Origin of the sequence: Trichocoleus sp. FACHB-90, assembly GCF_014695505.1 — a bacterium.
In the GTDB taxonomy this organism is placed as follows: domain Bacteria; phylum Cyanobacteriota; class Cyanobacteriia; order Cyanobacteriales; family FACHB-T130; genus Funiculus; species Funiculus sociatus.
Genome location: NZ_JACJOK010000073.1, coordinates 1 through 57,053 on the forward strand (window position 1 = coordinate 1; position 57,053 = coordinate 57,053).

The following is a 57,053-nucleotide window of genomic DNA, read 5'->3' on the forward strand; positions in this document are numbered from 1 at the left end:
TGCCGTTTTTGACGACGTGAGTTGACTGACAAACGGGGCAAGTTGGTTGGGAATCAGACATAGAGCTTCTGATGGAACTGTATTTCTCCTATCCTTACATCTTTAGGACTACCAAATTTTAGTAGTGCGTCCAGGGTTTCACATGGTCGCTTATCCGAGAACTATTGACACAGCACTTGCACGTATATAGGACTGGCAATGCTTACAGCGATTTAGTGTTGCGGCTTCCCTGTAAGCGCCAAACATCGGGCGTTTCCCCTTATAAAGCACCTCAAATTCCGCATGGCAGCAGGAACCGAAAAACTTAAGATAATACAAATTGATTCCGACCCTGTTCTTTAGCGCGGTACATAGCGGAATCAGCATTTTTAATTAAAGTATTTAGCTCATTACTATCGAGGGGATAGACGCTAATACCTATACTGACCGTTACGAAGACGGTATCTCCATCCAGCACAAAAGCGCGAGAAAGAGTTTCTAGAATTTTTTCTGCTACTGTGGCGGCATCTTGCACTTTCTTAATAGCTGGAAGAATCACCGTAAACTCATCGCCCCCCAACCGCGAGACAGTATCGCTGCCGCGCAAGCAAGCCTTTAGCCGTTGGGCTACAATTTTTAGCAGCAAGTCGCCCTTATCATGTCCGAGCCTATCATTAACCTGCTTAAAGCCATCCAAGTCAAGAAACAGGAGCGCAACCAGCTGGTTATTGCTATTAGCCCATTGCAAAGACTGATGCAAGCAGTCGTGGAAGTGTTGGCGGTTGGGTAGACCTGTTAGCGGGTCGTGATAGGCAAGATGACGCAACTGCATTTCTTCTTGTTTTAGTTCAGCGTTATCACGGGTCAATTCTGCCGCTGTTCGCTTCAGTTCTTCTTCCAACTGCTTGCGCTCAGTAATATCGCGAATCACACCGACTAAAAATATATTGCCAGCAGCATCTTTGTGAAGCGACCTTTTGGTGGCAATCAGATGAGTATTTCCCACGGCATCGGTAAATTCTTCCTCATTTTCCTGCTCTTTACCAGTTTGGAAAACCCGTTCGTTGTTCTCCCAAAAAACATCAGCTTCGTGTTTAGAGAAAAAGTCATAAGGGGATTTCTCAATTAATATTTCCAGGGGATAACCGCTGAACTTACAATATGCCTGATTTAATATAATCCAGTGATGTTCTGTGTCTTTGACAAAAATTGGGTCAGGAATAGTATTAATAACTGTCTGCAAAAAGTCTTTAGAGCGTTTTAATTCCTCCTTGAGATAGGCTAGATGACCTGTGATGACAAGGGCAGATCCATTTAACGCCAGCAAAGGAGGAATAATAGGTATCCACCAACCAATTAAAAAGGCGAGGTAACAGATACCAATCAGACCCGTACCCGCTAAAAACATACTGATAACCGACTTTTTGGGAAAAGGCAATCGCCAACTGACACTGGCACCAATCCAGCACCAGCCGAAAATCCACAAAGCTTCTACTAGGTCAGACCAGGTATTGATTAAGGGGCGTCCATCGAGGGCGGCGGAGAGGATTTGACTTAAGAAATCGGCGTGCAACTCAACGCCAGAAATGGGCTGTGCGGCCTTGACGAGATTATTACTGTAAGGGGTGTAGAAGAAATCCTGAAGGCTGGAGGCAGTTGAACCAATCAAAACAACGCGATCGCGCAACAAGCCGGGTTCTACGCGGTTGGAGAGAATGTCTGACATGGAGACAATCCGAAAGCCAGAGGGCCGGCGAAAGTTTGCCAAAATTTGATATCCTTTGGCATCAGCCTGCACATAAGCACCGTCAGTGGACTCAAAGCGGCGAAACACAGCCTGACCCAGCTGCAAATCCCTGGGATTAATCCGCGATCCTTTGGGCGTAATACCTTCCGCCTTGAGATAAATTAAAGCCAGCTGGAGCGCAAAACTTGTATGCCGTTTGCCATTCACGTGCCAATACAGAAGACTGCGGCGCACCTTGCCATCAGGGTCAACAACAACATTATTAAAACCAAATTGGTTGTTCAACTTCAGCGGCGGTGGCGGTGGGACACCTAAGCTTTTTTCATCTGGAAGTAGTTCTATCCCTATCAAGTTGGGGATGGTTTCACAAGCTTTGATAAATTCTCTATAACCGGGTTTAACTGGCAGATCGCGATAAATATCTAGTCCAATAGCGCGAGGTTTGAAGGCATTTATTTTCTGCAACAAAGTCGCCATGACAGCATCAGGGATGGGCCATTGTCCCACCTGCTGCAAGTCTTTTTCATTAATTTCGACAATAACTACTCGCTCGTTGGGAGATTCTGGGGGACGCAGACGAAATACTTGGTCTAAAGCAGACAATTCCCAGGACTGCAAAAATCCAGCAAAACGCAGAATTATAACGCAGCTCGCTACAGTCGAGGAGGTAAGTAGGACTCTGCGCTCTTGATGGAACCATTGCCTGAGTCTTGCCCATAAAGTTTGTTTCACTATCTGGGTTGGCTGCACGATTTTGCCAAAAGTTCAATTTTCTTATATAGACTATGGTGCTATAGCTTGATGGAATAGTGGCAGGAATATCCGTATGAGCGATCGCTGCAAAACTTGCGCCTCCAATAGCAGCCCTCCCTTGCCAGAGCTAGAAGCATTTCTGGCTCTGGCATAGCGGGCGGTTTACCAGGCTTCTACACACAAACTTTTTTAAGGAGCGGGCCAAGAATAATTGAAATTACGGGGGCCTTGATAGCCGGATAGATCGGCTAGTTTCTCCAAAGATTGGACACCAGCGACAGGTTGACCCTTAATTTGCCAGGTTGGGTAGCTTTTAATCCCAGCACTGACGCAGGCATCTGGCTGTGCATTTTTGCCATCAGCAGCACACTCAACTAGGCCGAGTTCATTTAAACCCTCTTTACCAAACAGCTGCTTTTGCTGGTAGCAATGGGGACACCAATAAGCGCTATACATCTTGGCTCCAATTTGGTTGAGATGACGCGCCAGAGCAATTTCAGCAGGGCCGGATTTGGTGGTAACTTCCCAGCCAATCCCAGGTTGGGGCGAACCCACTGGATTAAGGATTGCACTGGGATCTTGATTGGGAGCTGTTGGGTTCGTTGCCAGTGATGACTTTGTGCTGGCATAGACACCCAGAGTGCCAATTAACGCCACCATGCCAACCACAATACCAGTAAAGAAAATTTGCCCAATATCTTCCCAGGCACGACCTATCAGCGTCAGCACCAACAGGCTAAAGGAGAACAAGGCGGAGGCAAGGCAATACAGACAAACGGCTTTAATTTCAAATGCCAGCAAATACAGCAGATAGCCGCTGAAAATGGTCATGGCAGTGCCACCAGCAAACAGCAGCAGCCAAGTCCAGTTATCAAGTTTCGAGTGCAGGTCTTTCTTTTCGGCTGGGTTGACTGCCATCGGTGCTAGGGCGAAACCCGCCATACTGATGTAAGCCAGCAAACCAAACAAAGTTAAAGGTAGACCAAAGACGGTCGCGTAGGGGCTGGAGAGGACTTGTTCGCAGCCAGTGGTGGGACAAGCGGCTGCACCTCCTGTTAACTTAACAACGGTGAGATAACCAGTTACTAAGGCACCTAAAAGAGCGATCGCAGCTATTAGAAGGCGCGACCAGCGATGAATCCAAGGAGTAGAACGTCGGCGACTCATATCAGTAATGCGGTATGAGGACTGTAAGCGCAAGCTGAGGTATTAAGACGTAAAAAGTTTTAGTTGTTGTTTTTCGGGTTAATACACAACTAAAAACTAACAATTGATTTCACAACTAACAACTACAAACTGACAGAGGAAACTGACTTTTGTTCCGATTTTGCTGGAACGCTGCGTCGGGTTGCTTCCACAAATTGGCTAACACGAATCGGGTCAATCGGCTGCTCAATTCGCCCGTGGCGCTTGAGAGAACTGGAAACTATTACGCCGTCTGCTGCTTGTATCAGCGTCGAAATATTTTCCCAGCTGGCTCCACTGCCAATAAATACTGGCGTGCCGTTGGCGGCGGCGCTTGCCAGTTCCAAGTCTTCGAGAGTGGGCGGGCTGCCTGTCGCCCAACCGCTGAGGATAACACCATCTGCTAACCCTCGCTCGATTGTCTCTTGTACGGCTGTTGTCAGATTCGGGGAACCCAATGGGCGACCATGTTTTACCAAAACGTCTGCCAAAATTTTGACATTGCTGCCTAGTTCTCGACGGTAGCGCAGCAGTTGATGCGCCTCTCCCTCGATCAGCCCTTGGTCGGTTGCCATCACGCCTGTGAGGACATTGACGCGGATAAAGTGGGCTTGGACGCAGGATGCGATCGCGATCGCGCTATGAGCATCATTGCGTAACACATTGATCCCCACTGGTAGTGTTACCAAATTCATCAGCCGCTGCACAATCAGGGTCATCGCACTGACAACAGCTGGATCTACCTGGTTTTTCGTAAAAGGGGCATCAAAAAAATTTTCTACAATAATGCCGTTCACGCCGCCAGCACTCAGCGCTGTCGCTTCTTGCTCAGCCCGATCGATAACCGCTTTTAGGCTTCCCCCCCAGCGAGGGGATGTCGGCAGCGGCAGAAGATGAACCACGCCAATAATTGGGTTCGGTGTCTTGAAGATTTGATTTAAGTCCACTTGTCTACCTGAAAACACCGACGAATTTTTGCCACACCTGTAGGCTAACCTCCAGCGTCTGCAAAAATAGTAGTGAAATGAATCGCACCTCGGATGATGCCTCTATAGAATTTTATCTGTTTAAGCGGGTCTACCCCTTGATCATTTTTGATCCCCAGTGGCTACTAGATTGGAGCATCGATGGAAAGTAAGGCTTTTTGGGGCATTCTTTTAAAATCTCTACCCTTGTCCACCAGGCAGGGTAGGGAGCTTCAACTAGAATCGGCTCTTAGCCCCTTGGGGAAAGCAAATCAAGCTACTTTCTCACCAAGGCTAATTGCATTTCCACGATCTGCTTTTTTCCTCCCAGTCTGGCACACTTGGCGAGGTAGTACACCGCTGTGCGTTAAATTAAGTTACAATATTTTAGCCTTGAGCGAACTAACAAATTTTTTTCCTACAACTTTCTTACAAACGGCATGGGCAATAAGCCAACAATTGCGATATCCCACTTGGGCTGTGAAAAAAACCGAATAGATACCGAACATATGCTGGGTCTGCTGGTACAGGCAGGCTACCAAGTAGATACTAATGAAGAATTAGCAGATTATGTTATAGTAAATACATGCAGTTTTATTGAAGCAGCAAGGGCAGAGTCAGTCCGCACCTTGGTAGAACTGGCGGAAGCGAATAAAAAAATTGTGATCGCAGGCTGCATGGCGCAGCATTTCCAAGAGCAACTGCTGGAGGAATTACCAGAAGCGGTTGCAGTCGTGGGCAGCGGCGATTATCAGAAAATCGTCGATGTGATTCAAAGAGTTGAAGACGGCGAGAGGGTCAAACAGGTTTCATCTGAGCCGACCTACATTGCCGATGAAACGACACCTCGCTACCGCACGACATCAGAAGGTGTCGCGTACCTGCGGGTAGCGGAAGGATGTGATTACCGCTGTGCGTTTTGCATAATTCCTCATCTCAGGGGAAATCAGCGATCGCGCTCGATTGAATCCATCGTTACCGAAGCCCAACAGCTAGCTGCTGAAGGCGTACAGGAGTTAATTCTCATATCACAGATCACCACAAACTACGGTCTGGATATTTACAAAGAGCCAAAACTGGCTCAACTCCTGCGGGAACTAGGGAAAGTGGACATTCCTTGGATTCGGATGCACTATGCCTATCCCACTGGTCTAACGCCCCAGGTGATAGAAGCAATTCAGGAGACACCTAACGTATTGCCTTATCTAGATTTACCCTTACAGCACTCTCATCCGGACATCCTCCGCGCCATGAACCGACCTTGGCAAGGACAGGTTAATGACCAAATCATTGACCGGATTAAAACGGCGCTTCCCGATGCTGTGCTGCGGACAACGTTCATTGTCGGCTTCCCAGGCGAAACAGATGAACATTTTGAACATCTGCTGGGGTTCGTCGGACGGCATGAGTTTGACCATGTAGGTGTATTTACTTTCTCACCAGAGGAAGGAACCCCAGCGTACAACTTGCCCTCTCAACTCTCCCAAGAAGTGATGGAGGCACGCCGGGATGCTCTGATGGAAGTCCAACAGCCGATATCCTTGAAGAAAAATCAAGCCCAAGTGGGTAAGGTAGTGGATGTTTTGATTGAGCAAGAACATCCAGAAACAGGCGAACTAATTGGTCGATCAACCCGGTTTTCCCCGGAGGTGGATGGATTAGTGTACGTTGAAGGCGATGCTCCTCTGGGATCGATAGTATCTGTAGAAATTACAGACGCTGACATCTACGACTTATATGGTCATGTCGTCGCTCAATCCTGAAGGCTGAAGGATCAAGAATAAAAGCTCTCATGCTAAAAAATGAAGGCTGAAGCATAAAGATAAAAGATAGTTTTATACTTCAAACTTCATACTGCTCTTACGCGCCCTTATCTCTATTATTCAGGCGCTTTGCTAACAATCGCTTCACTGCGAAATTGCACACTGTACTAACTAAGAACAAACAACTATGACCCTTTCGTTCACAAGCTTGGGACTATCAGAAGCCCGTGTTCAGCAGCTGGAAAAACTAGGCTTTACTGAGCCCACCCAAATTCAAACACAAGCGATTCCGCAGATGCTGGCAGGCCGGGATGTGGTGGGACAATCACAAACCGGAACTGGTAAAACAGCTGCTTTTTCGCTGCCAATTTTGGAGCGGGTAGATATCAAAAATCCCGCAGTCCAAGCTTTAATTTTGACACCGACGCGAGAGCTGGCGCAGCAAGTCTCGCAAGCAATTCGCACCTTCACAAGTGAGCGCCGCTTGGGAGTGCTAACAGTATATGGTGGTCAATCGATTGACCGACAAATCCAGTCCCTGAGAAAGGGCGTGCAAGTTGTGGTGGGAACACCAGGACGGGTGATCGACTTGCTAAATCGAGGCGACCTCAAGCTGGATCAAGTCAACTTTTTGGTTTTGGATGAAGCCGATGAAATGCTGAGCATGGGGTTTATTGATGATGTGGAAACCATCCTCAAGCAAGTTCCATCGGAAAGGCAAACGGCATTTTTCTCTGCCACAATGCCTCCCACAATTCAGAAGCTGATCGCTAAATTCCTGCGATCGCCTATTATGCTCACAGTTGAGCAACCCAAAGCAGCTCCATCGCGAATTAACCAAGTAGTTTACATGGTGCCGCGCGGCTGGTCAAAATCCAGAGCTTTGTTGCCCATCCTGGAACTAGAAGATCCCGAATCTGCTTTGATCTTCGTGCGGACGCGACGCACCGCAGCAGAACTCACCAACCAGCTGCAAGCCGCGGGACACAGTGTAGACGAGTACCACGGCGACCTGAACCAACAAGCACGGGAGCGTCTATTAATGCGGTTCCGGCAACATCAGGTGCGTTGGGTGGTTGCAACAGATATTGCCGCACGCGGTTTAGACGTTGACCACCTGAGCCACGTAATTAACTACGATCTACCTGATAGCGTGGAAAGCTACATCCACCGGATCGGCCGTACTGGTCGCGCTGGTAATGGCGGAACAGCTATTTCTCTGATTCAGCCAATGGATCGGCGCAAGCTGGTGCTAATTGAGCGGAAAGTCCGCCAAACCCTGAAAATTGTCCCGATTCCCACACGGGCGGAAATTGAAGGGCGGCGTTTGGAAAAACTGCAAGCTCAGGTACGGGAAGTATTGAGCGGCGAACGCATGGCTTCCTTCTTGCCAGTGGTAGCGCAGCTAGGTGAAGAATACGACGCTCACGCGATCGCAGCAGCAGCACTGCAAATTGTTTACGATCAGACTCGTCCTTCTTGGCTGTCAAATGAGGCAGAAATGCCCCTGGACGACCGCCAAGGTTCTAAGCCAAAGCTGGTCAAGCGCCCCAAACCAGAAGTCAAAAGTCAGGATACAGAGGTCAGAAGCCCGAAGCCAGAAGGAATTCGGAATTAAGTAGGGACTAGGGACTGGGGACTAGCAATAATTGTCCCCTGAACCCTCCTCTGACCAAGCCGATTTTGGATTTTGCGGAGGTTCCAGCTCCGCCTCCGATGATTTTGGATTGGAAAGAACATCGGTAGAAACCTTTAATTAGGTCACAAATCGTAAATGTAAAATCTAAAATCTCCAAGCCCATAGCTTTAGCTATAGGATCAATCCAAAATCAAAAATCAAAAATCGATTGATTGCTGTGGTAACTGTATCTGCGACTAATTCTCCTGCCGTTAACGGCACCCCTGAACGCCCCAGTTGGCCTGGACTAATTGAGGCGTATCGGCAATATCTGCCTGTTACACAAGCAACGCCAGTAGTGACGCTGCTGGAAGGTAATACTCCGCTGATTCCCGTTCCCGCGATCGCGCAAATTATCGGGAAACAGGTACGAGTTTTTGTAAAATACGATGGTCTCAACCCCACTGGTAGCTTTAAAGACCGGGGGATGACGATGGCGATTTCCAAGGCGAAGGAAGCCGGGGCAAAAGCTGTAATTTGTGCCAGTACCGGGAACACTTCAGCAGCAGCCGCAGCCTATGCCCGTCGCGGCGGGATGAGGGCATTTGTACTCATTCCCGATGGGTACGTAGCCTTGGGCAAATTAGCCCAGGCTTTGCTGTATGGAGCAGAAGTTCTGGCAATTAAGGGAAATTTTGACCAAGCGCTGGAAATTGTCCGGGAAATGGCACAGAGTTATCCGGTCACTTTGGTAAACTCGGTGAACCCCTACCGTTTGGAAGGACAGAAAACGGCGGCTTTTGAAATTGTAGAAGTTTTGGGAAATGCCCCTGATTGGCTCTGCATTCCCGTAGGCAATGCAGGGAATATAACAGCATATTGGATGGGTTTTTGTCAATACCATCAAGACGGGAAATGCGATCGCTTGCCTCGAATGATGGGATTTCAAGCATCTGGCGCGTCTCCTCTAGTTACGGGGAAGGTAGTGACGAATCCAGAAACCTTGGCAACAGCAATTAGGATCGGCAACCCGGCAAACTGGGAGAAAGCGATCGCGACGCAACAAGCAAGCCTTGGGCAGTTCGCAGCAGTGACAGAGGAAGAAATTTTGGATGCCTATCGTATGTTGGCATCACAAGAAGGCATTTTCTGCGAACCCGCCAGCGCTGCTTCCGTCGCCGGACTTCTAAAGGTGAAAGACCAAGTTCCTGCGGGCGCTACCGTAGTGTGCGTCCTCACGGGCAACGGCCTTAAAGACCCAGATACGGCGATTAAACACTCCCAAAATTCCTTTAAGCAGGGAATTGAGCCAGAAGTAGCAGCAGTGGCTCAGGCAATGGGATTTTAAACCATGTCATTTGGTATCGCCTGTCACTGGTAGAACAGGCGATAAACCTGTCAGTTGTCAGTTGTTGGTGGTTGTTTGCTTTTCCACTGACCATTGACTCCTGACGCTGGACTTTCTTGGCGAGTCATGCGTTCGCGGCTAAGCCTATCTAAGGTATCCCCGATAGCCGTAGTCAGAGTTTTACGAGTTTGAGCATGACTTGCCTGTTCAGATTTTAAGTCGATTGCAAGGCGATCGCGCTCAACCATCGCCTCCATAAGTTTCGTTTTCAATTCCTCAAAGTTTTGCAGCTGTTCCACTTCCTCTACAATCGCCGCCACAGCACCAGGATCATCCGCCTTGGGTTGCGGCAAACTTTGGATTTGCTGTAGTTGGCTTGTGAGCTTTTTAATCTGTTGCTGAGCAAGACGTGCCTCAGTTCGGCGTTGCTGCGCTTCTGTGGCGTACAGCTGCCGCCAGGATGCAGCACTTTCTAGCGCCGCATCGCGATCGCGCTCTAACTCTACTATTTGCTGTTTTAGCGCCTTAATTTCACTCAACCACTGCGATACCTCGTGGCTCATTAAAAACAGCTCCTCATCCGTTGCAACGATCGATTCTGCAAAATTTGTCCAATCCTAATAAAACATTATGGATAATTTCACCCGATCCCTGTAACCTTGGCGATTGATTTGGCACATTATAGGAAACGTTGTAGCCAAAACCAAAATAATGCGATCGCTGCGCTTTTTCCGTTTCTTTCGACATCTGGGCTGGGCAACCTTAAAGAAAACCTTCCAGCGGGTAGCCCAAAGGCGGTTAACGGGTCACTCAGCAGAAATGGCATACAACGCCATGTTAGCTCTGTTTCCTGCTATCTTGGCTATCCTAACCGCCATTGGGCTGTTTGAATTTTCAACATCCACCTTTGACCAGCTGGCTGGTCAATTAAGTGAGGTTGCCCCTAAAGAAGTTCTTTTTCTGATTGAAGGTTTTGTCGCAGAAATTAGCCACTCTAGAAATCAAGGGCTGTTTTCCATCAGCTTCCTTGCCGCAATTTGGGCTTCCTCTGGGGCCTTAAGTGCCGCTATGAACGCTCTGGATCAAATCCATCAAATCCCCCCTGAGCGAACTCGACCCTTTTGGAAAGCCAAGTTAATTTCTCTCGGACTAACAATTGGCACAATTTTACTATTAATTACAGCTTCTTTTCTCGTATTTATCAGCGATCTAATTGTGCGATTCGTCGCTTATCAAAGTGGTCTTATAGGGTCAGGATTGCTGGCTGTTTGGCGCCTTTTTAGCTGGCCTATGGCGCTTATAATCGTCGCCTCAGCTTTTGCTTTTATTTATCGTTATGGCCCCAGCCGCTGGGTTAAAGGAACGCCAATTATGCCGGGGGCAATAGTGGCGGCAGTATCTTGGGCGATCATATCAGCTTTGTTTCGGCTTTATGTGTCCAACTTTGGCAATTACAACAGAGCTTACGGCGCAGTGGGTGCTGTTATCGTTTTAATGCTATGGCTTTATATGAGTTCTTTGGTACTTTTAATCGGCGACCAGCTCAATGTCACAGTCGGAGAATCAATGAGGCAATCAAGAAAGGCAAAATTGGCATCTTTAGAGGTGGATTCGCCGCCAGAATCGGAAGCAGGATAAATTTCAATTTATCCTGCTTTTTTAGGATGCGATCGCTCTCCTACCCAAACCTAAAATAGATATAATTCCCTCCAAAATACGCAGTTCTATGACTCTTGCCAACTCTCCGGAACTAGACATTACCCATCTTCCAGATCACACCGGGTTGCCCGACTCGGACGGTACTTTCGTGAAAAACTTCCAAGAACATCCTCAAAGCATTCTACTAACTGATTCTATTAGACCTATATTGCAGCAACTTCATCCCGATAATCAATACGCTATCGGTCAAGATTGTGGCATATATTGGCGCATCACCGAACCTCCAGAAAGAGGCGCAGAAGCACCAGATTGGTTTTACGTTCCCAAAGTACCGCCGATGCTGAACGATCAGTTTCGCCGTTCTTACGTCTTATGGCAAGAATATATTGCGCCATTAATAGTGCTGGAATTTGTCTCTGGGGATGGTTCCGAAGAACGAGACAATACACCCATTACTGGCAAATTTTGGGTATATGAACAGGCGATTCGTGTCCCTTTCTATGGCATTTATGAGGTGAAGAAAGCCTCAGTGGAAGTGTACCACCTGGTAGACGGTCGCTATGAACTCATGAAGGCAAATGAGCGCGATCGCTATCCAATTTCTGCGATAGGCGTTGAGTTAGGCATCTGGCAAGGACAATATCAAAATATGGAAGCGCCTTGGTTACGTTGGTGGGATGCACAAGGAAATCTCTTGCTGAGTAGCGATGAGCAACTTGAACAAGAACGCCTTCGGACTGAACAAGAACACCTTCGCGCTGAAAGATTAGCAGAACGTTTACGCCAGATGGGAATTAATCCTGATGAAGTGTGATTGCTACTGAAGGGGACGCGATCGCGCTTTGACCGAATTCCTAACTTGTGCAGAAGTGAGCGCGATCGCAGGATTTGCCTATAAATGTCTAGAGTGCGATCACCAAGATGTTTATTTGTCGGCTATATGGATAATTTTTTATCACAGAGAACAGACACAATAGTAACCAACATCGAAAACTTCCTTTTTGTAAACATCTCCTTTATAGTGTGAAGCTGTTATGTAATCAAAAAGATAATGATTGCCTATGAAAGCTCTGCATTTTTTACAAGTGTTAGCCCTATATCTTCTTCCCACGGTGCAGCTGTATTGGAAAATAAGCCATGCGCCTTTTTCATTGGCAAGTTTGACATCAGAATCCGAAAATTCGCTATGAGAAATATAACCTGCCTCTCCATGTATAGCTGCAACTTTCATTTGTGCTGCACATTTCCAACAGTGAGCATCCATAATTAACAAATACTTTTTACTTTTATACCTGCCACAATCACTACACTTAGGATTTCGACATAAAGCAATTTTGTCTGGCTCTATTATAGGATTGTCCAGCCGATTAATATCTTCATCTGTTTTCAAGAGGTACTGGATTAGTATAATTCGATTTTGTTCGTAATAATCCAACGCAGATTGTTCAGGAGAGTGACTTACAACTACTTCAATAACTGCAATCACCTTGTTGTCTTTGTCTAACAAGGCAATATCAGGTTTGCACGCCCCCAAATTATGCTCAAGTTTAACCTGAACCGCCTTTTGTAGTAAATTACCAGTATGCGGATTAGGACAATACTCGCACTTCCATTTTATATCTAATGAGAGCTTGCTTTCTAAGTGTTGCTGAATTTTATCACACAACAAAGTCTTGAAGATGTAATGCAGGTCTGTCTCAGGGCTACAGTTGATGCTTAAAGTTTTATGAGCAAAGTGGGGACGTTTTATCTTGCCCCTGCGGAGAATTAACTCCCTATTACAGTTCGGACAAATGTAATACTGACCTTTCTGTGCGTTGGCAGCTTTTATCAAATGCCCTTCTTGAGTATATGCAACTGAGTAAAGAATGTTAGACATTTTTATAGCCAAAATAATCTCTACTTATGCTAACTCGATGATGAATCACTACATCCAGGGCGATCGCTCTCACACTCCAAACCGCACCGCAACGGGATCGCTTAAGCTTGAGTGGATGGGATGCGATCGCTTAAACTTGTAGCTTGGTTCTTCTTTTCTAACTATTTATACGGTTTACCGCTTGCATCCTTAGTGGCTTTATATCATCTATTGTTTATTAGTATATTCACTTAATCATACAGTTTTCTAAGCTGTCAACCTAAACACAAATAACTAATAATTTTTTATAAATAATTCCTTTCCTTTAGCTGCAAAATCTTTTTTGTAATTATTCATTCCATACTGTAACTCCCATTCTGTTATTTTAGCAAAGCTGAATAGATCCCTGATTTTTGGTGAGTCATCGTATGTAATCAACCACCTGCAACTGCATTTTTGTAGATTAGCTGCAAATCGTTCGTGATCGAATGAAGTATGTAAGTCTCCTTTCACTCCATATAGCTTCGATTTTGTGGCTTTCCAGTATGGGGGATCGAAAAATAAAAAGATATTTCCTCCATCTTCAAACAACAATTTTTCATAATCCCCATGCGTTACCTTAACTTCTGATAAATGGGGAGAAATTTGTCTCAGTCTTTCAATAGAAGATTCAGTAAACCGCTGTTCAAAAGCTTTTTGAGAATAGCCCCCTGAGTCAACTACTCCAGAAAAAGTGATACGATTCATAATGAAAAAGCGAACCGCTCTATCAAATTCAGTGTAAACATTGGTTTGATCTGTAAAATAAGCGTATAAATCTCTACCATTGGCATACTTTTGGCGGAACTGCATAATTGCATTTACTAATTCTTCAATCTTGTCTTTAGCATTTTTCCAAAAGCAGTATAGATCATAATTTAAATCATTTATCCAGTAACGTATCGGAAAACGATAATGCGTTTGCTTAAACCCTAAAAACACCGAACCACCTCCGACAAATGGTTCTCTAAACTCCTCAATATCTAGAGGAATATGATATATTATTTTTTCAAATACCCTAGATTTTCCTCCAGGGTATCTTAGAGGACTTTTTTTCATATTGCTGGTTCCCAGATATCGAAATATAGCAATCCTATTCGAGTTGTTATCTAGCCCTTCAGATACCCGACTTCTTAGAGAAGTCGGGTATCTCGTCTTCACAAATAACTTATGGATGTTAGAGATAAATTATAATTAATATACGTTTTTAGGTTTAAGGTTTCAAGCATTTTTACTGGCTTTTCTTTAAGCATATTTTTATATATTAGATTGCTCAATATAACTTTTTTATATAATTGCTAACGACACATAGGGAAATGTCGAGAAAATCTTATTTGAAGTTAAATTTTATGTAAAAGTATCAATTGATAATTAGCAATTTATTCTGTCTTCGTTGTTACATAAACGCATTTTGAAAAAGCAAGATTGTTTTCTGGACAATCCAGCGCAATCAGTCGAAATATTCATGTCTATTATGACACCAGTTAAAGTTTCCCCAGCTATTCCCGTCAAGCCAAGACATCTGCCACCTCACAGAGTGATACAAAACATCAAGTTTTTGCAACCAAAGAGTCTTCACCAGACCTAGGTGGTACAATCAACAACCATAGCTAGGGGTGCCTGAAACAACCAGGCTGAGATAGTCCCTTAGAACCTGAGACTGGGTAATACCAGCGGAGGGAAGCTGTTAATAGAGGAAATCAATATGCGGACAGAATGGGTCGCCAAGCGTCACGGGCAGAGCAATGTCACTCAAATGCACTATGCTCGTCAGGGTGTCATTACTGAAGAAATGCAGTATGTGGCACAGCGGGAAAATCTCCCAGTTGAGCTAATTCGGGACGAAGTGGCGCGGGGGCGAATGATTATCCCCGCCAACATCAACCACACCAACCTAGAACCGATGGCTATTGGTATCGCCTCTAAGTGTAAGGTGAATGCCAATATCGGAGCCTCCCCCAACTCTTCCAATCTGGATGAAGAAGTCGATAAGCTGAAGCTGGCGGTGAAATATGGTGCCGATACCGTGATGGACTTGTCCACAGGCGGCGGTAACTTGGATCAGATTCGCACGGCAATTATCAACGCCTCACCTGTGCCAATTGGAACTGTTCCTGTGTACCAAGCTTTAGAAAGCGTCCACGGCACAATTGAAAAGCTTACCCCCGATGACTTTCTCCACGTCATCGAGAAACACGCCCAGCAGGGAGTGGATTATCAAACCATCCACGCCGGAATTTTAATTGAGCATTTGCCCTTAGTGCGAGATCGCATCACGGGAATTGTCTCACGCGGCGGCGGCATTCTGGCACGGTGGATGCTGCACCACCACAAGCAAAACCCGCTTTATACCCACTTTCAAGACATCATCGAAATCTTCAAAAAATACGATGTGTCTTTCAGCCTCGGAGATTCCCTGCGTCCCGGTTGTCAGCATGATGCCTCAGATGCCGCGCAGTTGGCTGAACTCAAGACACTGGGACAATTGACTCGCAAAGCGTGGGAACACAACGTGCAGGTGATGGTAGAAGGGCCAGGACACGTCCCGATGGATCAAATCGAGTTTAATGTCAAAAAGCAGATGGAAGAGTGTTCAGAAGCTCCCTTCTACGTGCTGGGACCCTTGGTGACAGACATTGCACCCGGTTATGACCACATTACCTCTGCCATTGGTGCGGCGATGGCTGGCTGGCACGGTACGGCAATGCTGTGCTACGTGACACCCAAAGAACACTTAGGACTGCCGAATGCCGAAGACGTGCGTAACGGCTTGATTGCCTACAAAATTGCGGCCCACGCTGCCGATATTGCAAGGCATCGTCCGGGGGCGCGAGACAGAGATGACCAACTCTCCCAGGCTCGTTATAACTTCGACTGGAACCGCCAGTTTGAATTGTCCCTCGACCCAGAACGCGCCAAAGAATATCACGACGAAACTTTGCCAGCAGATATTTACAAAACTGCTGAGTTCTGCTCAATGTGTGGCCCCAAATTCTGCCCGATGCAGACTAAGGTTGATGCGGATGCTTTGACAGAACTGGAGAAGTTTTTGGCAAAAGAACCCGTGACGCAAAGCTAGTTATTTAAAACGCAAAGGTACGCAGAGCGATAATTGCTTTGCGTACCTTTGCGTTTTTAAAACGTTATTTGATTTGAGAATATTGCTGTTGAAGATCCTGAATTGTAAACACAGCCTGAAACTTCAGCCCCTCAGACTGGTATAGCTCGGCACCGCCTTGTTGTCTATCTACTAGAGAAATTACTTCGTCTACACTGTAACCCGCATCTCGCAGACGCTCAACGGCTTTTAAAGCGGATTGTCCAGTCGTAACCACATCTTCTAAAACTACGACTTTCGCACCTGCGGGAAGATCCGGCCCTTCTATGTATGCTTTTGTACCGTGTCCCTTCGCCTCTTTGCGGATAATCAGAGCTGGCAAACTTCGCTTCTCATAGGCGGAAACTACGCTTACTGCTGTCACAATAGGATCGGCTCCCAATGTCAAGCCCGCAACTGCCTGAGTATCCATTGGCAGCAGCGATAATAAAATACGACCAATTGCCAATGCTCCTTCTGGGTGCAGTGTCACCTGCTTGCCGTTAATGTAGTAAGAACTGCGCTGTCCGGAAGATAGAACAAAATCCCCCTCTTTATAAGCTAGACGGCAAAATAAATCCAGCAGATACTGGCGCAGCGTTGTTAAATCGGCAGTAGCAGGTAAAAAAGTTAAATCAGTCTGAGGGAGGATTTCGTTGCTCATCACTTGGACACAGAAGTAGTGGAACTATGAAAATTTGACCATCAATTATCTTAAACTTAAAGACTAGGTATGATTGAGTAAAAGTGGTGGAGGAATGATATGGGAATGCGCTTTACTAATTTAATCGGTGTGTTGGTTCTCGCTGCCGCTTCGAGTGTAATTGCCGAGAGCGCGATCGCACAAAGAGCCACCCTCAGCCCAGTAGGAGTACCTGTCAGCCCTTTCACCCTTGGCATTCCAGATGTTGTGGAACGAGCCTTTTTTGAAGACTCTCAAACTTTTTTTGAAAATAATAGCACCCGCAGGCAATTCAACCTCATATTTGGAGTTGGGGGTATAGATCGAGCATCTTATCCCGATCTCGAAATCGTTCGCGATGCTCAGAGAATTGGTATCCTTTACCGAGAACTCCTTGAACAACAGGTTTCTAGCGATCCAGTAATTCGCACTCCAGATTTACCTAATCCCTTCAATACTTCGATTTTGCAAAGCCCCACTGTCAACGTCAATGTTAGTGGCACTAGGGTAACAGGTAGTGAATTTGTGTTTGAAAGACAGCCTTTCCGCTAAAAAAGGTACATTTAATAAAAATAGTCCTGAGTATTGTAGAGGCTCAGGACTATTTTTGTTAAATGCACCCAAAGCGAATTTATCGCTTAGAAATAAAGAGCTTTGTGATCTGATTTGTCTAACCAATAAAATCAGTAAACATTGCCAAGCCAGAGAAGATGCTAGAAAGCTGGAGCAACAAATAACTGTCTGTGGGTTGGCAGATATAATAAGCACGGTAAAACCTCCGGGCAGCTTTGTATTGACCGCCTTAGTTTCTTAGGTAAACCAATGGAGTAATATAGCCCTGTTCTTTCCTAACTGCCATTGGAAGCTAGACAAAGGTATATTAAATTTCTAATCGGCAGTGCAGGAGTTGAACCTGCCTAACACGAATTATGAGTTCGTTGCCTAAACCGCTCGGCCAACTGCCGTAAAGTAAACGTGTAAGTGTCAAGTATTAGTCTGTTGCCTTAGGAATCAGTCAAAGACACATACTCGACGTTTTTTTAGGACAAGCCTAATAGACAAGGTAATCTGCTGGTATTTACCCTACTTCGACTGCCATTGTATTACAGATACAGTGTTTGCGTCTACTGGTTCGCCAATAAAGAGTAATATTCCTGATATAAAATTATAAGCGCTGTTTGCTAAAAATGAGATAAATTATCGGCGTGGCATTGACAGATTCGCTATCATAGGTTCCACTGCTGTCAGTTAGAAGCTATGTATAGCAGTAAGTCGCTGTTGTGGCAATTTTTATAGCTTGAACAACCAATGAAACTGAATGCAACTGTCGCCCTCACGTTAGTTTTGCTTGCCATGATGTTAGGCGCTGGCTTTGTGAGTGCGATCTGGGGGTTTACGGTGGGGCATGAAGCCCTAAAAGGAGTGACGCAGCCGGATGTGCGTCCTACGAATAAACTGGCTGGTAGCAAGCGGGCAACTCTAGGCAAGGAAGGAGTGGCAATGTTGCGCGAGGCAGATATCCTGAATAATGTCTACTCACAAGTTAGTGGGAAAGGCAAAAACGCTAAGACTGAAAAAAAGGAAGAGGAAGTAAAGAGCGATCGCGAACCTACTACCGAGACTAAGACTCCTGAAGCCCAAACTAACCAGCAGGAGTTCCCGATTACAAGTCAGGACAAGGGCGTTAAGCTGGAGGTGCGCGGGGCGCGTCAAGAGTCCGGTTCTTTGTTGCTGAATGTAAGCTTAAAGAATGAGTCCGGTTCTGCTGTGAGGTTTCTCTATAGTTTCTTGAATGTGACGGACGATCAGGGTCGTGCCTTGAGCGCTGTGACTGAAGGGTTGCCGGGTGAGTTGCCTGCAAATGGGGAAAACTTTTCTGGGACAGTGAGTATTCCCTCGGCTTTACTGGAAGATGCCAAGCAGCTTTCTCTGACTCTGACAGATTATCCCGACCAAAAACTCCAGCTGAAAATGTCTGGGATTCCCGTAGTGCAGTAAGAAATTTAAAATTAAAAATTACTTTTTAAATTTTAATTTGGGATTTTTAATTCTGCCTCACTTGCCCAATACCTAATACCCTCGTTACGGATGGTTACTCCCGTTTTGGTGATTTTGCAGGTAAATGTTTTTCCTCAACTCACCGGGCAAGAGATTCTGCTGAGATTGTTATCGGTGCTACTGCTGATTGCAATCAATGGTTTTTTTGTCACAGCTGAGTTTTCAATGGTTTCGGTGCGGCGATCGCGTATTAACCAGTTAGTCGAAGCTGGGGATGTCCAAGCGCGAACCGTCCAAAACCTGCAACGCACTATAGAAAAGCTGCTATCTACTACTCAGCTGGGTATCACACTTTCTAGTTTGGCATTGGGCTGGATTGGCGAGAGTACGATGGCAGTTTTAGTGTCAGGCGCGATCGCGCATTTGCCGCTGTCACAGGAAGTAAACCGAGCGATCGCCCATTCTTGTTCTTTGCCAGTCGCCTTCTTCCTCATCGCCTATCTGCAAATTGTTTTAGGCGAGTTGTCTCCGAAATCCGTAGCACTGCTTTACTCGGAACAGCTGGCGAGATTTTTGGGACTGCCAATAAGAGCGATCGCGCGTTTCTTCAACCCGTTCATCTGGATTCTCAACCAATCAACTCGCTTGCTCTTGCGGCTGGTCGGCATTCAGTACACTGGTCAAGGCTGGTATACTCGCGTCACGCCAGAAGAATTGCAAATGATTATCACCACCGAGCGCGAGTCTACTGGTTTAGAAGCCGAGGCGCGAGAACTCCTCAACAACGTGTTTGAATTTGGGGAAGTCTTGGCAGGAGAAGTGATGGTTCCCCGTACCAGCATTGAAGCCATTCCCTATGATGCCACCTTCCAGACATTGCTGGATGAAATTGCCACCTCCGGTCACTCTCGCTATCCCGTAACTGGCGAATCCTTCGACGATATTCGCGGCATTATTTACTTCAAAGAATTAGCAGAACCCTTAGCAAAAGGTCAACTGAATCTGGATACACCGATTCAGCCTTGGATTCGCGCCGCCCGATTTGTGCAAGAAGGTCAGCCTTTGAGTGAACTATTACCGGTGATGCAGCGAAGTCACCTAGCAATGGTCATCGTTGTAGATGAATTTGGTGGTACCGCTGGATTAGTGACAATTGAAGATTTGATTGCCCAAATCATCGGCTCCGAGCCAAACTCTGAGAACACAGAAGAGTTAACTGTGCAAATTCTTGATGAGCAAACTTTTCTGGTGCAAGCACAGATGAACTTAGAAGAAGTGAACGAACTTCTGGATCTGAACTTTCCCTTAATTGATGAATATCAAACTTTAGGCGGCTTCCTGCTCTACCAATATCAAAAAATTCCTCTCCAAGGCGAAACCCTGCATTATGACAATCTTGAGCTAACAGTAGTTTCTGCCGAGGGGCCACGCCTGCACCAAATTCGCATTCATCGGCAGGAGCCAGGGAAACCAGAGGATGATGGGGATCAGGGCCGCAAACAGGTACAGGAGAAAGAAATTAGGGGAGTAGAGGAGCAAGAAATTTTTTAGAAGACTTCCGGTTATTGCTGGGAACTCCTCACCGGATAGGGAAGCGGATCTTCTAGCCCCAATTCGGCAAAAGCAGCCAGACGCAATCGGCAAGAATCGCAAACACCACAAGCAACCTCGCCACCAGCATAGCAAGACCAGGTTTGCTCCCAAGGTACGCCCAGCTGATTTCCAAGCTGGATGATTTCCGTTTTCTTGAGGTCTATCAGGGGCGTGATGATAGTAATTGGCTCTCCCTCTCGTCCCTGTTTTGTTCCCAGCCGAAATACTTCTTGCATCGCCTGGATATAGTCGGGACGGCAATCTGGATAACCGGAATAATCTAAAGCGTTTACACCGATATAAACTCGCTGGGCTTTAATGGTTTCTGCATAAGCCAGAGCAAAGCTTAAAAAGATGGTGTTCCGAGCAGGTACATAGGTGACGGGGATACTTTGAGTCATTTCATCAAGCGATCGCCCTTCTGGCACCTCAATGGCGCTGTCTGTGAGCGCAGAGCCGCCCCATAGACGCAAATCAAAGGTCACTACCTGATGTTCTACCACACCAGCTAAACAAGCGATCGCCCGGCTTGACTCTAACTCGCGCTGATGTCGCTGCTGGTAATCAAACGCCAGAGAGTACAACTCGCAGCCCTCAGCTTTTGCCTGGTACAACACCGTCGATGAGTCCAACCCCCCAGACAACAAAACAACCGCTTTCACTTATCAATTCCCCGTCAACATATTTTCTTGTTGTTGTTAATCTTGTCAGTTTCAACTGACAACCGACAACTAATGACAGACCGGAGAGCCTACCCTACCGGATCTTGACAGACTCTCCGGCCTGTCCCAGCAACCGACTCCTCCCCAAATGGACGGGAAAGAAAGTGACACATCCGCCTGCATCAAATTTACAAACCTCAACACAATGGAAGAGAAGTTAAAATCTGGCTTATAGTTTATGAATTTAGACAGAGCTTTGAAATTCTTCACAAATGAAGGCACTATGGTACCATCTGGATCGTCTCAGGCAAGTAACTATTGCTAATTGACCTATACACAGGTGGTGGAGGAGCATACAGGAGTGCAAGATAGCATATCAGGAAGATACCCAGAGGCTCATTTACAGCGCAACCAGCCGCAACCAATCCGCATTGGCGTAATTGGAGTTGGCAATATGGGGCAGCATCACACCCGCGTTCTAAGTCTGCTTAAAGACGTTGAACTGATTGGTGTGGCAGATATTAATGTTGAGCGGGGTTTGGACACTGCAAGTAAATATCGCGTCCGCTTTTTTGAAGATTATCACGACTTAATCCCATATGTAGATGCCGTTTGCATTGCTGTTCCCACAAGGCTGCATCACGATGTGGGAATGACCTGTCTGCAAGCAGGGATTCATGTCTTGATTGAAAAGCCGATTGCTGCCAATATTGCCGAGGCTGAATCTCTGGTAAATGCGGCAGCCGATTCTCACTGTATTCTACAAGTGGGACACATTGAACGCTTTAACCCGGCTTTTCAAGAACTCAGCAAAGTGCTGAAAACAGAAGAATTGCTGGCTCTAGAGGCTCATCGCATGAGTCCCTATTCTCAAAGGGCTAACGATGTCTCTGTGGTTTTGGATCTGATGATCCATGACATCGATCTTTTACTGGAACTGGCAGCTGCGCCAGTGGTTAAGTTGACAGCTAGTGGTAGTCGTGCTTCTGATTCTGGTTATTTAGATTATGTAACTGCGACCCTTGGCTTTGCTAATGGTATTGTGGCTACGTTAACAGCCAGTAAGGTGACACACCGCAAAATTCGCCGGATTGCTGCCCATTGCAAAAATTCCCTCACTGAAGCAGATTTTCTCAATAATGAAATTCTGATTCATCGGCAAACAACCGCCAACTATATGACGGAATATGGGCAGGTGCTTTATCGGCAGGATGGGTTAATTGAGAAGGTTTATACCAGTAATATTGAGCCACTGCACGCGGAGTTAGAGCATTTTGTTAGTTGTGTGCGGGGTGGTAAACAACCTTCCGTAGGTGGCGAACAGGCGCTTAAGGCTCTGCGTTTGGCAAGTTTGATTGATCAGTTGGCTCTCGATGGTCAGGTTTGGCAGGAACCGGACTGGGAGAGTCGTTGTTTAAGTTCTCCAAGTGTGGCGATTTCCTATTGAGACAATTAAAAATGCCAAATTAAAAATTAAAAATTGAGTAATCCCTATTTTTAATTTTTAATTGGCAACGCTCGCCCAATTTCTTGATTAACCAGCTGGTTTCCTTCGATGCTGAGGTGTATATGATCTCGGTACAGGCTTTCTGGCTGCTGTTTTGAGTTGATAATTGGTAGAAAATCTATGTAGGCAATATTTTGCGCCTTTGTCAAGTCAATCAGGCGCTTTCTTGCTTCCAATTCATAATCGCGGGGGCCAGGTTCACCGATTTCTCGCTTTAGAGGTGTCATCGCAAGCATTAAGCTGGCACCTTTTTGATCTGCTATTGTCTTAATTTCTCGGATTGCTTCTAGATTAAATCCGACGCGATCGCCTGATTCTGCGTTCACCTGTGCCATCTCTGAGGGCGGCTTGTATGGCAATACATAGCGACTGAAGGCTTCTACTATCCCAAGTGGCGGTTTCTGGCTGGGGTAGAAGCGATCGCGCCCGACTGGTATCGAAGTTGGTGCCGTACCGAATAAATCGTCGGTATTAATCAGCAATACAATTATCTGAGCGTCAAACGTACCAAATCGCTTGATGTAAGCTAATTCATTACGCGGACACCAGGAATTCGCTGAAGCGTTGAGAACTTCCACCTGTTTAAAAGTATTACTATCGATAGATGATTCCAACAGCTTAGTCAGCATTGCCGAAAGCGTATTGGTTTGATCCGTCCACCAGCCACCATTAGCGATGGAATCTCCCAACAACAGCACCCGCATCGTAGACTCTGGGAGAGTTTCGGTTATTTCCGGGCTTCGCATCGAATATTGATTTATTTCTATCCGGTTCCCAAACCTGCGAGTCCGCTGATTCGGTGCTAATAAATAACCAATCTGCTCATCGGCAACGTAAATGAGGGGATTACCAAAACCAAACAGCAGGCGCAATCCCACTTCTACTACCACTACCAACCCCACAACAACTGCTAAAATAACCAGCGCAATTTTCACGGATAATCTCCCTCAACGACAAAGTTATTAATATGCCCAACGACTGAAGTCGTGGCTACATAAACAAAGCCCGGATGGTGCGCGGGCTAGAGTGATGTTTTGTAGACTCTACAGGTGCAAAATATAAGTTTATCTCTGCTTTTTGAGCTGTTGCTGCGCTTTTTTGAGATTATCTTCAGCTTCTACATAATTAGGGTCTAATTGCACAGCTTGCTTAAACTCTTCAATAGCTTCTTTCCATTTTCCCTGCTGATGGAATGCTAAACCCAAATTATTGTGAACCGAAGCAGCTGGTGCTTCTAGCGTATCTGGTAAACTTAAAGCTTGATGATAGGCAGCGATCGCTGATTGTTGTAAGTAAGAGAATTATTAGGGTCAAGTTGAGTAGCTTGACGGTAAGAAGCGATCGCCTCCTCCAGTTGGTTCTGGTTGTATAGCACGTTACCTCGATCGCTGTAGTAAGCAGCATTTTTATAGCCCCAAGCAGTGAACAGAAGTGCTGTCGCCAGCGCCAAAGTTAATGGGATCAATAACTTGGAACTTCGGATTATCCACCTCAATCCCAATCAAAAGTCGCCTCCATCTTACCCCAACCCATTTATGACCCATTTGGGTGATAGACGAGCGCCGTATCACCCGCTAACCTAGTGATGGATAGGATAAACTTTACAAATATTTGCTAATCTTCGATAAAAGGAGGATCGCCGCGCTATGTCAGACTTGAATCGTGGAATTATGAAGTTTAAGGGAGCTGATAGCCCAACAGCGATCGCTATCTCATCTGTGCTGGTTTTGGGCGGTATTGGTTTCCTCATTTGGTGGGCGCTTCAATCAGCCTACGCCGTGTAATCTTCAAGGTGAGGATACTACCGATGCTGATAAAGCCATAAATTCAAGCCTTCGGCTTATTTCAACGTTCCTGTAATCATCCCTGTTTTAGGGATAGAATTTTCACGACGTGCAATTTATTCTTTCTTATCTCCTTTTGAAGGAAGATTAGGAAGATAGAATCTTTCTTAGCTCCTATTAAAAAGGGGGTTTTGCGGAGTATAGGCTGAATATAATAAGCGGCATATCTCCCTTTTTAATAGGGAAAGTAACCTTTGGATTTGCACATCGCGTAACTTCTGTATTTAACCCAAAAAACTTTTAATTAGTTTTTCAGAGTCGCTTTTGTGAGCTTAACTCTTTAATTTCTCGCGGAAATTTTTCACAACTAAAGAATTATGGCAAGCATTCGGGATATCCTTGGTTATTACCGAAAATATTGGGCGATCGCGTGTTTTAGTATCGCCGCAGCCAGTATTTTTGAAATCGTCGATCTAGCGGTTCCTTACGCCATCGGACAGATTCTTAATGTGCTGTCCAATCAACCGCTAGATAAAGCATTGCAGAATGCGATCGCATTCGCAGCGGATATTACCAATTTACCAGCAAATCAGTTCTTTTCCCTATCCGTACTGATGGGTTTAATCTTCCTTGTCACCGTAGTTAGAGCGCCAGTTCAGACTTGGACGAGTTGGTGGTTCCATTGGGATATAGCCTTGCGATCGCGTCGAGATCAAGCCCAAAAAACTCTAGAAAAAATCCTCACTCTGCCCTTAGAATTTTATGAAGAAAACAACCCCGGACGTATTGCCGGACGAGTTGCTAAAGGGCTAGAAAACCACACCTGGACTTACCCAGAAATTGCCGGACAGTTTATTCCCAAGCTATTCCGAGTCCTGGGTATATTTGGAATTATCTGGCTAATCGAGTGGCGCATTGCTTTAATATTTCTAGTTTCGTTCCTGTTTATCCTCAGCTTCAGCCTCAGAGGTTTAAAGCACCTGATGCAACAAGAACGACAGCTAGATAAATACATGGAAAATACCCAAAGCCGCACCTCGGAAATCGTCACTAACATCAAAACCGTCAAAGCATTTGCCACAGAAGGAATAGAAATCAAACGACAACGACAACGCTTAAACCGCGAGTTTAAAGTAGTTGATTATCGCATTCACCTCGGTTACATCAAACTCGCCACTTGGCAAAAGACTATCATCCAGTTTTGTGTTTTGATGGTGCTAGGTTTGACTCTCGACGCTGCACTAAAAGGACAGATTTCACTTGGTCACTTTGTGACGACTTTAACCATTTCCAGCATGGCTTATGCAGAGTTGGAACCAATCGCCAACATAGCCGAGATTTTTGCGCGTCGCTATGCCTCAATGCTACGGTTTCACGAATTTATGCAGCATCCCTCTGGGGCAGATGCTGGCGATTTGGCTATAGATTCATCTGCGACTGCCACATCCTATCAATTCACCGGAAAAATCGAATTTTCCCATCTTACTTTTGGCTACGACACCAGCCGCCCAGTTTTACAAAACATCAATGTACTGATTGAACCGTATCAAACTGTAGCTCTAGTAGGTCGTTCAGGATCGGGAAAATCTACCTTAGTTAAACTGCTGTTCCGGTACTTTGAACCCACACAGGGAAGCATTTTAATGGATGGGCAAGACATTCGTACCCTGGATGTCAGCAGCTATCGGCGGCGGTTAGCCATTGTCCACCAAGAAGTAGACATCTTCAACGGCACCCTGCTAGATAATCTCACTTACGGGAACCCCAAAGCCACCTTTGAGCAAGTGCAGGAGGCCTGTCGCATTGCCAGAGTAGACGAAGTAATCGAGCATTTGCCGCAAGGTTACTACACCGTTGTCGGGGAGCGGGGAATGCGGCTTTCTGGCGGACAGAGACAGCGCTTAGGCATTGCCAGAGCGCTTCTGGTGGAACCTGACGTTTTGATCTTTGACGAAGCGACTTCCAGCCTTGACTACGAATCTGAGCGCTCAATTCAGCTTGCCATGCGTAGCATCCTTGGCACCCGCACCACAATCATCATCGCTCACCGATTAAGCACCGTCCGAGAAGCAGATAAAATCGTCGTTCTCGACCAAGGACAAATTGTAGAAGTCGGTAGCCATGCGGAACTACTACGCCGTGAAGGAATTTACCGCCGCTTGCACTCACTACAAGAAACTGGTGAGCTAATGTAAAGTTAAAAGGCAAAAGCTAAAAGGTAAAAGTTAAAAATTTTTCTTTTTCTTTTGCCTATATTGCTCCTAGATTTCGGGAAGGCGCGATCGCGAGAGCGCTCATCGCTTTCTCTACACCTTTTCTTTGGTGCGCTTTTGTCTTTTGCCTTTTTTATCTTCCCGTGATTTTTTTACCTGTTGGGTCATATATTCTGGTTGCTTCTGATATCGGCCCGCTTTTAGGAAGTGTTTGGCTCGATATCGCAGTTTTGGGATTGATGCTTTTGTTTTCGGCTTTTTTCTCCGGTTCCGAAACCGCTCTGACGGCGCTAGACAATCTCAAGCTCAGGGCGCTGATGAAAGAGCAGAGTGACCTAAGCCGGATGTTTTCGCTAGTACTAGAGAACCGCGCTCGATTTATTACTACCCTCCTTGTGGGCAACAACCTAGTCAATAATTTTTCAGCGATTTTGACCAGTAATTTATTTGCCTTTTGGCTGGGTAATGCGGGTATAGGAATTGCCACCGCTGTTGTCACTTTTCTGGTGTTAATTTTTGGCGAAGTTACACCAAAATCTCTGGCTGTTAACAATGTGATGGCAGTTTTTAAGTTTTCTATTCGCCCGATATACTTGCTTTCAATTGCTCTAGCACCAATCATTTATCTGTTTGAAACTATTGCTCAGAGTGTGATTCGCCTGTTTCAGAGAGGTGCTGTTCAGGAGGGAGAGTCATTAAAAGACCTCCAACTGATGATTGAAATTTTGGGCGGTAAGGGCAAACTGGATTTGGATAAACACCAGCTGCTGAATAAAGCCCTGATGCTAGATAGTCTCAGCGCCCACGATCTCGTCAAGCCCCGGATTGAGATGCGGACTATCTCCCATGAGGCAACTTTGCAGGAGTTTGTAAATCTTTGTTTGGAGACGGGATACTCCCGCATCCCCGTGCAGGAGGAGTCTAAGGATCAAATTGTGGGAATTGTTCACCTGAAGCGGGCGCTCCAGCAGCTCAATCAATTGCGAAAAGAAGGGATTGACAATGGACTGGTGACAGAGGCGATGGACCCGCCGATGTATGTGCCAGACACGAAGCGAGTTGCGAATCTGCTCAAGGAAATGTTGCAACAGCGCCTGCACATCGTGATTGTGGTGGATGAGTATGGTGGCACTGTGGGGCTGATCACGCTGGAAGATATTCTAGAGGAGTTGGTGGGAGAGATTTATGATGAAAGTGATTTTCCGAGTCGGGCGATAACTGTGAGAAATATCCCGCGCTTCGGTGGAGGCTGATTGGGGAAGTGCGATTCCTAACATCGGAGAACAAATTTGCCTAAAACCCTTTCCAATTTCTAAAAAGCTGTGCTACGATTATTAATCGTGGATCGAAATGGGTCGATGCCCGAGTGGTTAATGGGGGTGGACTGTAAATCCACTGGCTACGCCTACGCTGGTTCAAATCCAGCTCGGCCCACCACAATTCAGGTAAAATGGAAAAAGTAAAAATTTTATTTTGCCTTTTGCCTTTTTCGCCCGTGTGGCTCAGTGGTAGAGCACACCCTTGGTAAGGGTGAGGTCACGAGTTCAATCCTCGTCACGGGCTTTAAAAAATACGAAATAGAGACTGTATATGTACAGAGACTAAATTAATTGTCATCGGTGACAGATTGTCGTCGTGACTAATTAATGGTCGTTGTAAGGCCACAACCGCCACATATTATAATTTCATACTTCACCCAACGGAGAAACGCTATAAAGGTTTTAGTTTTTGAAAATAATAGACATCCAGAAGTCACAAGTGTGGCTTCTGGATGTCTATATTGGTTTTTTAGGTATAGTCGGGGCTTGAAGGTTATTATTTAAAACGGGTACGGCAGGACTCGAACCTGCGGCAGGCTGCTTAGAAGGCAGCTACTCTATCCACCTGAGTTACGCACCCACAGAATTTCTATCTTAGTATATAAGATTCTATCTGTGCTGAGTGCTGTAAAGCAAGCCGGAATTTCAAAGGTTTATTAAAGTAAGGAGGCTCTTTTGAGCTATAAGAGCAATGTACACTAGAAACCATTATACGAGAGATGCTTGGATACGATAGTGTATTAGTCAAGGCGATCGCTCTTCGAGCAGACTCACAAGGCAGCGTTGCCGGATTCTAAACCATCACCAGCGCTCTGTAGCCCTTGATCGTTGCGCGGCGATCGCCTATAAGGGACACAGCACCCCCGGCTATGTCAGGAGTCATTTGCCAGTGTCATGTTTATTCTGAAACGGCAGGATGTTGAAATCTCAAGCATTCAGCACCCCAAGCGGGAGCAACAGATCCCAATTCTCAATTATCAGGGGCAGACATTTCGCTTGCTAAGTGTCTTTGCTGCCAATCAAGCAGAAGAAGCCAGAGCCTTTTGGCGCGACCTCACCGATAACCGTGGCAAAGCCTGCGTTTTGCTGGAAGAGCCAGATCGGTATAGTATTTGGGGCAAAATTCGCCTAGAGCAGCTAGCAACTGATGCTGGTAGCGATCTCAAAATTACCCCTATAACGCAAGCCTGCCTGTTGCTACTCCAGGCGGTTTACATAGACATTGAAGACCTCTTAGGAAATAGGCAAGCTGGATTATTTCAGAAAGACCTTACCGATGTCTTCCGGCAGTGGCACTTTCCAGGAGCGGATTCGCCGCAAGCGGTCAAAAACTTGCTAACGATGGACCCGCTGACTAGCCTTCAGATTCCCGCTTGGGAAGAACATCATCTGATAACTCTGTTGCAAGAACTTCATCGCCTGGGTAAGGAGTATTTTGGCAATACGAACTTTTCTCAGGGAGTAAAGGATACATTACAAGATATGCAACCAGGAGAGCTGAATCAGTTTATTGAGTGGTTGAATCAATCTCCCCTTGGTAAGCTGTGGCGCTAAAGAAAAATGTTTAAGGTAATGCGCCGGAGAAAAGCATTGCCAGAGGAGACACTTGCGCTTCCTGAGATGAGATTTTTAGGCGATTATTCATTTAAATGGTATTTGCCATCGAAACAAAAGCGTGCATCCTTTTTTTTTTGAGGACTTATGAGCAGCTCTTTGGAAAAGTCATCGGAAAATTCATCTACTTGGCAATCCATACTGGGTGTTCAAACCATTGTGATCGCTGGAATTGCCTGGGCCGTACTAGCACTGCTGTATTTTCTGCTGTTTAGCATTTCAGCGCCAGGGGAAGATCGTCCGCTGTGGTACACGATTGGAACTTACATTTTTGAAGAAGTGGCTTATCTAGGCGCAGCAGTGCTGTGTTTTAGAAACTGGCGCTCTCCTCAGATTGTCAGCGGGCGTAACGTCTGGCTGGGATTCGGTATGGGAATGTTGTGCTATTTCCTGGGAAACTTGTTATTTTGCTATTGGGAATTGGTTTTACATCAAGAACCAATTGTGTCGCCTGGGGATTTGTTTTTTGTGCCTGCCTATCTGTTTCTCGGTTGGGGCATGATTTTAGCGGTGATCTCCAGACGATTGAATCTAGAAATTTGGCAGTGGGCAGTTGTGGGCGCGATCGCATTCATCGGTATTGCCTTGGCACTCTGGCTTTCCTTTGCCCCCCCCAAGCAGTCAACAGCAGTTTCAGTTGACTCACTACCTACTTCTTCAACGCAAGTGGCTAATGCAAATTTAGCCAAGAAAGCGAATGCCTACGGCACACCCACGGCCTACGCTGCTAGCAAAGCACCAGCAGTCAAAACCGCTAAATTAGCACAAGGTAAAGCCTCTGCTACAGGGGTTCTAGCTGCTACTGCTGAGCCAGCACCTCCCCCAGCCTGGGTTATATCCGTCGAAAAACTACTAGAACCATTGGCGGGATTTTTAAACATCTTCTACGTAGTTATCGATATCTTCCTCTTGATTATTGCTGCAACCGTATTGTTAGCCTTTTGGGGGGGACGCTTTTCCCAATCTTGGAGGATGATTGCAGGAGCAGCTTTTTCCTACTATGTTGCCGATATGTGGTTTAAATACGCCGATACTTACATTGGCGATGAATACCAAAGTGGCGGACTATTGGAAGTGTTCTGGGTTTTCAGCGGTGTGCTTTTTGCCATCGGTGCTGCCCTAGAATTTGACACCTCCAGTCGTTCTCGCCGCAGCGGACGCAAACGTGCTTAAAAAGTGGCATGAGTGTGAGAAAACTCTCAGAATCAGATAAACGCGAAATCCTTAACCTGTATCGACAGCCAGGAGAGACAACCTCAACCCTGGCTACTCGTTATGATGTCAGTAACTCGACAATTAGCCGCCTCCTGAAAAATCGTCTGTCCGAGAAGGAATATGAAGGTCTGATCCAGCAAAAGCGGGCTACTCGTGGCCATAGCAGCGTTTCGGAACCAACAGCCTCTGAGGAAGACGAACCGCAAGAGACGTTGCCAGATACGTTTGCACAAAACGATAACGATGCACAAACCGAAAAAATTGAAGAACCCTCTGCGGAAATCTTTAACTCCGAACGGCGACGTCGCAGGCGCTCGTCAGTAGAATCTTCGCTAGAGACAATAGACAGTACGGAGGATGAAGAAAACCTTCCTTCCTCAGAGCTTCTTGGGACATCGTCCGAGCCACTGTTCGAGGTGGCAGTTGATTCAGCACAGACAGGTGGTGCCGAACGGCGGGATGATGATAATTACGCTGCCGAAGTCGAAGCCAGCGTCATAGAAGAGATGCTCTTAGAAGACCTGAGAGCTTTAGACAACGACGAGGACGACGAGGACGACGAGGACGACGAGGATGCAGATTTAGAAGACCTCGAAGACGACGATTGGGACGATGATCCGCCAACGCCAAAGATTGGCCATCAAAGAGGAATGTTACGCGGTGAAAACCGCGAAGGAGTTCAAGTTTTACCGCTGTCCAACGCGGTGCTTCCCAAAATTTGCTATTTAGTCGTTGACCGTGCAGCAGAGTTAATTTCTCGTCCTCTCAAAGAGTTCAGCGATCTGGGACAAATTCCTCCCCAGGAGTTTCAGCAGAGAACGCTGCCAGTTTTCGACAATCACCGGGTGGCTAGACGGTTTTCCAACCGCACTCAACGAGTGATTAAGGTTCCAGATGGCAAAATGCTTCAGAAAACTTGTTCTCAACTGCAAGCTAAGGGAATTACCCGCTTGCTGATTGATGGTCAAGTTTACTCTTTGTAAGGGGTAGTTATGAAAAGCTGGCACGTTCTCCAACATCGTTGCTGCTCTCTAACGCTCCTGCCAGCCTGGTAGCCAATCTTTGTACCTGCTCAATGTAAGCGTCTTGCCTACGGCAAGACGCTTACATTGGCTTGTGGTCAGCTAACTTCTGTCACCGCTTACGCATCGCTGGAGCATTAATCTTGCAGACTGGCAGTTAAAAATGGCTGCATATAGATTTGGTAGGATTTTTGATTCTGGCCCTCAAAAACCCATATTAAGCAATGAATTAATAAAGTTAGAACCGCTTATAGCCTCACTGGCTACCGTATTTTTACTGAAAATAATTAGAGCCAGTTAATTTATATTAGTAAATTAACTTAAACTATTAATATTTTAAACTTTCTTAAAGAAAATATTTGTAAAGTGATGCAACTAACCCTTATAAAGCAGGGAGTCACTGAGAGTAAAATAATTATTAAGACTTAAGTGAGTAATGAGTAAAGCTTGACGGAAAAGCAGTTGTAGCTATTAAGGTAGCAACAAACAAAGGCGGCTATTGAGCCAATGAAAGCTGGTATTTCTAGTCTCTTAAACAGTTTATATAAACTTATTAGCAGGGAGAGCGATCGCGCGATGGAAGTGAGCCACCTACTCAAGCTTTACGAAGCAGGACACAGAGACTTTGCAGGTGTAGACCTCAGCGGAGCAGACCTGCGGGGAGTTACTTTAATCGGGGTAAATCTCACAGGCGCTAACCTGAGAGGAGCCAAGCTCAGCCGAGCTTTTTTAACCAAGTCAGACCTGACAAGGGCTTCCCTAAATTGGGCGGATCTGAATTTTCTCAAACTCAGTGAAGGCAAACTGGTAGATGCGGATTTAACCAAAGCTAACCTTAGCGGGGCGTTTCTGGTGAAGTCAAAACTGCCTGGAGCTAAACTCAGTGGGGCGAATCTGTGCGCCGCCAATCTGCGGGAAGCTAATCTATGGGGAGCAAACTTGAGTGGTGCGAATCTGCAACGGATAAATTTGCGGGAATCAAACTTAAGCGGTGTTAACCTGAACTGGGCAAACTTAAGCGAAGCAAGACTCAGCGGCGCGAAGTTGTATGGCGCATCTTTAAATAGCGTTAACTTAAGTAGAGCTTTTTTGAAAGGATTAGACTTGGGTGGAGTTGATTTAGAGGGAGTCAACCTCAGTGATGCCAAACTGACTGGCGCTAACCTGGAAGGCTCCAACTTGGTAGCAGCCGATTTGAGTGAAGCGATGCTGCGCGGAGTTAACCTCAAAGGAGCAGACTTAAGGAGCGCTAACTTGGTAAAGGCTTGTTTAGAGGGAGCAGATTTAAGCTGGACGATTCTCAGTAAGGCAGATTTTAGCGATGCAAATCTCAGTGAAGCAAAACTGGTAGGAGCAAACCTGGAAGGTGCCAAACTGAGCGGCGCTATACTGCCATCAGAAACACTAAACTCCGTCTATTCAGCAAACGTTATCGCTATGACAGCGTTTGAAGAAGCAGTAGAACAAATGGTTGGATAAAAGCTTGGCGGCGTAGGGACACGACGGTGTTGCGTCCCTACACGAACTAATAATAAGTTACAGATTATGGATAAGGATTCTGCTACAACTGGCTACGGTGTAGTATTAGTAACGGCATCTTCGCAGGAAGAAGCAGAAAAGATAGCCCAAAATTTAGTACAATCTCGTCTTGCTGCCTGTGTTAGCTTGATGCCAGTGCATTCCATCTACACCTGGCAAGGAAAAGTTAACTCAGAACAAGAGTGGCAGCTAGTAATTAAAACAGATTTGGCGCACTTTTCCAGTTTGGAAGCTAAGATCCGAGAATGGCACTCTTACGAAGTACCAGAAATTATTGCTCTCCCAATTTTGGCTGGTTCTCAACCTTATTTACAGTGGATTTCAGATAACGTGAATGGGACATAAAGCCTAATCCCCAGCCTTCTTCTCTTGCATAGAAGGGAGTGAAAAAAGACAAGGCAGGGAGGAGCAAAAAGCTCCTTTCATGTTAAAAAAACTTCGGCTTCCCGCTCCTCTTATGAGGGGTTGTTCTTCAAGTGGAAGTGATTAGGGAGCGGTTTTTATTAAGTGCAAATAGCTGCTTCCAAACGTCTTCCCAAATCAATAATATCTTCAATTCTGGCAATTTGATTCATCCATTCTTCAGGAATATTTTCTACCCCGTAATAAATTCCAGCCAAACCGCCAGTAACAGCTGCTGTAGTATCAGTATCTTCGCCCAAGTTCACAGCTTTTAAAACAGCCTCAGAATATGAGGAGCTATTTAATAAACACCATAGAGCAGCCTCTAGCGTATCAATGACATAGCCTCTTGACCGAATATCATCTATCGCTAAAGAGGCAATTTCACCACTGTTAACTCTAGAAAAATGATGTTTTTCTGAAGCGTATAAAGGTTGAGTGTAAATTACTTGGGCGTTTTGAATTCCCTGGAGATAGGCATTTGATAGAGCCATTCCTTGCAATAAACAAACGGCGATACTGATATAGATACCGCAAGCAATTTGACAGCGTAAATGAGCATGAGTGATGCAAGATACTTGATGTACGCGCTCAATTAATTCAGGAAAACTTAGAGTTTTGTGATAGTAAGCTAAGGGCAAAATTCGCATCAAGGAACCATTGCCATTACTGTATTCATCTGTACCGCCAGCTTCTACAGGTGGGAAACCCTGTTGCAGACGCTCAAGAGCATCATAAGTGGTATTGCCGATATCGAAAACTTCGCCGTGGGGAGTCCAGTAAGCTTCGTTTAACCAGCGACAAAAAGAGGATGCGATCGCGTCTATTGAAAACCCGCTACATAGAGATTCTGCTAAACAGAAAGTCAGAGAGCTATCATCAGACCAAGTACCAGGAGGTTGATTATAAGTTCCGTAACCTAGCATAGTTTCCACTGGTGACTTCACCCGCTCTACTCTACTGGTGAATTCGACTGGAACACCCAAAGCATCACCCACACAAACCCCAATCAGCCCTGCCAAAATTTTAGAGCTACTTTGCATCATTTTTGCTTGCTCCTCGACGCTGCCAAAATTCTGCAATTCTTTTCTGCCATTGTTGCCAGTAAACCATCATTTTATCGGGATCGAACCAGAACACTTCAGCTTGCATTCCCGGAACTGCTACAATCACGCCAGCATGATTTAATTCGATGCCGTACTCTTGATAAAACTGGTTAACTGCGCCGCAGTAAGCCGCCAGCTGAATTGGTGCATCATGTAAGCGTTCTGCCGAACCTTTGGGTTTATCAGCAGTTTTCCAATCCAAGACGCACGGAACACCTTTGTAACTAGCGACACAATCCACTCTCCCGGCATAAGTCAAGTCGTAGTGGAAAACAGAACCTTCCACTAAGCGCACCTCGTTGATGTCTTGCAAGACAGACTGCAAGCTTTCCCAGTAGGGTTTAGCGGCGTCTGGACAGGAGACATCCTCACCAAGCAGATAGCGCTGAATGTGCTTGTGGGTAGAAGTACCACGACCACTAGCAGCACCAGAAATGCGATTAGCTTCTTCTACTCCGACTCGGTTGCGCCAATTGAAGAGTGCTTCTCGATCTTCTTGTGGTTTGGTAGCGTTAAGTATGGTTGTGACACTGGGAAAGCGATCGCCCTTAGCATCAACATAGTATTGTTTCCCGTATTCACGCACCGCTTTTGCACGGTGATGAGGCAGCAGATTGATATTAAACGGCATTGGCAAATTCTTTTTTCTTTAAAAGGGTTGTCCGGAGGGGAGATTTTGATGACTCGTTCTTTATTTGAACAAGAATAAAAGTCGTGCAATTCTTTGTGGCACATCGTCCGTACACTTATAGTCCGTGGACAATCAGAATTAGCCTATCCACTTTTCCAGTCCAAGCGATCGCTAACTCACAGCGATCGCCTGATGATAGTCAAAAGTCAATTTTTTTATTTAGTCAGATATAAATTACTTATACTATCTGAAACCCTGTATTTTTCTAGGGTTCAGAGGTTTTTTAAAGCCGATGGTGAGATTTGAACTCACGACCAACTGATTACGAATCAGCTACTCTACCGCTGAGCTACACCGGCACTGCCAGTTTTTTATTATAACTGATGGAGAATCATTTCTGACAATAAGCTTTTATCCCAATGTTCGGTGCCATCGTGTAAAGATAGACTTAGATATGGGGGTATCGAGACTGATGGCACCAAATTTAAAAAATCGTAATAGTAATAGCAGAAACAATCAGCGAGTTGATCCTGAACTATATAAGCGCCTGAAAGCAGAAGCAGCCTCTCCCTACCGGGGCTTGAGACAATTTGTTTACGTGGCGTGCGGTGCATCTGGCTTCATTGGCGCGGTTGTTTTCTTCGCCCAATTAGCAGCAGGAAGGGAAATCGCCTCAGCCATTCCTAACTTGGGGCTACAAATTGGCGTTGTTGCCCTGATGGTTTGGCTGTTTCGCTTAGAGCAAAAAGCTGAACGTAAGTAATAAAGAAAAACAGTTCCCGTAATCCTGCGGATTCCTCTAAAGAGTAAGGCGATCTAAGCTAGAAGAGGGGGTAGTCAAGCATTTTATCATTTCTGTGGGGTGTAATTTACTTTGATTAACTAAACCAGCGTGACTTAAGAACTAGCAATTCTAAACTTCCTGCTGACTGGTTATGGTCGTACCAGCAGAAGCCTTACCTAAAATTGAGTTCATCGCATACATGGAACTAGAACAACGCTTGGGTCTGTATCAAGTATTCCTTAAGCTCTACGAGCATCATCATGGTTTACTAGATGAGATCCTCAAGCTGGAAAATACGGGCAACAAATTTGTAAACGGGCTTGCACCTCGGTATATCCAAGGTGTCGTGCAAGATCGGCAAGTGTATCTGGTTACAAACTTAGTGGACGCTAAAACCCAGATGTTGTTTCAGCCACAGGGGGTCTGGACGTTGGGAAGGTCGCGCCAGGTTGCTATGCCAATTGCTGATCGGCGGTTGTCTCGTCAACACGCAGTTATTCAATATATTGAAGACGATGGTTTTTATTTGGTTGACCTTAACAGTACAAATGGTACTTTTGTCAATGGGGAACCAGTTTATCAGCGAATTCTTCTCAAAGATGGCGATCGCGTCCGTCTCGGCAGTCTTGCTTTTTCCTTCTTTTTCGGCAGCAACACCGTTATGCTGGGCAATGTCCCTCCATACTTAATAGCGGAACTCAACGCTATCTCCGATGCAGAAGCATCTGACACCCCAGAAGATGCAGAGGCACCTACATCTTCTATAAAATCTAAAGACAAGCAAACTAATCATCCCGGAGATACTTCAATCTTTTTGAAATCATCAGATATCAATGATGAGCTAATAGCTTCTGCTATAGAGCCTCAGTTAAGTCCCACACAACAGTCAGAAATTTTAGACCGCTTTTTCAGCAGGCGAATTTCAGATGCTGGTACTCAGAAATAGCCGCTATGAATTTTAGATTTTATGTTAAAAAACCCGTTTTCTCAAAGAAAACGGGTTTTTTATATCATTAGGTTGCGTTGACGCACCTTGCTCAAGATTATCAAGAAAAAGTTGGGTAACGCTTGCGCTCTACCCAACCTAAAATCATTCTTAATGCCGGTGTATTGAGAGGATGATTTACTTCCGAAAAATCCTTAATCTTCCTCTAGCATTTCATCGTCTACATCCACGTCTTCAGCGTCAACTCGCGAGACGGTATTCGCTGCAACCACAGCTCCCATTTCAAGTTTTTGACGCACTTTCTGCTCAATGTCTTTAATAAGTTCGGAGTTCTCTTCCAGGTACTTAATACTGTTATCCCGACCTTGGGCGATGTTCTCACCGTTGTAGCTGTACCAGGCTCCCTTACGGGTAATCACTCCAGTTTGTTCGGCGAGGTCAACCAAACAGCCTAGTGTCGAAATGCCCTTGCCAAAGATAATGTCAAATTCCGCGATGCGGAAAGGAGGGGCAACTTTATTTTTGGCGATTTTGACTTTGGCACGGATACCGAATTCTTCATTGCCTTTTTTCAGGGTTTGAATCCGCCGAATATCCAGACGCACTGAAGCGTAGAACTTCAGGGCATTGCCTCCAGTGGTGGTTTCTGGGTTGCCGTAGGTAACGCCAATCTTTTGCCGCAGCTGGTTGAGGAAAACTACCGTGCAGCCAGATTTACCAATGTTCCCAGTGATTTTACGCAGGGCTTGGCTCATCAAGCGTGCTTGTAAGCCCATGTGAGAGTCGCCCATTTCGCCTTCAATTTCAGCGCGAGGCACTAAGGCAGCAACAGAGTCAACGACCACAATGTCAACGGCAGCAGAACGAACCAACTGATCGACGATTTCTAGGGCAGATTCGCCATTATCAGGTTGGGAAACTAGGAGATTTTCAATATCAACGCCCAGTACGGCAGCATAAGCGGGGTCAAGAGCGTGTTCGGCATCGACAAAGGCGGCGACACCACCGGATCTTTGGACTTCCGCGATCGCGTGCAGAGCGACAGTTGTTTTACCAGAACTTTCCGGGCCATAGATTTCAATCACCCGCCCCTTCGGCAAGCCGCCGCCCAAGGCTAAGTCCAGGGTCAGCGCGCCGCTGGGGATCGTCTCTACCCTCATGCGAGTTGCATCGCCCAAGCGCATGATTGCTCCCTTGCCAAAGCTACGCTCAATTTGGTTTAGCACCAGGCTCAGGGCTTTTTCCTTGTCGGGATTGTTCGTGATTTGGATAGCCATTAATGCCTCAAGAACAGAATCAGGAGTGGTGATTTTACTTCCGCACTTAGCAATATTAGCTTTTGTGCAGGCTGCTCCGCCTCACGGACTGGAGCTTCCTGTTTCAATGGCTGTTGACTTCAAAGCAAACAAGCTTTTGCGCCTCTACAGCCTCCACAGGCAGAAACGATGATATCCACCGCCTTTTTAAGATACATAATGAATGCTTGTTTGAGCTTTTCACTCAGGTTTTACCCTTTTTTTGGGTTCTTGAGTGAGTAGGTTTTTTCACCGATGGCATTGCCCCATTTAGGTTCATCACCAAAGCTGAAAAATGCCCAAAACAGCTACAAAATTTAACTTCCAGCTATTTTTATTCTACCACTTTTGGTGGCAAATTAGAGCGCGATCGCCCTTTCCTCCTGCTATACCCTGGATACTGGTGTATCCTGACCAAGCTAGAGATATGAACCTATATTGTAGTTCAAATGTTCTACTGTCAACCGAAAGGTGAGGGATAAATTGAACAAAAAACGCCTGATGCTTGGAGAGAATAGAACTCAGGCATCGGGTAGTACATCTCAACTCAGCAAGTTTGGGTGCAAATGCTGAAGTTCTAACAAATTTAGCCAAAAGTCCCTGATTCATCTCAATCTCGCTACCCTAGAGACATAATTAGCATGACAGCAAGTGATTTAAGGCATCTTCTGCATCCACGAGGGCTACAATTTCTATATTTTTCTTTCTTTAAGCGATGAACCACTATATTCCTAACCAGCTGGTTCCAGAGACAGCTGTGTCGGTGGCTGGGTTAACATCCTACATACAGCAGCTCTTAGAGCCAGATGAGCAGCTGCGGCAAGTCTGGGTGACTGGGGAAGTCTCCAGCGCATCTAAGTATCCCAGCGGGCTATTCTTCACGCTCCAAGACCCCGACGCTAAGGCGACAATTAGTTGTGTGGTATGGAAAAGCCAGCTAAACAAATTGATGCAACTGCCAGTCCAGGGGGAGCAGTTAATTATTTTAGGTAGTATTCGAGTTTATCCGCAGCGAGGACAGTATCAACTAATTGTTTGGCAAGCATTACCTGGGGGAGAAGGGTTGCAGGCGTTGCGTTATCGGCAGCTGCGAAATCGGCTGGAGGCAGAAGGGTTGTTTGATCCAGAACGCAAGCGATCGCTTCCTACCCATCCTCAAACTATCGCTGTTGTCACGTCGCCGCAAGCGGCTGCCTGGGGTGATATTCAACGCACACTCAAGCAACGTTATCCAGGTTTACACGTCTTATTTTCACCAGCATTAGTACAGGGCGAACAAGCACCACTATCTATTTTGGCAGCGATTGAGCGGGTGGAACGAGATGGTCGCGCCGAGGTGCTAATTTTGTCCCGTGGTGGTGGTGCGGTAGAAGAGTTGACTTGCTTTAATGATGAACGAGTAGTAAAAGCGATCGCTAATTGTTCTATCCCTGTACTCACTGGAATTGGTCATCAGAGAGATGAATCTTTGGCTGACTTGGTTGCTGATGCCTATGCTCATACTCCCACAGCCGCCGCTGAACAAGCGGTTCCAGAACTCGCGACTCTTTACGCCGAACACCGAGAACGCATTGAAGCTTTGAATGAAGCTGTGAATGAACAGTTGCAGACCAGCCTTTCCCAACTGCAACGACTGAAAAACTCGTTGCGGCGTTTGCCAATAGATCGGCAAATTCGCCAAGAAAAGCAAGGAATCGCCTGGAAGCGTCAACAACTGGTGCAGGTGACAGCACAGCATCTCCAACACGCAAGTCAGCACACCCAGATGTTGCGGCAAAAACTAACCACTCTCGATCCGCAAAGTGTCCTTGCCAGAGGGTACGCTGTCGTAAGGCAACAAGATGGCGCGATCGCTCGTTCTACTGATGGGTTAGAACTGGGACAGGAACTACAAATTCAGTTGAATAAAGGACAAATTAAAGTCAAAATTAGTGAAATTATAGATACAAAAGAGTAGTTTGTAAATTTATACTTGTATTTCTTATGAGTAAATCCACCAGCACCAGCGACGCCTCAAAAAAGAAGCGATCCAATGCCCAACTACCGCCAGACTGGAACTACGAAGCTACTGTTGCCAAAGTTGAAGCTTTAATTAGGCAAATTGAAGCTGGTAAACTCGATCTAGCCCAGGTTTTTGATGAATTTAATAGCGCTATTGAATATTTGCGGCAATGCGAAACTTTTTTACAAGAGCGACAGCAGCAAATGAATTTATTAATTGAAACATTAGAGGATGATTCTAAAGACTAGAACAATTTAATTTTTCGTAGTAGCTAAGCTACTTAGGGCGAAGGATTCGCGGCAATAATTTTTCGCTTAGCTTCGATATTTTTTAACACGAACGCTTTGCCCCTACGATTTGATATCTTACATTTTTTAGCTTAACCAGGCTTAGGCGATGCTACCGCGCTTTCTAGCTTCCTTGTAGGAAGTTCCGACATTTCTCAAACCAGCTTTAATCATTTGTTGTTCGAGAAGGGCAAAAAAACGAGCGCGATCGCCTCCTCGGACAACAGCCTGATTGTGCGCCTCTGCTAGCGCCACTGGATAGCCATAACCTTTTTGTACCTGAGCTAGCATTAAACTTAAAGCAGAGTCAAGCTTCTCTGGATTTTCGGCTACCCAAGCGGGAACCTCTACGCGGGCGATTTCTGTTCCCACGTGGACATAGCAGAAGTAAATTTGGTGTTCCCCATATAAGTCGAGAATTCGCGCAGAACTACGCCACAAGGTACTGCGTTGTCCTGGCTGAAGTTGGGAAGCCCAAAGGAAAGTATCGCGCAAAGGGTCGAAAACTTGGCAAGGTGCGCGATCGCTTTGACCGGGACAATGAGTCATGCAGTCGGGGACTGGGTGAGGACAAGCTGGTAAACGCAGGAAGTTAAGCGAGTCACTGCTGCGAGAAGCACTCAAGTAGCCCATTATGGGAATTCCAGCCTCGCGCAGAGCGTCCCAAGCTTCTAAAATTGGAGGCAGAATGCGATCGCGTGCTTCCCCCGGTAATTGTTCCAGAAACCAGTAAATCAGCGAACCATCCACCATCGCTAAAGTAGGGACTGGGGATTGGGGATTGGGGACTGGGGACAAGGCGGACAACATTTTTTTTCCCTTGTCTACCTCTCTCTGATTCACCCAATTGCAAGCTAGTTCTGCCAAGACCGACGCTTCGGAAGCGGTGCGTCGATAACCCATCCATTCCTCGGTGCGAATTCCCCACTGACGAGAAACGTACAAATCTTCAGGTTGGTAAAAAACTTCTGGCAGACTATCCAAAAGTGGGTGTAAACTTTGCCCATAATGTAGCATCACCCGACCGACGTTAATCAAATAACAGTAGGCAATTTCGTGGTGGTTGGGGGCAATTTGGGAACCGTCTGTAGCGATGACGGTGTGACACGCTGGGGGAATTGGTAAATCGATGCAGGTAGAAAGGGGTTCGACTGGTGTAGCGGCATTAAAAGTTATGCGATCGCGCCACTTTTCTTGCCGCTGCACCAGTTCTGCCTGTTGCGTTTTAGCTACGATAAAAAATTGCTGGGCGCGTTCCAAGCGTTGGCGACTAGCCGCCGCCTCTAAAGTTAAGTGTTGACTAATGCCCTGCATTTGCCGCGCGAGTTTCGTTAAGTCCAGCATAGTTAAGCTACCAGCTTTTTGCCTATCAGCTATTAGCTTAATTGATGAAGCATCAAGATGCTCAGATTGAATTTATTGTTATGCAAAGACGAAAACATCAGCGTTGGTCATCCCCAGTCCAGTAGACACAGTTGCGAATTGCACTTGTGCGGTTCCACCGATACCATCTCTATCAAAGAACAAACCGCCAGTTGTGCTGTTGTAAATGAAGCGATCGCCTGCATCCCCAGCACTAGCACCGATCCGGAACTGATCGGCGGTAATTGCCGCATTAGCTGTTAGTCCTGCACTTTGAACACTAGCAGCATAAATGCCAATCGTGTCCTGTGCTACCGAGAAATCAACAATTCTATCCACACCTTCCGCCGATGGCTCGAAGAAGTCAAAGCGATCTGCACCGCGACCGCCTTTGAGCGTATCATTCCCAGTACGACCCATCAGGATATCGTTACCACCACCACCGACTAAAATGTCGTTACCTATCATGCCATTCAGAATGTCGTTCCCACCCCTGCCATACAGGTAATTGTTGCCAGCATTCCCAGTGATAGTGTTGTTGAGGTTGTTACCCGCCCCAGTGGTGCCAGTTAGGAGGATTAGTTTTTCCAAATTGGTACCCAACGTATAACTTCCCGGCGAAGGTGGACTAACTAAAACTGTATCGATGCCAGCATTCAAGCCTTCGTTGATGATGTCGCTGGAAGCAGGATCGATTCGATAAGTATCGTTACCTGCGCCACCGTTGAGGATATCGTTGCCGCCTCCACCATCGAGGGTATCATCGCCATCGCCACCATTGAGAATGTTGTTGCCACCATTCCCGATGAGAATGTTGTCGCCAGCATTACCCGTGCCATTAATGTTGGCATTACCTGTGAGATTTAACTTTTCCAAGGTGGTACTCAGCGTCCAAGTAACGCTTGATTGAACACCATCAGAGCCAGCATTTACTGCTTCGACAATGACATCATTGACGTTATCGACGATATACAGATCGTCACCCGCGCCACCCTCCATGCGATCGCTACCCGTACCCCCATCGAGAATGTCGTTGCCAGCTAAACCGAATAAGCTGTCATTGCCCCCTAATCCATTAATCTCGTCATTGCCATTAGTGCCGAGTAAGTTGGGGTCGTTGCCATTAGTTCCGTTAATTAGTGCCATATTCTTGTACCTTCTTAGGGAAATTTATAGTGTTTATGCGACGACGATATCAGCATTGGTCATCGCCAGTCCAGTAGAGAGGGTGGCGAATTGCACTTGTGCAGTTCCACCGATACCATCTTTGTCAAAGAACAAACCGCCAGTTGTGCTGTTATAGATAAAGCGATCGCCTGCGTCCCCTGCACTAGCACCGATGCGGAACTGATCGGCTGTAATTGCCGCCCCAACTGTTAGCCCCGCGTTGGCAAACATTGAGCCAGAACGAGTAGCAATGCCAATTGTGTCGTCAGCAACTGAAAAATCCGTAATCCGATCTACAGCGCTTGACTTGCCATGAAAGTAAAACTTATCGGCACCAATGCCGCCTGTAAGTACGTCGCTGCCACCTCCACCCACCAAGGTGTCGTTTCCCGGGTTACCAATTAGGGTGTCATTACCTGCTTTTCCTTTAAGAGTGTCATTGCTGTAATCTCCCCTTATTTCGTTGCCCAGTTCGTTACCTGTGCCATACATAGAAACGCCACTACTGATGCCATATAAATACAGGTTTTCCACGTTGGCACCTAGCGTCCAAGAGTCCCTAGAAAAAACCAAGTCCGTACCACCATTTACGCCTTCAACGATGGTTTCGGTGCCTTTAGTAACGTTATACATATCCCAGTGGAGGGTATAAGTATCGTTACCATTTCCACCGATGAGGATATCTTTGCCGCCTCCACCAACGAGGGTGTCATCGCCATCACCACCATTTAGACTGTTATCGGCGCTATTTCCTTGAAGGAGGTTGTTAAAAGCATTACCTGTACCATTTATCGCCGCCGTACCTAGAAGAGTCAAATCTTCTAGGTTGGCACCCAGCGTATAGCTGACGAAAGTTTGAACTATGTCTCTGCCACCGTTGGCAGCTTCGATAATGGTGTCGGTGGTATCGTTGATGACATAAGTATCGTTGTCAGCGCCACCATTTAGGATATCGCTTCCGCCTCCTCCCGCAAGGAAATCATTGCCAGCGCCTCCAATTAGCGTGTTGTTAGCATCATTTCCGATCAGGGTGTTGCTACTAGCATTACCTGTGCCATTGATGTTGGCATTACCTGTGAGAGTTAAATTTTCCAGACCATCACCCAGTGTCCAAGTAATGCTCGATTTAACCGTGTCTGTGAAATATGGAGCAGAAGGATTAGAAGAATTGCTATCTTCAATAATTTGGTCGCCTATGTTGTCAACAATGTAGGTATCACTGCCATCTCCACCCTCCATGCGATCGGCACCCGTACCGCCATCTAAAATGTCGTCGCCAGCTAAACCGAATAAACTGTCATTGCCAGCTAGTCCGTTTATAGTGTCATGGCCAATAGTGCCATTGAGGGAGTCATTACCATTCGTACCGTTGATTAAAGCCATATTCTTGTATCCTCTAGTTGCTTAGGTTGAGTGATGTTGCTTAGGCGAAAACGACGATATCCGCGTTGGTCATAGCCAGTCCAGTAGAAAGGGTGGCAAATTGCACTTGTGCAGTTCCACCAATACCGTCTTTGTCAAAGAACAAACCGCCAGTTGTGCTGTTATAGATGAAGCGATCGCCTGCGTCCCCTGCACTAGCACCGATGCGGAACTGCGAAGCGGTAATTGCCGCGCCAACTGTTAGCCCTGCGTTGGCAAACATTGAGCCAGAACGACTAGCAATGCCAATCGTGTCGTCTGCTACTGAAAAATCCGTAATCCGATCTACAGCGCTTGACTTGCCATAGAAGTAAAATTTGTCAGCACCAATACTACCTGTAAGTACGTCACTGCCACTACCACCCACCAAGGTGTCGTTTCCACTCCCACTTGTCAGGATGTCATTACCCGCTTTTCCTTTGAGAGTGTCATGGCTGTAATCTCCCTCTATTCTGTTGTCTAGTTCGTTACCTATGCCATACATGAAATCGGCACTACTCAAGGCATAGAGACGAAGGTTTTCCACGTTGGCACCTAGCGTCCAAGAGGCACTAGAAAAAACCAAGTCCGTACCACCATTTACGGCTTCTATCACGGTATCGTTGGCATCGGTATCGCTATAGATGACATAAGTATCATTACCATTTCCACCGATGAGGATATCGTTACCGCCTTGTCCCTCAAACCAGTCATCCCCATCACCACCATTCAAAGTGTTGCTGGCTTCATTGCCGTACATCCCATTGCCAAGAGCGTTACCCGTGCCATTTATTGCCGCATCACCTGTCAGATAAAATGTTTCTATATTGGCAGCCAGCGTATAACTGACGGAACTTTCAACCGTGTCTCTGCCACCGTCGGCAGCTTCGATAATTGTGTCGTTGGTATCGCTGATGAAATATATATCGTTGTCAGCGCCACCATCAAGGATATCGCTGCCGCCGCCTCCCACAAGTCTGTCATCCCCAGCGCCACCAATTAGCGTGTTGTTGGCATTGTTGCCGGTAAGTCCGTTGCCAAAACCATTACCTGTGCCATTTATCGCCGCATTCCCTGTAAGAACTAGCCTTTCCAGGCCCCCACCCAGTGTCCAAGTAATGCTCGATTCAACCGTGTCTGTATCATATTGATTAGAATGATTCCTAAACTCCTCAATAATTTGGTCGCCTATATTGTCAACAATATAAGTATCGTTACCCGCGCCACCTTCCATTCGATCAGCACCCGCACCCCCATCGAGAAGGTCATCGCCAAAGCCACCAAATAGAGAGTTGCTGGCAGAATTTCCGTATATTAGGTTGCTTAGATCGTTACCTGTACCATTAATTGCACTATTACCAGTAAGAACCAGCTTCTCTAGGTTGTTACCTAGTACCCAAGTAATGCTCGATTCTATGGTGTCGAAGCTATTACTATCATTAGGGGCTTTTTCATCAATCACGTCGCCTACGTTATCAACAATGTAGGTATCGCCACCATTGCCACCCTCCATGCGATCGCTACCTGTTCCGCCATTGAGGATGTCATTACCCAACCCGCCAAAGAGAAAGTCATCACCTGCTAGTCCGTTTATGATGTCATCGCCATTAGTTCCGTTTAAGGCGGGGTCATTACCGTTAGTTCCGTTGATGGTAGCCATACTGTGTGAGATTGTATCGAATGTATCCATATTTAAGTATTTCCAGGAGCGATCGCGCTTCGCCCACTTAGCTCACCCATTCGGGTGATATTAGATACATACATCTACCGCTACAGTGTTTTTTCCGAAATATTAAAAATACTTTTCTTTATGTCCCCAATACGATGTAGAGACGCGACATATCGCGTCTCTCGGTTCTCTGTCAAGACCAAGCAGAGAAATCTTGTGCAAATTGTGAAAGGGATAATAGTTTTATTCGTTCGTTGTGGCGCACAGCTTCTCGCTGTTGCGGCGTATTATAACCCCAGTCTGCTAAATACAGCCCGATATCATTAAGGTCTGGTTGCTGTTGTACGACTTGCAAAGTTTTTAAGCGGTCTTCCACAAACCAAAGGCTAATCCTGCGATCGCTAATTAGTTCCCGTAGAATTTCGTACTTGGGACGGCGATTTTCTTTACCAAGAATAAACTGCTCTGGTAGATCGATGCCTTGTTGTTGCAACAGTTGGCGAACAAAGCGCCCTTCTTTGGTGGTAACAATGTAAATTTGGACGGAAGTGCCTTGAAGCGAATTTAATTTCTCCACCACACCAGGATAGAAGCGATGCAAAGCCAGCCAAGATTCTAAATCCGAAGCAATCCACTCATCGCGGATATTATCAAGCTTCATGGCGATGTCAGCGGCATCTAAATTATCTTCTGCCAAGATTGTTTTGGCAACAGTTGACCAGTCCTGCAACATCTTCTCGTCTGGTATGCCCAATATTAGCGCCCGGATCGCCACTGGCATTTCCCAGCCGACCTCTATCACGGGTCGCCGCAGGTAAAAATTTTCCGCCAAATTCTCTGGAGGCGTTGCATTCTCAGGTGTCCAAATTTGACAGTAGGTGCGCCAAGCTGTCTGAAAATACTCAAGCAACCCGTCGCAAAGCACACCGTCAAAGTCTAAAGCCAGAATAGTTGGAGCGATCGCAGACATTGTTCGCCTAGCCAAAATCAACCGTAAGATTTTGGCACACATTGCCCCCGGAAAACAGATAGAGACGCGATTAGTCGCGTCTCTATCTTATTTTTTAGCTTTAACTGGGGTGCAAGGATTCGAACCTCGGAATGTCTGGACCAAAACCAGATGCCTTACCACTTGGCGACACCCCATTGATTTCACCTCATATATATTAGCAGTTCCTACCAGGGAATTGTCAACAACTTTTTCAAAATTTTTCTAAAAATGTCCCTCGTGAAAGCTGAATAGGTTGGCCAGCAACGGTTATGTGCTTGTTTTGAGCGTTATTAGGGCGTTGCGCTTGAAGGAAACGTTAACCAACGCTCTCCAGGCATTTGTGGAATTTCACTGAGTCGCCCAGAACTAGCCAACAAAAGAAAAAGGCAAAAGTATTTCTCTTTTGCCTTTTTCTTAGAGAATCGCATGAAAGCCTTCCCTATGCTGGGTAAATTCGCAGCCTCCGGTTAGGTTCTTCCCCAAAACTGTCAGATTTGAGGCGGTAGTGTTCCACCAGTTCGTGTTGCATTTTCCGCACTTTGGCAGAACGCGGTAAAAGTTCCACTGGCTGTCCCTTTGGGATGACAATTTGCTCAACTGCAAGTCTGGCTTCTTCCAGAGCCTCAATCTCGTCCTCGTTACCCGTGGTGGTAAATAAACTGAGTTCGGCAACGTCGGGATTGCTGGGGTCATCCATATCTAGCAGACGCCGCAAAGCGCGGGTAATCTGAGATACAGTGTTTGCCTTAATTGCGTGGATGGGAACATGACGGGCTTTGGCGATATGCCGTAATTTGGAATGGTTTTTTACGTGCGATCGCAGTGCCAAAACGGCATCCGCACTATCCATATCCTTCGTCAACACCACAGGCAAATTCAGCACCCGAATCACTTGGTCTAGTTGTTGGCTGCTGATGCCATAAGGATAAACCTGCAATGGCAAATCTTCCCCATTCGGCCCGGCAAAGGAACCATCTGAGAGCAATTCTGACTGATGCCAAGATTGATCCAGCATCTGGTCAAAGTCATTGCTCAGCGATCTTGGCCCTAGTTCTGAAAGATCCGGTGGGTTGGTAACGTCGCGTACCCCAGATGAGCTTCCGAAGGGTAGAGTCCGCGGCGAGTTTAGTGCCGTACTCGTTACCCGCAAATCCTGACCCCGCAGCGATCTAGGTTGACTGGGTAATGGCATCATCTGCCCAGAAGTGCGCCAGCCAGTAGGTCGTCCCGGAGTATCGAAGGAAGCAGCATATTCGCCTCCGGTACTAGGCGATCGCATTGGTGTCGGTGCTTGGGGTAACTCACGGGTAATTGTCACTTCCCCAGCGTCAGTGATTGTCCTAACTTGCGGATTTGGCTGTCGCCCCCGCAACAAGTTATCAACCATATCCGCTACCTGGTCGTGTACTACCCAACGCTGCCTTTCGAGCATTTCCACGGCAATTTCAAAGGTCGGCGGCGCTTTGCGCTCCAAAACAGTCTTCTGGCTGCCCCGCCGCCTAGCTTCTTCATCTCCCAGCGTTACCGCCTGAATGCCCCCAACTAAATCGGATAGGGTAGGGTTTTTGATCAGGTTTTCAATCCGGTTCCCGTGTGCCGTACCCACCAACTGAACGCCCCGCTCAGCGATAGTACGAGCAGCCATTGCTTCGAGTTCCGTACCAATTTCATCAATGACGATCACTTCTGGCATATGGTTTTCCACTGCCTCAATCATCACTTGGTGCTGGAGTTCTGGACGGGCGACTTGCATCCGACGGGCGCGACCAATCGCTGGATGGGGAACGTCACCATCCCCAGCAATTTCGTTAGAAGTGTCGATGATTACAACTCGTTTTTGTAACTCATCGGCTAAAACTCTGGCAATTTCCCGCAGTGCGGTGGTTTTGCCGACACCTGGACGACCGAGCATCAGAATTGACTGACCTGTTTCTACTAAGTCGCGAATCATGCCAATGGTGCCAAAGACGGCTCGACCCACCCTCAAGGTAAGACCGATTATTTCGCCAGTACGGTTGCGGATGGCGCTAATTCGATGCAGGGTACGTTCTAGTCCTGCCCGGTTATCACCGCCAAAATGTCCCACCCGTTCTATACAATAATTCAGCTGTTCCCTGGAAACTGGCGTTTGGGAAAGGTACTCTGCTTGGGTAGCAAACCGAGCTTCCGGTAATCGCCCCAAATCCATGACAACCTCAACTAACCTATCCTTGTCAGGATGCAGTTCTAAAGGTTGCCGAATCTCACTTGGTAATACGTCCAATAATTTCTGGAGATCGTCTGTAATCTGCATTCTTCCTAAAGTGACTTTTTTATCTACAACTGGCGATAGAAATAACAGTTGTTAGCCCTTAGTCCTTAGCAACAAACTAATGACTAATGACTCTTAACTTGAGAAACCAGTGATTCAGCGAGACTAACTGCGTGCCAAAGTAAATCTGGATTTTCTTCCAGTCGTCTCGGCATAAATGCCTGACTTGATGCCGATGCCTTCCCCGATACGTCTTTCATATTCATTTTTTCCAATTCGTCTAGAACGGGTGACAACAAAACGCGGGCGTAGCTACCGTATGCAATACCTGCAATATAGGAGGACTCAGCATTCAGGATTGAGGAATGATGGAGAGATTTTCGAGTTTGTGGTGCCTGGTTTTTCTGTGATATTTGGTTTTCCACGGCTATGTCTGATAAACTTGCCTCTACCAAGCTTTCAGCTAAATCCACAATTTCTTTTGGCTCCTGACGGTTGTTGAGCAGTCCCATTGCCCTGAGTTTGGCAACAGTGTAGCTGTTCGTGCCTCCTGCTAACTGCACATATCCTGGTAATCCCGCAGATAGAACTTTTTGCCCTAACTTCACAGCAGCTCTAGTTGTGCCATCACCGATATCGCCACTCATCGGTCGCCCATCGGTTTGCCAGATGAGAGGAATTGGCAGGGGAGCTATCAGGTTGTAAAGAGTCCAGAGGTAATCAATTATACCATCCCCATCTGGGCAACTAATTGCTATGAGCTTGAGCTTATTCAACCAAGGCGCGATCGCTCTCCATAACCGTTTAAAATCATCTATTCTACCGATTTGTGTATGAATTTCTAAGGCATCAACCCCGCTTGGCAAGACTGACGAAGCGATCGCTTCTGGTGCTGTTACATAAGAACGAGTATAAATTATTTTACTTGGGCATACGGGAATACACCGTCCGCAGCCATAGCAACGTTGGTCTATAACTCCAGACAAAGCGATCGCATCTGCTGGACAAATACTTTCACAAGGTCGCGGGCATTCTGTAGGACACTCGGTTGAGTTAAATTCCGCCTTCCGAAAGTGAGGATCTTCCCCATCATTCAAACTGACCATCAGCCACGGTAAGTTCTCTGCACAGTAGCCTCGCACACGCGCCGCACTAGCTAGGTCAGCAGCGGCCTTCAGACCTTCTTGTGCCGCAGCAATTACCGCTGGGTCAGCGGCAACGTCGATACAATCAGCCCCAGCTAAAGTATAAGCCAATGTCAGATTCCGGACGGCAGGGAGGTCTTGGAAACTAGCTCCGCAAATGAGCTTAAACCAGTGACCCTCTCTTAGGGAGCGTAAGGGATAGAAATAATCAGTCACCCTTATATGCTAAAGCCTTCCTGAATAAATGGGGAGGTGTAAATAGTAAAAAATAGGGGCGGTTTTACTACCCCCCCCGTCACGTAAAACATAAAAAAATGGCGCTTGCCTTTAGTCGGTAATTGCCTTTAACAGCACTTCAGTTAGCGTCATGTTGTCCATCTCATCCAGGGTTAAGGTATCGCAGATGTCATTGGCCCCGATTCCTTGTAATTGTTCATCCAAACCTTTGTAAAATCGCGTTGCGCCTCTGTCTGAACCTACCTGAATGAAGGAAATCGCTAGTTCCTCATCCCCCTGTATTTTGTGAGTGGCGTTAATTATCACTTCCACTACCGCCATCCGATTATCCGGTTCTCCGTCGGACACCACTAAAATGGTTTCGCCTTCTGGTTTTGCCTGACCCGCAGCTTTACGCTGAAAGTAGTTGTTGATTGCGTCTGCAAGGCAGCGACCAAGTTAGTTCCACCACTAGGACTATTTTCTCGGAAGATTTCGGCGACTTTACTTGAAGTTACGTTGTCGTATCGTTGAAATCGGTCGGAAAATAGATAAACTGTGATGCCATCGGGGTCAAACTGTTCGCATTTACTTGCCAGCCCTAAAGTAGACTCCTGCGCCATCTCCCAGCGACTTTTGCCTCCAGGTTGATCTGTCGTAGACATACTGCCGCTTTTGTCAAGCATTAAGGTGTAGTCGCGGTGAGTCAAGACACCAAGTGTCATAAAATTAGTTCCTACTCAGTTAGTCAGCGATCGCGTTTAGCAGCACTTCCGCCAGAGTCATGTCCGCCATGTCATCAATAGTTATCGCATCGCAGATATCAAACTTCGCCCCCGCACCTTGCAATTCATCATCCAACGCTTTGAGAAACCGCGTAGCCGTTGCATCCGAACCCACTTGAATCATAGAAATTGCTAGTTCTTCATCCCTCTCCATCTGGCGCGATGCCTCAATAATCGCCCGCATTACCCCTTTCCGGTCATCGGGTTCCCCATCTGTCACTACCAAAATCGTTTCTCCACCAGCCTTTGCCTCACCAGCAGCCTTGCTCTCAAAATAGCGGTTAGTAGCATCCTTCAGCACATTTGCCAAGTCAGTAGTGCCAGCTGGGTCATTTTCTTGAAAAATTTGTGCGACTTTACTAGAAGTCACATTGTCATAACGTTTAAACCGGCTAGAAAACAAGTAAACAGTAATCCCATCTGGATCAAACTGTTCGCATTTTCTCGCCAACGCCAAAGTAGACTCCTGCGCCATTTCCCAGCGGCTTCTGCCTCCCGCTTGATCTGGCGTAGACATACTGCCGCTTTTGTCAATAATTAACGTGTAATCCCGATTTTCTGCACTCATACATACCCTCCTTTCCCACAAAAAATTAGTAGGGTGGGGATTGCCCACCTTAACTACATCAAACTAAATTACCAATTCAAAATCGAGTTAGTCATTTATGGCATTAAGCAGCACTTCAGTTAAAGTCATGCCCTCCATATCATCCAAAGTTACGGTGTCACAAATATCAAACTTTGCTCCCGCACTTTGCAGTTCATCATCCAAAGCCTTGAGAAACCGAGTAGCCGTTTGATCGGCTCCAATCTGAATGAAAGAAATGGCTAATTCTTCATCTCTTTCCATGTGGCGAGTAGCTTCAATAATCACCCGCATCACCGCTTTCCGGTCATCAGGTTCCCCATCTGTGATTACCAAAATTGTCTCGCCATTCGCCTTCGTCGCACCAGCAGCCTTCCGCTGAAAATAGTTGTCAACAGCGTGCTTTAACACATCAGCAAGATTGGTGGTGCCGGATGGATCGTTTTCTTGGAATATCTGTGCAACCTTGCTAGCGGTTACATCATCGAAACGCTTAAACCTACCTGAAAACAGGTAAAGGGTAATTCCATCCGGATCAAACTGTTCGCATTTTCTCGCCAACGCCAGGGTAGATTCCTGCGCCGTCTCCCAGCGACTTCTCCCACTCGGTGGTTCTGGGGTAGACATACTGCCGCTTTTGTCGATGATTAATGTATAGTCTCGGTCTTGTGCCACAGATACTCCTTCCACAAAGAGATAATCTCCTGCGATCGTCAGGGTCTACTGATCTAGCCTATCCCACCTGCTGAGACTATCAAGTAGATTGAGATTAAAAAAATAAAAAGTTTTAGTTACTTCTAGACTCTTTACGGTTGCGTTTCCCGCAAGGCTTGAAGGTAATCAATGGCTGCATCTAGTTTGGATGGGTAAGCATAGGCAAATTCTTCAAACCAAAGACCTTCTTCTGAGAGTGGGTTTAAATTTTTCAGCCACTCCTTCGCTTGGTTTGCTAGTGCCTCTCTTTGCTGCTGCTTAATTTGTTCCTGCTTAATCTTTTTCTCTGCTAGTTGTTGCTGCTTTTTCAGATTTTCGGCTTTTTCTTGTTCCTCAAACTCAGCCTTAACTTGAGCTAGTACCCTATCTTCATGGGAGGAAGACAAGTTATTTTTTCCAGGTTGCAGGGGCAAATTCTCAACTACCTCTACAGACGGCGCGATCGCGTGCGGGTTCACTAGCTTCTCTTTGAGTTGTTGCGGGTTGTGAAGCAGTTTTGGGTTGTCTTTTACTTCATACTCAGCCTTAACTGACGCAAGTATGTCATCTATCGATTCCATGATTTTGATACCTCCAATAGATTTTAGATTTGAAACTTTAAATTTTAGATACACCCTTACTCATCTAAAATCCAAATTTCAAACCCAAAATAAAACTATGTGTTAGTCAATAATGGCATTTATTAACACTTCAGTCAGGGTCATGTCCTCCATGTCATCAATGGTTACGGTGTCACAAATATCAAACTTGGCACCAGCACTTTGCAGTTCATCATCCAGCACTTTGAGAAATTTACTGGCTTGTGCGTCTGCGCCAACTTGAATAAACGAAATTGCCAGTTCTTCATCTCTATCCATACGGCGAGAAGCTTCAATAATTACTTTCATCACCGCTTTTCGGTCATCCGGTTCCCCATCCGTAACTACTAAAATAGTTTCACCATTTGGCTTAGTTTGTCCGGTTGCTTTGCGCTGAAAGTAGCTATTGGTTGCATCTTGGAGAACTCCCGCCAAATCGGTACGACCAGATGGTTCATTTTCCCGAAAAATTTGCATTACTTTACTGGCGGTTACATTGTCATAGCGTTTGAATCTACTAGCAAATAAATAAATGGTAATGCCATCAGGATCGAATTCTTCACATTTACTCGCTAAGGCGAGGGTAGATTCCTGCATGACCACCCAGCGACTTTTACTTCCTGGCTGGTCTATTAGTGACATACTGCCGCTTTTGTCAATGATTAAGGTATAGTCGCGATTTTCCACCATAAAAGTTTGCCTTATTAGTTTGCTTCTTTAAAGGTATCAAAACTAAATCGTTTAATGGGTTGTAGTAGCTATAATTTAGGCGATTCAGGTTATTTTTGATAGGGATAAGTTAGCCCCGCAACGGAGTTCTTGCTGCGGGGCTAAGTAAAAATGCCTGACGATTGTAGGAAATGAGCAGTTGTCGCAGGACTGTGGGCGATCGCTAGAAAAAATCGGTTGCTTAAGCAGCAGCGATCGCATTCTTCAGTGGTGTCCAACGGAATGCGCGATCGCCCCCCATCTCCACCGCAATTTTTACTCGCGGTTCTATGCTTGGCAAAGCGGTTAAATATTCCACTTCCTCACGCGAGAGGATATTTCCTTCGATAATCCACAACACTAAACCCTTCGACTTGGGGGGTAGGTGTTCCAATTGGTAATTCACCACAGGCGGTATGAAATAAGTCCGAATGTCTTTTTTACCCAAATGCGCGGGACGCACACCGTGAACGCCTGTTAAATACGCAGCTAAGTCGCCTAGTCCTTTTGCACTAATGCGTAACGTGGTATAGCCAGCTGCACGCAACCGCCGCTGGTAACGTCCCTCAAAGCCTCCTTCTAAGGGTACGTACATCCCCAAAGCCCCCTCCTTTTCCAGTCCTTTGACAAATTGATTGCCGATCGTGATAAGTGCCATATATTTATCTTCTACCCTGCTTTAAGTTTTGTTAATGAGTGCTGCGGATTTATTATAGTTGGGTGGTGAGGAGCCTATCAACTGGGACAAGACAAAAAAAAATTAGCGGTTAGTAGACAATTCTTAAGAAAGGGTTTATAGTAAACAATTGTGGTCAAAATTCAGGCGGTTATTGCCGCTGAGGTCGAGATCGGGTAAAGGGACATTAGGCTTTCAGCTAAAAGGCTGTGCAGTCATAAGAATAGAAAGTTCATTGTTCCCAGCGATTTCGTTCCAAGCGATGGTATAAAAGAAGGCTTCTTGACGGAAATCTTCAAAGCACCGGAAAAACCACATTCGCCTTCTCGGGATACTGAGTAGATAAAGCTGCTTAAGTCCCCGCGAATATAGGCAATGCCCTTCTGTCGCATATCCGACGGTCGAATAGGTTCACACCATCTGAGCGGAAAGCTTTCTTAAAAGCTTTCTTAAAAGCTTGCTTCGATTCAATGCGAGGCAGTGCTATCTCTGGCTGGTCTGATCGCAACGAATGAAAACGTTTGTAAGAGCTTGTCGGTGTGGCGAGTGATCGCAACACCGCCTCTTTGTAGTGTGTAAAAGGGAGAAACCAAAAAGCCGTGCCTATTGGTATCCTCGGAACCAAACTCGGCATGACCCAAGTATTTGACGAAACAGGAAAAGCAATTCCTGTAACAGTCATCCAGGCTGGGCCATGTACTGTAACGCAAATTAAAACCAAGGACACAGATGGCTACGCTGCCGTCCAGCTTGGTTATCAAGAAGTGAAACCAAAGGCGTTGAACAAACCCCTATTGGGACACTTGGCAAAATCGAGCGCTGCTCCTTTAAGGAAACTGCGGGAGTATCGCCTAGATAACGTAGGTGAGTTTGAGCTGGGTCAGCAGTTAAAGCCAGATTTATTTACTGCTGGTCAAATTGTGGATGTAATCGGTACAAGCATCGGTAAGGGCTTTGCCGGATATCAAAAGCGTCACAATTTCAAGCGGGGACCCATGTCTCACGGTTCCAAAAACCACCGTCAGCCCGGTTCGACGGGTCCTGGAACCACACCAGGGCGTGTGTATCCAGGGAAGCGGATGGCAGGTCGTTTAGGTGGCGATCGCGTCACAATTCGCAAACTGACAGTAGTGCGGGTAGACGCGGAACGCAACTTGCTGCTGATCAAGGGAGCGGTTCCCGGTAAACCAGGTGCGCTCGTCAATATTTTGCCTGCCAAAAAGGTAGGTCGAAAGTAGTCATTAGTCATTAGTCATTAGTCATTCTTCAAGGACAACTGACAAAAGACTCTCGGACAACTGACAAAGGACTCTCGGACTAAGCATATGGTTAACTGTGTAGTACACAATTGGGATGGGGAAGAAGTCGGGCAGGCGACACTAGAATTAAAGGTTGCCAAAGAAGAGAACGCCGCACATATTGTGCATCGGGCATTAGTCCGGCAGCAGGCAAATGCTCGTCAAGGCACCGCTAGCGCCAAAACCCGCGCTGAAGTTAGAGGAGGCGGACGTAAACCCTGGAGACAAAAGGGGACAGGTCGCGCTCGTGCGGGTTCGATTCGTTCACCCTTGTGGCGTGGTGGTGGTGTGATCTTCGGACCCAAGCCAAGAGACTATGACCTGAAGATGAACCGCAAGGAGCGGCGTTTGGCGTTGAGAACAGCGATCGCTGACCGCGCCGACGACATGGTTGTAGTTGAGGAATTTGGCGACAAGTTGCCAAAACCAAAAACAAAGGAATTGGTTGAAGCGATCGCTCGTTGGGGAGTCGATCCACAATCAAAAATCCTCCTCATTTTGCCAGAGCGCCAAGAAAACGTTTATTTGTCAGCCCGAAATATCGTCAATTTGAAGCTAATTTTTGCTAACCAATTGAATATTTTTGACCTGCTTAACGCTGACAAAATCGTAACAACGCCATCTGCCCTCGCCAAAATTCAGGAGGTTTACAGTGAGTGAATTTAATCGCCGCGACCTGGCGGATCTGGTTTATCGCCCCATAGTCACAGAAAAGGCGACTCTGCACATGGAGCAGAACAAGTACGTCTTTGAAGTAATTCCCAAAGCGACCAAACCCGAAATTAAAGCAGCAATTGAAGACCTGTTTAAAGTAAAGGTTTTGAGTGTCAACACCCTTCGTCTACCACGCCGCAAGCGTCGCGTCGGCAAATTTGCCGGGTTTAAGCCTCAATA

At 46.3% G+C, this 57,053-nt stretch carries 55 protein-coding genes, 6 tRNA genes, 1 pseudogene and 1 riboswitch (1 of these 63 running past the window's edge); of the genes and pseudogenes, 30 read left to right on the forward strand and 32 right to left on the reverse strand.

Features of this window, described 5'->3' with window-relative positions; translation table 11 throughout:
- Window positions 1–304: 304 nt before the first annotated feature.
- From H6F74_RS31140 to btpA, 3 genes are all read right to left on the reverse strand, one after another.
- On the reverse strand, window positions 305–2,461 hold the full coding sequence (locus H6F74_RS31140) for a CHASE2 domain-containing protein (RefSeq protein WP_190444338.1): 2,157 nt from the start codon (window positions 2,459–2,461) through the stop codon (window positions 305–307).
- Window positions 2,462–2,668: 207 nt separating this feature from the next.
- Window positions 2,669–3,646 (reverse strand): vitamin K epoxide reductase family protein, encoded by a 978-nt coding sequence (locus tag H6F74_RS21215; protein WP_190444173.1) that lies wholly within the window; start codon window positions 3,644–3,646, stop codon window positions 2,669–2,671.
- Between the two features lie 122 nt (window positions 3,647–3,768).
- Window positions 3,769–4,611, reverse strand: coding sequence for a photosystem I biogenesis protein BtpA (btpA, locus tag H6F74_RS21220; RefSeq protein ID WP_190444174.1), 843 nt, complete (start codon window positions 4,609–4,611; stop codon window positions 3,769–3,771).
- A 458-nt stretch (window positions 4,612–5,069) separates the two neighbouring features.
- Here btpA and rimO point away from each other — a divergent pair, with 458 nt between their 5' ends.
- The 3 genes from rimO to thrC all read left to right on the forward strand — a co-directional run bounded on the left by rimO (window position 5,070) and on the right by thrC (window position 9,358).
- On the forward strand, window positions 5,070–6,392 hold the full coding sequence (rimO, locus tag H6F74_RS21225; protein ID WP_190444175.1) for a 30S ribosomal protein S12 methylthiotransferase RimO: 1,323 nt from the start codon (window positions 5,070–5,072) through the stop codon (window positions 6,390–6,392).
- A 187-nt stretch (window positions 6,393–6,579) separates the two neighbouring features.
- A complete protein-coding gene (locus H6F74_RS21230; protein ID WP_190444176.1) occupies window positions 6,580–8,010 on the forward strand; it encodes a DEAD/DEAH box helicase in 1,431 nt (476 codons plus the stop codon).
- A gap of 238 nt (window positions 8,011–8,248) precedes the next feature.
- A complete protein-coding gene (thrC, locus tag H6F74_RS21235) occupies window positions 8,249–9,358 on the forward strand; it encodes a threonine synthase (protein WP_190444177.1) in 1,110 nt (369 codons plus the stop codon).
- Window positions 9,359–9,408: 50 nt separating this feature from the next.
- On the opposite strand, the gene H6F74_RS21240 is transcribed toward thrC, so the two are convergent.
- Window positions 9,409–9,921 (reverse strand): hypothetical protein, encoded by a 513-nt coding sequence (locus tag H6F74_RS21240; RefSeq protein WP_190424285.1) that lies wholly within the window; start codon window positions 9,919–9,921, stop codon window positions 9,409–9,411.
- A 148-nt stretch (window positions 9,922–10,069) separates the two neighbouring features.
- On the opposite strand from H6F74_RS21240, the gene H6F74_RS21245 reads away from it, so the two are divergent.
- Complete coding sequence (locus tag H6F74_RS21245; RefSeq protein ID WP_190444178.1) at window positions 10,070–10,996, forward strand: YihY/virulence factor BrkB family protein; 927 nt, start codon at window positions 10,070–10,072, stop codon at window positions 10,994–10,996.
- Between the two features lie 88 nt (window positions 10,997–11,084).
- Complete coding sequence (locus H6F74_RS21250) at window positions 11,085–11,831, forward strand: Uma2 family endonuclease (protein ID WP_190444179.1); 747 nt, start codon at window positions 11,085–11,087, stop codon at window positions 11,829–11,831.
- Between the two features lie 141 nt (window positions 11,832–11,972).
- On the opposite strand, the gene H6F74_RS21255 is transcribed toward H6F74_RS21250, so the two are convergent.
- The gene (locus tag H6F74_RS21255) at window positions 11,973–12,896 is read right to left on the reverse strand and encodes a competence protein CoiA family protein (RefSeq protein WP_190444180.1); all 924 of its coding nucleotides are present in this window, start codon (window positions 12,894–12,896) and stop codon (window positions 11,973–11,975) included.
- Here H6F74_RS21255 and H6F74_RS21260 point away from each other — a divergent pair.
- The gene (locus H6F74_RS21260; RefSeq protein ID WP_190444181.1) at window positions 12,886–13,038 is read left to right on the forward strand and encodes a hypothetical protein; all 153 of its coding nucleotides are present in this window, start codon (window positions 12,886–12,888) and stop codon (window positions 13,036–13,038) included. The two genes, H6F74_RS21255 and H6F74_RS21260, sit on opposite strands and share 11 nt — an antisense overlap.
- Window positions 13,039–13,169: 131 nt before the next feature.
- Here the strand turns inward: H6F74_RS21260 and H6F74_RS21265 are convergent, their stop codons facing one another.
- The gene (locus H6F74_RS21265; protein ID WP_190444182.1) at window positions 13,170–13,973 is read right to left on the reverse strand and encodes a DNA adenine methylase; all 804 of its coding nucleotides are present in this window, start codon (window positions 13,971–13,973) and stop codon (window positions 13,170–13,172) included.
- Between the two features lie 543 nt (window positions 13,974–14,516).
- Window positions 14,517–14,613: riboswitch (TPP riboswitch) on the forward strand.
- 6 nt (window positions 14,614–14,619) lie between these two features.
- On the opposite strand from H6F74_RS21265, the gene thiC reads away from it, so the two are divergent.
- Entirely contained in the window at window positions 14,620–15,993 is a 1,374-nt protein-coding gene (thiC, locus tag H6F74_RS21270) for a phosphomethylpyrimidine synthase (protein WP_190444183.1), read from the forward strand.
- Window positions 15,994–16,057: 64 nt separating this feature from the next.
- On the opposite strand, the gene pyrE is transcribed toward thiC, so the two are convergent.
- Window positions 16,058–16,675, reverse strand: a complete 618-nt coding sequence (gene pyrE / locus H6F74_RS21275) for an orotate phosphoribosyltransferase (protein ID WP_190444184.1) — start codon at window positions 16,673–16,675, stop codon at window positions 16,058–16,060.
- Window positions 16,676–16,774: 99 nt separating this feature from the next.
- On the opposite strand from pyrE, the gene H6F74_RS21280 reads away from it, so the two are divergent.
- Together H6F74_RS21280 and H6F74_RS21285 are read left to right on the forward strand one after the other, a co-directional pair.
- A complete protein-coding gene (locus tag H6F74_RS21280; RefSeq protein ID WP_190444185.1) occupies window positions 16,775–17,245 on the forward strand; it encodes a hypothetical protein in 471 nt (156 codons plus the stop codon).
- Window positions 17,223–17,507, forward strand: coding sequence for a hypothetical protein (locus H6F74_RS21285; protein ID WP_190444186.1), 285 nt, complete (start codon window positions 17,223–17,225; stop codon window positions 17,505–17,507). The genes H6F74_RS21280 and H6F74_RS21285 overlap by 23 nt, the downstream gene beginning before the upstream one ends.
- A 78-nt stretch (window positions 17,508–17,585) precedes the next feature.
- Here the strand turns inward: H6F74_RS21285 and H6F74_RS21290 are convergent.
- Window positions 17,586–17,658: transfer RNA gene (locus H6F74_RS21290), tRNA-Ile, on the reverse strand.
- A gap of 343 nt (window positions 17,659–18,001) precedes the next feature.
- Between H6F74_RS21290 and H6F74_RS21295 the strand changes: the two genes are divergently transcribed.
- Together H6F74_RS21295 and H6F74_RS21300 are read left to right on the forward strand one after the other, a co-directional pair.
- On the forward strand, window positions 18,002–18,691 hold the full coding sequence (locus H6F74_RS21295; RefSeq protein ID WP_190444187.1) for a hypothetical protein: 690 nt from the start codon (window positions 18,002–18,004) through the stop codon (window positions 18,689–18,691).
- A 90-nt stretch (window positions 18,692–18,781) separates the two neighbouring features.
- Window positions 18,782–20,242 (forward strand): hemolysin family protein, encoded by a 1,461-nt coding sequence (locus H6F74_RS21300; RefSeq protein ID WP_190444188.1) that lies wholly within the window; start codon window positions 18,782–18,784, stop codon window positions 20,240–20,242.
- Between the two features lie 11 nt (window positions 20,243–20,253).
- Here H6F74_RS21300 and queC read toward each other — a convergent pair whose 3' ends face one another.
- The gene (gene queC, locus H6F74_RS21305; RefSeq protein WP_190444189.1) at window positions 20,254–20,946 is read right to left on the reverse strand and encodes a 7-cyano-7-deazaguanine synthase QueC; all 693 of its coding nucleotides are present in this window, start codon (window positions 20,944–20,946) and stop codon (window positions 20,254–20,256) included.
- Window positions 20,947–21,319: 373 nt separating this feature from the next.
- Here queC and H6F74_RS21310 point away from each other — a divergent pair, with 373 nt between their 5' ends.
- Window positions 21,320–22,393: a Gfo/Idh/MocA family oxidoreductase gene (locus H6F74_RS21310; RefSeq protein WP_190444339.1), complete on the forward strand. Its 1,074-nt coding sequence runs from the start codon at window positions 21,320–21,322 to the stop codon at window positions 22,391–22,393.
- A 50-nt stretch (window positions 22,394–22,443) separates the two neighbouring features.
- Here the strand turns inward: H6F74_RS21310 and H6F74_RS21315 are convergent, their stop codons facing one another.
- From H6F74_RS21315 to H6F74_RS21325, 3 genes are all read right to left on the reverse strand, one after another.
- Window positions 22,444–23,388, reverse strand: a complete 945-nt coding sequence (locus H6F74_RS21315; protein WP_190444190.1) for a GDSL-type esterase/lipase family protein — start codon at window positions 23,386–23,388, stop codon at window positions 22,444–22,446.
- Window positions 23,389–23,517: 129 nt separating this feature from the next.
- Complete coding sequence (locus tag H6F74_RS21320; RefSeq protein ID WP_347269544.1) at window positions 23,518–23,730, reverse strand: tetratricopeptide repeat protein; 213 nt, start codon at window positions 23,728–23,730, stop codon at window positions 23,518–23,520.
- Complete coding sequence (locus H6F74_RS21325; protein ID WP_190444192.1) at window positions 23,706–23,918, reverse strand: tetratricopeptide repeat protein; 213 nt, start codon at window positions 23,916–23,918, stop codon at window positions 23,706–23,708. The genes H6F74_RS21320 and H6F74_RS21325 overlap by 25 nt, the downstream gene beginning before the upstream one ends.
- Before the next feature lie 181 nt (window positions 23,919–24,099).
- Between H6F74_RS21325 and H6F74_RS21330 the strand changes: the two genes are divergently transcribed.
- From H6F74_RS21330 to H6F74_RS21350, 5 genes are all read left to right on the forward strand, one after another.
- Window positions 24,100–24,237 carry a hypothetical protein gene (locus tag H6F74_RS21330; protein ID WP_190444193.1) on the forward strand — a complete coding sequence of 46 codons (138 nt, stop codon included), beginning with the start codon at window positions 24,100–24,102 and terminating at the stop codon, window positions 24,235–24,237.
- 377 nt (window positions 24,238–24,614) lie between these two features.
- The gene (locus tag H6F74_RS21335) at window positions 24,615–26,432 is read left to right on the forward strand and encodes an ABC transporter ATP-binding protein (protein ID WP_190444194.1); all 1,818 of its coding nucleotides are present in this window, start codon (window positions 24,615–24,617) and stop codon (window positions 26,430–26,432) included.
- 161 nt (window positions 26,433–26,593) lie between these two features.
- Window positions 26,594–27,703, forward strand: a complete 1,110-nt coding sequence (locus H6F74_RS21340; protein WP_347269542.1) for a hemolysin family protein — start codon at window positions 26,594–26,596, stop codon at window positions 27,701–27,703.
- Between the two features lie 99 nt (window positions 27,704–27,802).
- Window positions 27,803–27,887, forward strand: a tRNA-Tyr gene (locus H6F74_RS21345).
- Between the two features lie 54 nt (window positions 27,888–27,941).
- Window positions 27,942–28,013, forward strand: a tRNA-Thr gene (locus H6F74_RS21350).
- Between the two features lie 262 nt (window positions 28,014–28,275).
- Here H6F74_RS21350 and H6F74_RS21355 read toward each other — a convergent pair.
- A tRNA-Arg gene (locus H6F74_RS21355) sits at window positions 28,276–28,349 on the reverse strand.
- A 314-nt stretch (window positions 28,350–28,663) separates the two neighbouring features.
- Between H6F74_RS21355 and H6F74_RS21360 the strand changes: the two genes are divergently transcribed.
- From H6F74_RS21360 to cutA, 5 genes are all read left to right on the forward strand, one after another.
- Entirely contained in the window at window positions 28,664–29,323 is a 660-nt protein-coding gene (locus H6F74_RS21360) for an Npun_F0813 family protein (protein ID WP_190424318.1), read from the forward strand.
- Between the two features lie 147 nt (window positions 29,324–29,470).
- Window positions 29,471–30,556, forward strand: coding sequence for a hypothetical protein (locus H6F74_RS21365; RefSeq protein ID WP_190444195.1), 1,086 nt, complete (start codon window positions 29,471–29,473; stop codon window positions 30,554–30,556).
- An 8-nt stretch (window positions 30,557–30,564) separates the two neighbouring features.
- Complete coding sequence (locus H6F74_RS21370; protein ID WP_190444196.1) at window positions 30,565–31,581, forward strand: transposase; 1,017 nt, start codon at window positions 30,565–30,567, stop codon at window positions 31,579–31,581.
- A gap of 615 nt (window positions 31,582–32,196) precedes the next feature.
- A complete protein-coding gene (locus H6F74_RS21375; protein ID WP_190444341.1) occupies window positions 32,197–33,099 on the forward strand; it encodes a pentapeptide repeat-containing protein in 903 nt (300 codons plus the stop codon).
- Window positions 33,100–33,165: 66 nt separating this feature from the next.
- Complete coding sequence (gene cutA, locus H6F74_RS21380; RefSeq protein ID WP_190444197.1) at window positions 33,166–33,504, forward strand: divalent-cation tolerance protein CutA; 339 nt, start codon at window positions 33,166–33,168, stop codon at window positions 33,502–33,504.
- Between the two features lie 158 nt (window positions 33,505–33,662).
- On the opposite strand, the gene H6F74_RS21385 is transcribed toward cutA, so the two are convergent.
- Both H6F74_RS21385 and H6F74_RS21390 read right to left on the reverse strand, forming a co-directional pair.
- Complete coding sequence (locus H6F74_RS21385; protein ID WP_190444342.1) at window positions 33,663–34,604, reverse strand: ADP-ribosylglycohydrolase family protein; 942 nt, start codon at window positions 34,602–34,604, stop codon at window positions 33,663–33,665.
- Window positions 34,594–35,298 carry a PD-(D/E)XK nuclease family protein gene (locus H6F74_RS21390; RefSeq protein WP_190444198.1) on the reverse strand — a complete coding sequence of 235 codons (705 nt, stop codon included), beginning with the start codon at window positions 35,296–35,298 and terminating at the stop codon, window positions 34,594–34,596. Before H6F74_RS21390 ends, H6F74_RS21385 begins: the two co-directional genes overlap by 11 nt.
- Window positions 35,299–35,393: 95 nt before the next feature.
- Here H6F74_RS21390 and H6F74_RS21395 point away from each other — a divergent pair, with 95 nt between their 5' ends.
- The gene (locus tag H6F74_RS21395; protein WP_190444199.1) at window positions 35,394–35,531 is read left to right on the forward strand and encodes a hypothetical protein; all 138 of its coding nucleotides are present in this window, start codon (window positions 35,394–35,396) and stop codon (window positions 35,529–35,531) included.
- Between the two features lie 54 nt (window positions 35,532–35,585).
- On the opposite strand, the gene H6F74_RS21400 is transcribed toward H6F74_RS21395, so the two are convergent.
- Window positions 35,586–35,657, reverse strand: a tRNA-Thr gene (locus tag H6F74_RS21400).
- Between the two features lie 113 nt (window positions 35,658–35,770).
- On the opposite strand from H6F74_RS21400, the gene H6F74_RS21405 reads away from it, so the two are divergent.
- Both H6F74_RS21405 and H6F74_RS21410 read left to right on the forward strand, forming a co-directional pair.
- Window positions 35,771–36,061, forward strand: a complete 291-nt coding sequence (locus H6F74_RS21405; RefSeq protein ID WP_190444200.1) for a DUF3493 domain-containing protein — start codon at window positions 35,771–35,773, stop codon at window positions 36,059–36,061.
- A gap of 172 nt (window positions 36,062–36,233) precedes the next feature.
- Entirely contained in the window at window positions 36,234–37,028 is a 795-nt protein-coding gene (locus tag H6F74_RS21410) for an FHA domain-containing protein (RefSeq protein WP_199301484.1), read from the forward strand.
- A gap of 194 nt (window positions 37,029–37,222) precedes the next feature.
- Here the strand turns inward: H6F74_RS21410 and recA are convergent, their stop codons facing one another.
- A complete protein-coding gene (gene recA / locus H6F74_RS21415; RefSeq protein WP_190444201.1) occupies window positions 37,223–38,305 on the reverse strand; it encodes a recombinase RecA in 1,083 nt (360 codons plus the stop codon).
- 733 nt (window positions 38,306–39,038) lie between these two features.
- On the opposite strand from recA, the gene xseA reads away from it, so the two are divergent.
- The gene (gene xseA / locus H6F74_RS21420; RefSeq protein WP_190444202.1) at window positions 39,039–40,280 is read left to right on the forward strand and encodes an exodeoxyribonuclease VII large subunit; all 1,242 of its coding nucleotides are present in this window, start codon (window positions 39,039–39,041) and stop codon (window positions 40,278–40,280) included.
- 26 nt (window positions 40,281–40,306) lie between these two features.
- Complete coding sequence (gene xseB, locus H6F74_RS21425) at window positions 40,307–40,573, forward strand: exodeoxyribonuclease VII small subunit (RefSeq protein WP_190444203.1); 267 nt, start codon at window positions 40,307–40,309, stop codon at window positions 40,571–40,573.
- A 141-nt stretch (window positions 40,574–40,714) separates the two neighbouring features.
- Here the strand turns inward: xseB and H6F74_RS21430 are convergent, their stop codons facing one another.
- The 15 genes and pseudogenes from H6F74_RS21430 to H6F74_RS21500 all read right to left on the reverse strand — a co-directional run bounded on the left by H6F74_RS21430 (window position 40,715) and on the right by H6F74_RS21500 (window position 55,495).
- The gene (locus H6F74_RS21430) at window positions 40,715–41,956 is read right to left on the reverse strand and encodes a DNA double-strand break repair nuclease NurA (protein WP_190444204.1); all 1,242 of its coding nucleotides are present in this window, start codon (window positions 41,954–41,956) and stop codon (window positions 40,715–40,717) included.
- A gap of 78 nt (window positions 41,957–42,034) precedes the next feature.
- Complete coding sequence (locus H6F74_RS21435; protein ID WP_190444205.1) at window positions 42,035–43,120, reverse strand: calcium-binding protein; 1,086 nt, start codon at window positions 43,118–43,120, stop codon at window positions 42,035–42,037.
- 33 nt (window positions 43,121–43,153) lie between these two features.
- Window positions 43,154–44,524: a calcium-binding protein gene (locus tag H6F74_RS30645; RefSeq protein WP_190444206.1), complete on the reverse strand. Its 1,371-nt coding sequence runs from the start codon at window positions 44,522–44,524 to the stop codon at window positions 43,154–43,156.
- Window positions 44,525–44,564: 40 nt separating this feature from the next.
- Entirely contained in the window at window positions 44,565–46,232 is a 1,668-nt protein-coding gene (locus tag H6F74_RS30650) for a calcium-binding protein (RefSeq protein ID WP_190444207.1), read from the reverse strand.
- A 172-nt stretch (window positions 46,233–46,404) separates the two neighbouring features.
- Entirely contained in the window at window positions 46,405–47,181 is a 777-nt protein-coding gene (locus tag H6F74_RS21450) for an HAD family hydrolase (RefSeq protein WP_190444344.1), read from the reverse strand.
- 104 nt (window positions 47,182–47,285) lie between these two features.
- Window positions 47,286–47,357, reverse strand: a tRNA-Gln gene (locus H6F74_RS21455).
- A 284-nt stretch (window positions 47,358–47,641) separates the two neighbouring features.
- On the reverse strand, window positions 47,642–49,495 hold the full coding sequence (locus H6F74_RS21460; RefSeq protein WP_190444208.1) for a R3H domain-containing nucleic acid-binding protein: 1,854 nt from the start codon (window positions 49,493–49,495) through the stop codon (window positions 47,642–47,644).
- 83 nt (window positions 49,496–49,578) lie between these two features.
- Window positions 49,579–50,814, reverse strand: coding sequence for an LdpA C-terminal domain-containing domain (locus H6F74_RS21465; protein WP_190444209.1), 1,236 nt, complete (start codon window positions 50,812–50,814; stop codon window positions 49,579–49,581).
- A 111-nt stretch (window positions 50,815–50,925) separates the two neighbouring features.
- A pseudogene (locus H6F74_RS21470) lies at window positions 50,926–51,539 on the reverse strand (VWA domain-containing protein).
- A 19-nt stretch (window positions 51,540–51,558) separates the two neighbouring features.
- Window positions 51,559–52,167, reverse strand: a complete 609-nt coding sequence (locus H6F74_RS21475; RefSeq protein ID WP_190444210.1) for a VWA domain-containing protein — start codon at window positions 52,165–52,167, stop codon at window positions 51,559–51,561.
- An 87-nt stretch (window positions 52,168–52,254) separates the two neighbouring features.
- Complete coding sequence (locus H6F74_RS21480) at window positions 52,255–52,860, reverse strand: VWA domain-containing protein (RefSeq protein ID WP_190424508.1); 606 nt, start codon at window positions 52,858–52,860, stop codon at window positions 52,255–52,257.
- Between the two features lie 131 nt (window positions 52,861–52,991).
- Window positions 52,992–53,459: a hypothetical protein gene (locus H6F74_RS21485; RefSeq protein WP_190444211.1), complete on the reverse strand. Its 468-nt coding sequence runs from the start codon at window positions 53,457–53,459 to the stop codon at window positions 52,992–52,994.
- Between the two features lie 102 nt (window positions 53,460–53,561).
- The gene (locus H6F74_RS21490) at window positions 53,562–54,167 is read right to left on the reverse strand and encodes a VWA domain-containing protein (protein WP_190444212.1); all 606 of its coding nucleotides are present in this window, start codon (window positions 54,165–54,167) and stop codon (window positions 53,562–53,564) included.
- A gap of 220 nt (window positions 54,168–54,387) precedes the next feature.
- The gene (locus H6F74_RS21495; protein ID WP_190444213.1) at window positions 54,388–54,843 is read right to left on the reverse strand and encodes an NAD(P)H-quinone oxidoreductase subunit N; all 456 of its coding nucleotides are present in this window, start codon (window positions 54,841–54,843) and stop codon (window positions 54,388–54,390) included.
- A 370-nt stretch (window positions 54,844–55,213) separates the two neighbouring features.
- Window positions 55,214–55,495: a hypothetical protein gene (locus tag H6F74_RS21500; RefSeq protein ID WP_190444356.1), complete on the reverse strand. Its 282-nt coding sequence runs from the start codon at window positions 55,493–55,495 to the stop codon at window positions 55,214–55,216.
- Between H6F74_RS21500 and rplC the strand changes: the two genes are divergently transcribed.
- The 3 genes from rplC to H6F74_RS21515 form a co-directional block, all read left to right on the forward strand.
- Window positions 55,461–56,099, forward strand: coding sequence for a 50S ribosomal protein L3 (gene rplC, locus H6F74_RS21505; RefSeq protein ID WP_190444214.1), 639 nt, complete (start codon window positions 55,461–55,463; stop codon window positions 56,097–56,099). The genes H6F74_RS21500 and rplC overlap by 35 nt on opposite strands.
- 87 nt (window positions 56,100–56,186) lie before the next feature.
- Entirely contained in the window at window positions 56,187–56,819 is a 633-nt protein-coding gene (gene rplD, locus H6F74_RS21510) for a 50S ribosomal protein L4 (protein ID WP_190444215.1), read from the forward strand.
- Window positions 56,812–57,053: the 5' portion of a 50S ribosomal protein L23 gene (locus tag H6F74_RS21515; protein WP_190444216.1), read on the forward strand. 61 nt of this gene lie beyond the right edge of the window; the window shows 242 of its 303 coding nt (coding positions 1–242); its start codon is at window positions 56,812–56,814; its stop codon lies beyond the right edge, outside the window. The genes rplD and H6F74_RS21515 overlap by 8 nt, the downstream gene beginning before the upstream one ends.

Excerpts from the sequence above, each read along its gene's own strand:
- H6F74_RS21250 (WP_190444179.1), top strand. The coding sequence starts at position 11,085 with ATGACTCTTGCCAACTCTCCGGAACTAGACATTACCCATCTTCCAGAT.
- H6F74_RS21295 (WP_190444187.1), top strand. The coding sequence starts at position 18,002 with ATGAAACTGAATGCAACTGTCGCCCTCACGTTAGTTTTGCTTGCCATG.
- cutA (WP_190444197.1), top strand. The coding sequence starts at position 33,166 with ATGGATAAGGATTCTGCTACAACTGGCTACGGTGTAGTATTAGTAACG.
- H6F74_RS21365 (WP_190444195.1), top strand. The coding sequence starts at position 29,471 with ATGAGCAGCTCTTTGGAAAAGTCATCGGAAAATTCATCTACTTGGCAA.
- H6F74_RS21330 (WP_190444193.1), top strand. The coding sequence starts at position 24,100 with ATGTCAGACTTGAATCGTGGAATTATGAAGTTTAAGGGAGCTGATAGC.
- H6F74_RS21460 (WP_190444208.1), bottom strand. The coding sequence starts at position 49,495 with ATGCAGATTACAGACGATCTCCAGAAATTATTGGACGTATTACCAAGT.
- H6F74_RS21375 (WP_190444341.1), top strand. The coding sequence starts at position 32,197 with ATGGAAGTGAGCCACCTACTCAAGCTTTACGAAGCAGGACACAGAGAC.
- H6F74_RS21485 (WP_190444211.1), bottom strand. The coding sequence starts at position 53,459 with ATGGAATCGATAGATGACATACTTGCGTCAGTTAAGGCTGAGTATGAA.
- thiC (WP_190444183.1), top strand. The coding sequence starts at position 14,620 with ATGCGGACAGAATGGGTCGCCAAGCGTCACGGGCAGAGCAATGTCACT.
- H6F74_RS21260 (WP_190444181.1), top strand. The coding sequence starts at position 12,886 with ATGTTAGACATTTTTATAGCCAAAATAATCTCTACTTATGCTAACTCG.
- pyrE (WP_190444184.1), bottom strand. The coding sequence starts at position 16,675 with ATGAGCAACGAAATCCTCCCTCAGACTGATTTAACTTTTTTACCTGCT.
- H6F74_RS21435 (WP_190444205.1), bottom strand. The coding sequence starts at position 43,120 with ATGGCACTAATTAACGGAACTAATGGCAACGACCCCAACTTACTCGGC.
- H6F74_RS21500 (WP_190444356.1), bottom strand. The coding sequence starts at position 55,495 with ATGCCGAGTTTGGTTCCGAGGATACCAATAGGCACGGCTTTTTGGTTT.
- H6F74_RS21390 (WP_190444198.1), bottom strand. The coding sequence starts at position 35,298 with ATGCCGTTTAATATCAATCTGCTGCCTCATCACCGTGCAAAAGCGGTG.
- H6F74_RS21280 (WP_190444185.1), top strand. The coding sequence starts at position 16,775 with ATGGGAATGCGCTTTACTAATTTAATCGGTGTGTTGGTTCTCGCTGCC.
- H6F74_RS21230 (WP_190444176.1), top strand. The coding sequence starts at position 6,580 with ATGACCCTTTCGTTCACAAGCTTGGGACTATCAGAAGCCCGTGTTCAG.
- xseA (WP_190444202.1), top strand. The coding sequence starts at position 39,039 with ATGAACCACTATATTCCTAACCAGCTGGTTCCAGAGACAGCTGTGTCG.
- H6F74_RS21265 (WP_190444182.1), bottom strand. The coding sequence starts at position 13,973 with ATGAAAAAAAGTCCTCTAAGATACCCTGGAGGAAAATCTAGGGTATTT.
- H6F74_RS21245 (WP_190444178.1), top strand. The coding sequence starts at position 10,070 with ATGCGATCGCTGCGCTTTTTCCGTTTCTTTCGACATCTGGGCTGGGCA.
- H6F74_RS21335 (WP_190444194.1), top strand. The coding sequence starts at position 24,615 with ATGGCAAGCATTCGGGATATCCTTGGTTATTACCGAAAATATTGGGCG.
- H6F74_RS30645 (WP_190444206.1), bottom strand. The coding sequence starts at position 44,524 with ATGGCTTTAATCAACGGTACGAATGGTAATGACTCCCTCAATGGCACT.
- H6F74_RS21385 (WP_190444342.1), bottom strand. The coding sequence starts at position 34,604 with ATGCAAAGTAGCTCTAAAATTTTGGCAGGGCTGATTGGGGTTTGTGTG.
- H6F74_RS21215 (WP_190444173.1), bottom strand. The coding sequence starts at position 3,646 with ATGAGTCGCCGACGTTCTACTCCTTGGATTCATCGCTGGTCGCGCCTT.
- H6F74_RS21255 (WP_190444180.1), bottom strand. The coding sequence starts at position 12,896 with ATGTCTAACATTCTTTACTCAGTTGCATATACTCAAGAAGGGCATTTG.
- H6F74_RS21430 (WP_190444204.1), bottom strand. The coding sequence starts at position 41,956 with ATGCTGGACTTAACGAAACTCGCGCGGCAAATGCAGGGCATTAGTCAA.
- rplD (WP_190444215.1), top strand. The coding sequence starts at position 56,187 with ATGGTTAACTGTGTAGTACACAATTGGGATGGGGAAGAAGTCGGGCAG.
- rimO (WP_190444175.1), top strand. The coding sequence starts at position 5,070 with ATGGGCAATAAGCCAACAATTGCGATATCCCACTTGGGCTGTGAAAAA.
- H6F74_RS21370 (WP_190444196.1), top strand. The coding sequence starts at position 30,565 with ATGAGTGTGAGAAAACTCTCAGAATCAGATAAACGCGAAATCCTTAAC.
- H6F74_RS21475 (WP_190444210.1), bottom strand. The coding sequence starts at position 52,167 with ATGAGTGCAGAAAATCGGGATTACACGTTAATTATTGACAAAAGCGGC.
- H6F74_RS21410 (WP_199301484.1), top strand. The coding sequence starts at position 36,234 with ATGGTCGTACCAGCAGAAGCCTTACCTAAAATTGAGTTCATCGCATAC.
- H6F74_RS21490 (WP_190444212.1), bottom strand. The coding sequence starts at position 54,167 with ATGGTGGAAAATCGCGACTATACCTTAATCATTGACAAAAGCGGCAGT.
- H6F74_RS30650 (WP_190444207.1), bottom strand. The coding sequence starts at position 46,232 with ATGGATACATTCGATACAATCTCACACAGTATGGCTACCATCAACGGA.
- xseB (WP_190444203.1), top strand. The coding sequence starts at position 40,307 with ATGAGTAAATCCACCAGCACCAGCGACGCCTCAAAAAAGAAGCGATCC.
- H6F74_RS21360 (WP_190424318.1), top strand. The coding sequence starts at position 28,664 with ATGTTTATTCTGAAACGGCAGGATGTTGAAATCTCAAGCATTCAGCAC.
- H6F74_RS21495 (WP_190444213.1), bottom strand. The coding sequence starts at position 54,843 with ATGGCACTTATCACGATCGGCAATCAATTTGTCAAAGGACTGGAAAAG.
- H6F74_RS21300 (WP_190444188.1), top strand. The coding sequence starts at position 18,782 with ATGGTTACTCCCGTTTTGGTGATTTTGCAGGTAAATGTTTTTCCTCAA.
- recA (WP_190444201.1), bottom strand. The coding sequence starts at position 38,305 with ATGGCTATCCAAATCACGAACAATCCCGACAAGGAAAAAGCCCTGAGC.
- H6F74_RS21405 (WP_190444200.1), top strand. The coding sequence starts at position 35,771 with ATGGCACCAAATTTAAAAAATCGTAATAGTAATAGCAGAAACAATCAG.
- H6F74_RS21240 (WP_190424285.1), bottom strand. The coding sequence starts at position 9,921 with ATGAGCCACGAGGTATCGCAGTGGTTGAGTGAAATTAAGGCGCTAAAA.
- H6F74_RS21450 (WP_190444344.1), bottom strand. The coding sequence starts at position 47,181 with ATGTCTGCGATCGCTCCAACTATTCTGGCTTTAGACTTTGACGGTGTG.